Annotated in this window: 45 protein-coding genes (1 of these 45 running past the window's edge); 31 read left to right on the top strand and 14 right to left on the bottom strand. The window is 66.2% G+C overall.

The features are described from left to right. Nucleotides 1-247, bottom strand: partial view of a UDP-glucose 4-epimerase GalE gene (galE, locus tag E2I15_RS17840; RefSeq protein ID WP_137480208.1) — the beginning only. It extends 767 nt beyond the left edge of the window; only the first 247 of its 1,014 coding nucleotides appear in the window; its start codon is at nucleotides 245-247; the stop codon falls past the left edge of the window. A gap of 138 nt (nucleotides 248-385) precedes the next feature. Between galE and E2I15_RS17835 the strand changes: the two genes are divergently transcribed. Further along, nucleotides 386-1,426, top strand: a complete 1,041-nt coding sequence (locus E2I15_RS17835; RefSeq protein WP_137480286.1) for a glycosyltransferase family 4 protein — start codon at nucleotides 386-388, stop codon at nucleotides 1,424-1,426. Here E2I15_RS17835 and waaF read toward each other — a convergent pair. Then, a complete protein-coding gene (gene waaF / locus E2I15_RS17830; protein ID WP_137480206.1) occupies nucleotides 1,408-2,472 on the bottom strand; it encodes a lipopolysaccharide heptosyltransferase II in 1,065 nt (354 codons plus the stop codon). The genes E2I15_RS17835 and waaF overlap by 19 nt on opposite strands. Before the next feature lie 135 nt (nucleotides 2,473-2,607). On the opposite strand from waaF, the gene rfaD reads away from it, so the two are divergent. The 6 genes from rfaD (at nucleotide 2,608) to E2I15_RS17800 (ending at nucleotide 10,567) form a co-directional block, all read left to right on the top strand. Further along, nucleotides 2,608-3,588, top strand: coding sequence for an ADP-glyceromanno-heptose 6-epimerase (gene rfaD, locus E2I15_RS17825; protein WP_137480204.1), 981 nt, complete (start codon nucleotides 2,608-2,610; stop codon nucleotides 3,586-3,588). An 18-nt stretch (nucleotides 3,589-3,606) separates the two neighbouring features. Then, nucleotides 3,607-5,079 carry a D-glycero-beta-D-manno-heptose-7-phosphate kinase gene (rfaE1, locus tag E2I15_RS17820; RefSeq protein WP_137480202.1) on the top strand — a complete coding sequence of 491 codons (1,473 nt, stop codon included), beginning with the start codon at nucleotides 3,607-3,609 and terminating at the stop codon, nucleotides 5,077-5,079. Between the two features lie 8 nt (nucleotides 5,080-5,087). Continuing rightward, on the top strand, nucleotides 5,088-6,368 hold the full coding sequence (locus tag E2I15_RS17815; protein ID WP_137480201.1) for an O-antigen ligase family protein: 1,281 nt from the start codon (nucleotides 5,088-5,090) through the stop codon (nucleotides 6,366-6,368). Between the two features lie 84 nt (nucleotides 6,369-6,452). Further along, nucleotides 6,453-8,366: a nucleoside-diphosphate sugar epimerase/dehydratase gene (locus E2I15_RS17810; RefSeq protein ID WP_137480199.1), complete on the top strand. Its 1,914-nt coding sequence runs from the start codon at nucleotides 6,453-6,455 to the stop codon at nucleotides 8,364-8,366. Between the two features lie 48 nt (nucleotides 8,367-8,414). After that, complete coding sequence (locus E2I15_RS17805) at nucleotides 8,415-9,629, top strand: glycosyltransferase family 4 protein (protein ID WP_137480197.1); 1,215 nt, start codon at nucleotides 8,415-8,417, stop codon at nucleotides 9,627-9,629. Then, nucleotides 9,626-10,567 carry an NAD-dependent epimerase/dehydratase family protein gene (locus E2I15_RS17800; protein ID WP_137480195.1) on the top strand — a complete coding sequence of 314 codons (942 nt, stop codon included), beginning with the start codon at nucleotides 9,626-9,628 and terminating at the stop codon, nucleotides 10,565-10,567. Before E2I15_RS17805 ends, E2I15_RS17800 begins: the two co-directional genes overlap by 4 nt. Before the next feature lie 5 nt (nucleotides 10,568-10,572). On the opposite strand, the gene E2I15_RS17795 is transcribed toward E2I15_RS17800, so the two are convergent. Both E2I15_RS17795 and E2I15_RS17790 read right to left on the bottom strand, forming a co-directional pair. Continuing rightward, nucleotides 10,573-11,583: an MraY family glycosyltransferase gene (locus tag E2I15_RS17795; RefSeq protein WP_137480193.1), complete on the bottom strand. Its 1,011-nt coding sequence runs from the start codon at nucleotides 11,581-11,583 to the stop codon at nucleotides 10,573-10,575. A gap of 10 nt (nucleotides 11,584-11,593) precedes the next feature. After that, a complete protein-coding gene (locus tag E2I15_RS17790; protein WP_137480191.1) occupies nucleotides 11,594-12,580 on the bottom strand; it encodes a lysylphosphatidylglycerol synthase transmembrane domain-containing protein in 987 nt (328 codons plus the stop codon). 352 nt (nucleotides 12,581-12,932) lie between these two features. Between E2I15_RS17790 and E2I15_RS17785 the strand changes: the two genes are divergently transcribed. From E2I15_RS17785 to E2I15_RS17760, 6 genes are all read left to right on the top strand, one after another. Beyond that, nucleotides 12,933-14,345 carry a mannose-1-phosphate guanylyltransferase/mannose-6-phosphate isomerase gene (locus E2I15_RS17785; RefSeq protein ID WP_137480189.1) on the top strand — a complete coding sequence of 471 codons (1,413 nt, stop codon included), beginning with the start codon at nucleotides 12,933-12,935 and terminating at the stop codon, nucleotides 14,343-14,345. Between the two features lie 249 nt (nucleotides 14,346-14,594). Next, nucleotides 14,595-15,611 carry a Gfo/Idh/MocA family protein gene (locus tag E2I15_RS17780; RefSeq protein ID WP_137480187.1) on the top strand — a complete coding sequence of 339 codons (1,017 nt, stop codon included), beginning with the start codon at nucleotides 14,595-14,597 and terminating at the stop codon, nucleotides 15,609-15,611. A gap of 33 nt (nucleotides 15,612-15,644) precedes the next feature. Then, nucleotides 15,645-16,796 carry a DegT/DnrJ/EryC1/StrS family aminotransferase gene (locus E2I15_RS17775; RefSeq protein ID WP_137480185.1) on the top strand — a complete coding sequence of 384 codons (1,152 nt, stop codon included), beginning with the start codon at nucleotides 15,645-15,647 and terminating at the stop codon, nucleotides 16,794-16,796. 102 nt (nucleotides 16,797-16,898) lie between these two features. Next, entirely contained in the window at nucleotides 16,899-18,428 is a 1,530-nt protein-coding gene (murJ, locus tag E2I15_RS17770) for a murein biosynthesis integral membrane protein MurJ (protein ID WP_137480183.1), read from the top strand. A 128-nt stretch (nucleotides 18,429-18,556) separates the two neighbouring features. Further along, on the top strand, nucleotides 18,557-20,866 hold the full coding sequence (locus tag E2I15_RS17765; protein WP_137480181.1) for a xanthine dehydrogenase family protein molybdopterin-binding subunit: 2,310 nt from the start codon (nucleotides 18,557-18,559) through the stop codon (nucleotides 20,864-20,866). A 103-nt stretch (nucleotides 20,867-20,969) separates the two neighbouring features. Then, nucleotides 20,970-21,416, top strand: coding sequence for a c-type cytochrome (locus E2I15_RS17760; protein ID WP_137480179.1), 447 nt, complete (start codon nucleotides 20,970-20,972; stop codon nucleotides 21,414-21,416). 134 nt (nucleotides 21,417-21,550) lie between these two features. On the opposite strand, the gene E2I15_RS17755 is transcribed toward E2I15_RS17760, so the two are convergent. Then, a complete protein-coding gene (locus E2I15_RS17755; protein WP_137480177.1) occupies nucleotides 21,551-21,973 on the bottom strand; it encodes a CHRD domain-containing protein in 423 nt (140 codons plus the stop codon). 165 nt (nucleotides 21,974-22,138) lie between these two features. Between E2I15_RS17755 and E2I15_RS17750 the strand changes: the two genes are divergently transcribed. After that, nucleotides 22,139-23,068, top strand: coding sequence for a c-type cytochrome (locus E2I15_RS17750; protein WP_137480175.1), 930 nt, complete (start codon nucleotides 22,139-22,141; stop codon nucleotides 23,066-23,068). 122 nt (nucleotides 23,069-23,190) lie between these two features. Here E2I15_RS17750 and E2I15_RS17745 read toward each other — a convergent pair whose 3' ends face one another. Further along, on the bottom strand, nucleotides 23,191-23,436 hold the full coding sequence (locus E2I15_RS17745; RefSeq protein WP_137480173.1) for an Lrp/AsnC ligand binding domain-containing protein: 246 nt from the start codon (nucleotides 23,434-23,436) through the stop codon (nucleotides 23,191-23,193). A 194-nt stretch (nucleotides 23,437-23,630) separates the two neighbouring features. On the opposite strand from E2I15_RS17745, the gene thiD reads away from it, so the two are divergent. The 4 genes from thiD (at nucleotide 23,631) to E2I15_RS17725 (ending at nucleotide 27,716) form a co-directional block, all read left to right on the top strand. Continuing rightward, nucleotides 23,631-24,428 (top strand): bifunctional hydroxymethylpyrimidine kinase/phosphomethylpyrimidine kinase, encoded by a 798-nt coding sequence (gene thiD / locus E2I15_RS17740; protein WP_137480171.1) that lies wholly within the window; start codon nucleotides 23,631-23,633, stop codon nucleotides 24,426-24,428. A 280-nt stretch (nucleotides 24,429-24,708) separates the two neighbouring features. Further along, complete coding sequence (locus tag E2I15_RS17735) at nucleotides 24,709-25,521, top strand: UDP-2,3-diacylglucosamine diphosphatase (protein WP_026193024.1); 813 nt, start codon at nucleotides 24,709-24,711, stop codon at nucleotides 25,519-25,521. Next, entirely contained in the window at nucleotides 25,518-26,609 is a 1,092-nt protein-coding gene (locus tag E2I15_RS17730; protein WP_137480169.1) for a glycosyltransferase family 4 protein, read from the top strand. The genes E2I15_RS17735 and E2I15_RS17730 overlap by 4 nt, the downstream gene beginning before the upstream one ends. A 117-nt stretch (nucleotides 26,610-26,726) precedes the next feature. Continuing rightward, nucleotides 26,727-27,716, top strand: coding sequence for a threonine/serine dehydratase family protein (locus E2I15_RS17725; RefSeq protein WP_016841247.1), 990 nt, complete (start codon nucleotides 26,727-26,729; stop codon nucleotides 27,714-27,716). Between the two features lie 220 nt (nucleotides 27,717-27,936). Here E2I15_RS17725 and E2I15_RS17720 read toward each other — a convergent pair whose 3' ends face one another. After that, a complete protein-coding gene (locus E2I15_RS17720) occupies nucleotides 27,937-29,238 on the bottom strand; it encodes a hypothetical protein (RefSeq protein WP_137480167.1) in 1,302 nt (433 codons plus the stop codon). A gap of 75 nt (nucleotides 29,239-29,313) precedes the next feature. Here E2I15_RS17720 and E2I15_RS17715 point away from each other — a divergent pair, with 75 nt between their 5' ends. Then, a complete protein-coding gene (locus E2I15_RS17715) occupies nucleotides 29,314-30,486 on the top strand; it encodes an MFS transporter (protein WP_137480165.1) in 1,173 nt (390 codons plus the stop codon). On the opposite strand, the gene dgcA is transcribed toward E2I15_RS17715, so the two are convergent. Next, on the bottom strand, nucleotides 30,483-31,484 hold the full coding sequence (gene dgcA, locus E2I15_RS17710; RefSeq protein WP_137480163.1) for an N-acetyl-D-Glu racemase DgcA: 1,002 nt from the start codon (nucleotides 31,482-31,484) through the stop codon (nucleotides 30,483-30,485). The two genes, E2I15_RS17715 and dgcA, sit on opposite strands and share 4 nt — an antisense overlap. A 141-nt stretch (nucleotides 31,485-31,625) precedes the next feature. On the opposite strand from dgcA, the gene E2I15_RS17705 reads away from it, so the two are divergent. The 3 genes from E2I15_RS17705 to E2I15_RS17695 all read left to right on the top strand — a co-directional run bounded on the left by E2I15_RS17705 (nucleotide 31,626) and on the right by E2I15_RS17695 (nucleotide 34,530). Next, nucleotides 31,626-32,759, top strand: a complete 1,134-nt coding sequence (locus E2I15_RS17705; protein WP_137480160.1) for an MlaE family ABC transporter permease — start codon at nucleotides 31,626-31,628, stop codon at nucleotides 32,757-32,759. A 2-nt stretch (nucleotides 32,760-32,761) separates the two neighbouring features. Further along, complete coding sequence (locus E2I15_RS17700; RefSeq protein ID WP_028338275.1) at nucleotides 32,762-33,532, top strand: ABC transporter ATP-binding protein; 771 nt, start codon at nucleotides 32,762-32,764, stop codon at nucleotides 33,530-33,532. A gap of 131 nt (nucleotides 33,533-33,663) precedes the next feature. Beyond that, nucleotides 33,664-34,530, top strand: coding sequence for an MlaD family protein (locus E2I15_RS17695; RefSeq protein ID WP_018272595.1), 867 nt, complete (start codon nucleotides 33,664-33,666; stop codon nucleotides 34,528-34,530). Nucleotides 34,531-34,820: 290 nt separating this feature from the next. On the opposite strand, the gene E2I15_RS17690 is transcribed toward E2I15_RS17695, so the two are convergent. After that, nucleotides 34,821-40,709: an apolipoprotein A-IV repeat region-like domain-containing protein gene (locus E2I15_RS17690; protein ID WP_137480159.1), complete on the bottom strand. Its 5,889-nt coding sequence runs from the start codon at nucleotides 40,707-40,709 to the stop codon at nucleotides 34,821-34,823. Between the two features lie 380 nt (nucleotides 40,710-41,089). Here E2I15_RS17690 and E2I15_RS17685 point away from each other — a divergent pair, with 380 nt between their 5' ends. Further along, complete coding sequence (locus E2I15_RS17685) at nucleotides 41,090-41,467, top strand: Hpt domain-containing protein (RefSeq protein ID WP_137480158.1); 378 nt, start codon at nucleotides 41,090-41,092, stop codon at nucleotides 41,465-41,467. Nucleotides 41,468-41,628: 161 nt separating this feature from the next. Then, a complete protein-coding gene (locus tag E2I15_RS17680) occupies nucleotides 41,629-41,949 on the top strand; it encodes a 2Fe-2S iron-sulfur cluster-binding protein (protein ID WP_018272592.1) in 321 nt (106 codons plus the stop codon). Nucleotides 41,950-42,055: 106 nt separating this feature from the next. On the opposite strand, the gene E2I15_RS17675 is transcribed toward E2I15_RS17680, so the two are convergent. After that, nucleotides 42,056-42,517, bottom strand: coding sequence for an acyl-CoA thioesterase (locus tag E2I15_RS17675; RefSeq protein ID WP_076825837.1), 462 nt, complete (start codon nucleotides 42,515-42,517; stop codon nucleotides 42,056-42,058). A gap of 163 nt (nucleotides 42,518-42,680) precedes the next feature. On the opposite strand from E2I15_RS17675, the gene E2I15_RS17670 reads away from it, so the two are divergent. After that, a complete protein-coding gene (locus E2I15_RS17670) occupies nucleotides 42,681-43,709 on the top strand; it encodes an NAD(P)/FAD-dependent oxidoreductase (RefSeq protein WP_016841527.1) in 1,029 nt (342 codons plus the stop codon). Nucleotides 43,710-43,836: 127 nt separating this feature from the next. Further along, entirely contained in the window at nucleotides 43,837-44,400 is a 564-nt protein-coding gene (locus tag E2I15_RS17665) for a DUF2147 domain-containing protein (RefSeq protein WP_069277854.1), read from the top strand. 69 nt (nucleotides 44,401-44,469) lie between these two features. Here E2I15_RS17665 and E2I15_RS17660 read toward each other — a convergent pair whose 3' ends face one another. Both E2I15_RS17660 and E2I15_RS17655 read right to left on the bottom strand, forming a co-directional pair. Next, entirely contained in the window at nucleotides 44,470-46,437 is a 1,968-nt protein-coding gene (locus E2I15_RS17660; RefSeq protein ID WP_137480156.1) for an SGNH/GDSL hydrolase family protein, read from the bottom strand. Between the two features lie 103 nt (nucleotides 46,438-46,540). Next, a complete protein-coding gene (locus E2I15_RS17655) occupies nucleotides 46,541-47,617 on the bottom strand; it encodes a lysylphosphatidylglycerol synthase transmembrane domain-containing protein (protein ID WP_028337716.1) in 1,077 nt (358 codons plus the stop codon). A gap of 619 nt (nucleotides 47,618-48,236) precedes the next feature. Here E2I15_RS17655 and E2I15_RS17650 point away from each other — a divergent pair. Next, entirely contained in the window at nucleotides 48,237-49,625 is a 1,389-nt protein-coding gene (locus E2I15_RS17650; protein WP_246668200.1) for an MFS transporter, read from the top strand. 146 nt (nucleotides 49,626-49,771) lie between these two features. Next, nucleotides 49,772-52,174: an EAL domain-containing protein gene (locus tag E2I15_RS17645; protein WP_137480155.1), complete on the top strand. Its 2,403-nt coding sequence runs from the start codon at nucleotides 49,772-49,774 to the stop codon at nucleotides 52,172-52,174. Nucleotides 52,175-52,253: 79 nt separating this feature from the next. Here E2I15_RS17645 and E2I15_RS17640 read toward each other — a convergent pair whose 3' ends face one another. Then, complete coding sequence (locus tag E2I15_RS17640; protein WP_137480154.1) at nucleotides 52,254-52,688, bottom strand: hypothetical protein; 435 nt, start codon at nucleotides 52,686-52,688, stop codon at nucleotides 52,254-52,256. A 146-nt stretch (nucleotides 52,689-52,834) separates the two neighbouring features. Between E2I15_RS17640 and E2I15_RS17635 the strand changes: the two genes are divergently transcribed. Beyond that, the gene (locus tag E2I15_RS17635) at nucleotides 52,835-53,449 is read left to right on the top strand and encodes a hypothetical protein (RefSeq protein ID WP_137480282.1); all 615 of its coding nucleotides are present in this window, start codon (nucleotides 52,835-52,837) and stop codon (nucleotides 53,447-53,449) included. An 18-nt stretch (nucleotides 53,450-53,467) separates the two neighbouring features. On the opposite strand, the gene E2I15_RS17630 is transcribed toward E2I15_RS17635, so the two are convergent. Beyond that, the gene (locus E2I15_RS17630; RefSeq protein WP_137480153.1) at nucleotides 53,468-54,811 is read right to left on the bottom strand and encodes an aminotransferase-like domain-containing protein; all 1,344 of its coding nucleotides are present in this window, start codon (nucleotides 54,809-54,811) and stop codon (nucleotides 53,468-53,470) included. 255 nt (nucleotides 54,812-55,066) lie between these two features. Here E2I15_RS17630 and E2I15_RS17625 point away from each other — a divergent pair, with 255 nt between their 5' ends. Then, nucleotides 55,067-55,228, top strand: a complete 162-nt coding sequence (locus E2I15_RS17625; RefSeq protein WP_137480280.1) for a DUF1127 domain-containing protein — start codon at nucleotides 55,067-55,069, stop codon at nucleotides 55,226-55,228. Between the two features lie 393 nt (nucleotides 55,229-55,621). Then, nucleotides 55,622-57,671, top strand: a 2,050-nt coding sequence (locus E2I15_RS17620) for a sensor domain-containing protein (RefSeq protein WP_155262453.1), incomplete at its 3' end; no start/stop codon positions are given.

Genomic DNA, 57,671 nt, shown 5'->3' with positions numbered 1-57,671 from the left:
TCGAGTCCGGCACCACGACGGAGCCGGCGAAATGGATGATGCTGTCGATGCCGTGCTGGGCGATCACGCCCTCGACGAGGTTGTCGTCGCCGGCATCGCCGATGAACAGCGGCACGCCTTCGGGCAGGAACGCGGAGAAGCCCGTGGAAAGGTTGTCGATCACGACGACGCTCTCGCCGGCATCGACCAGCGCATGAACCATGTGACTTCCGATATAGCCGGCGCCGCCGGTCACGAGCACGGTCATGGATAGAGCTCTCCCGATATTCTTTAACTGACGATGCTAGCGGGAGTGCGGTGAAGAGGGGGTTTCGCCGCGGCCGAACTGGCCACTATGCTTAATGTTGCGTATAGGAACTGGCACGAAACGGAGACTTGCGTGCCGATCGAGAACACACCTGCCGGCGAGCTCGAGCTCATCGTGCCCAATCTGCACCGACGCTATTCGGGTGTCACCGCGACCAACCGCATGGTCGCGCCGAAGCTCGCAAAGATGTTTCGCGCAGGCTGGCTCGGCTCGCATCGGCCCGACGGCATCGACGCGATCGGATTTGCCGATCTCCTGCGCCTGTGGCGGCGCGCATCGCCGCTGATCTGGCACGCGCGGCGCAACGACGAGATGATCGTCGGGCTCGTGCTGCGCGCGCTCGGCTGGCCGCTGAAACTGATCTTCACCTCGGCGGCGCAGCGCCATCACACCTGGCTGACGCGCTGGCTGATCCGCAACATGGATGCGATCATCGCTACCAGCCCGCTGTCGGCCTCCTATCTGAAGCGCGATGCGACAGTGGTCATGCACGGCGTCGACACCGATCGTTATGCGCCGCCCGCCGATCGCGCGGCAGCCTTCGCCGAGAGCGGACTGCCGGGACGCTATGCGATCGGCTGCTTCGGGCGGGTGCGCGCGCAGAAGGGCAGCGACGTCTTTGTCGAGGCGATGTGCAGGCTGCTGCCGCGCTATCCCGATTTCACCGCCGTCATGGTCGGCGCCGTGGTGCCGGAGCAACTCGCCTTTGCCAACGAGCTGAAGCGGAAGATCGAGGCCGCCGGCCTGCAATCGCGCATCATCATCACGGGCGAACTGCCGATCGAGGATGTCGTGCGCTGGTACCAGCGGCTGACGATCTACGCCTTCACCTCGCGCAATGAAGGTTTCGGCCTGACCCTGATCGAGGCGATGTCGGCGGGCGCGGCGCTGGTGGCGGCGCGCGCCGGCGCGGCCGAGTTCGTGGTCGAGGACGGCGTCACCGGCGTGCTGACGCCGCCCGGCGACGCCGACGCTCTGGTGGCCGCGCTCGAGCCCTTGATGCGCGATCCGGCAGCGGCCGCGGCGATAGGCGCGCGGGCGCGGCAACGAGTTGTGGATAAGTTCAGCCTCGATGCGGAAGCGGGCGCGATCGCCAGGGTCTATCGCGCGCTGACCTGAGCCAGCACGCGCTGCGCAATCTCCACGACCTCTTCGGCTGCGATGTCGCGCATGCAGCGATGGTCGTTCATGGTGCAGACCGTGCGCTGGCACGGCTGGCAAGCCAACTTGCTTTTGGTCTGCAGCACCGTCGCGGCGAGGCCGTTGAGGGGCGCCCAGAGATAAGGATCGGTCGGGCCGAAGATGCCCATGGTCGGCGTGCCGATTGCGGCGGCGATGTGCATCAGCCCGGAGTCGTTGGTCACGGCGACGCTGGCCGCGGCCATCGCAAGGATGCCGTTACGCAGATCGGTGCCGGTGAGGTCGCGGACCCGCGGGCCGCCGACAGCCGAAATCTCCTGCGCCAGCGCCTTCTCGCCGGGACCGCCCACGACCCAGACGTCGAAACCATGGTCGGCGAACAGCCGCGCGGCCTCCGGATAATAGGTCCAGCGTTTCGAGGCGCCGACCGAGCCGGGTCCGAGCGCGATGGCGGGCCGGCGGTCGAGGCCGTTGGCCTGCCGCCAGCGTTCGATGTCATCCGCGGGAACCCGGAGCTGCGGCACCGGCCATTCCGGCGGGCGGACAGCGCCGTCAGGCAGCGCCAGGATCGCGTTCTTGTCGATGAAGCGCGGCTGCCGCTTTTCGCCCCATCGCATTGCGTTGATGAGGCCGAACCGCACCTCGCCAAAGAAGCCGACCCGTTCCGGGATGCCCGCCAGCGCCGGCGCGAGGGCGGCCTTCCAGGTCCGGGGCAGCACCAGCGCGGTGGCGTAGTTCCGGCTGCGAAGCTCGGCCGCGAGGGCCTGCTGCTGGGCCAGTGCCAGCCGGCTGCGCGGCAGGTCGAACACGATCCCGGCGCGAACATCGGGCATATAATCGACCAAAGGGGCGCAAAGCCTGGATGTCAGCAGGTCGATCGGCCGGTTCGGCCAGCGCTTGCGGAGCACCCTGACCACGGTGTGGCCGCGCACGAAATCGCCGATCCAAACATAGGGCACGACGAGGATAGGTCTGGTATCCTCGGTGTCCTGCGTTTCGATATCAGATATTGAATCAGTATTCATTTCTAAGTAGGCCAAGGCCGATCGGGCGCGGCCAAGTCGGTAACCGGTTCGCGATGAGAGGTAAAGCCGTCGTTGCCTGCGACGCGGGAGTGGGGCAAAGCTGACGGCTGCAAAGGAATCTGGCGGGATTTCATCATGTTTCTGGTAACCGGGGGCGCCGGTTTTATCGGATCGAACGTCGTGGCCGCGTTGAACGACGCCGGGCGCAGCGATGTCGCGGTCTGTGACGTGCTTGGGCAGGACGGCAAGTGGCGGAACCTGGCCAAGCGCCAGCTTGCCGATCTCGTTCCGCCGGCCGAGCTGGGCGACTGGCTGAACGGGCGGCGGCTCACCGCCGTGATCCATCTCGGCGCCATCTCCGAGACCACGGCAACCGACGGCGATCTCGTGATCGAGACCAATTTCCGCCTCTCGATGCGGCTGCTCGACTGGTGCACGGCAAATGCCACGCCGTTCATCTATGCCTCCTCGGCCGCGACCTATGGCGACGGCGAACGGGGGTTTGACGACGACGCGTCGGTCGAGGCGCTGAAGCGGTTGCGGCCGATGAACCTGTACGGCTGGAGCAAGCACCTGTTCGATCTTGCGGTCGCCGAGCGCGTTGCGAAGGGCGAGCGTCTGCCGCCGCAATGGGCCGGGCTGAAATTCTTCAACGTGTTCGGCCCCAACGAATACCACAAGGGCGCGATGATGAGCGTGCTGGCGCGCCGCTTCGACGACATCAAGGCGGGCCGCGTCGTGCAGCTGTTCAAGTCGCATCGCGAGGGCATCGCCGACGGCGATCAGCGCCGCGACTTCATCTATGTCGACGACGTCGTGCGGGTGATGATGTGGCTGATCGCGACGCCGCGGGTCTCCGGGCTGTTCAATGTCGGTACCGGCAAGGCGCGCAGCTTCAAGGACCTGATCGTCTCGGCCTATGGCGCGCTCGGGCTGGAGCCGAACATCCAGTATGTCGACATGCCCGAGCAGATTCGCGGCAGCTACCAGTACTTCACCCAGAGCGTCGTCGATCGTCTCGGGCGCGCCGGGTACAATGGCGGTTTCACCCGCCTGGAAGACGCAGTCGGGGCCTATGTGACGGGCTTTCTCGATCGCGCGGATCGCTATCGCTAGTGCGGATGACGGTGACTGATGTTCGATTTTGAAGCGATCTCGCGTGCAATGTCCGGCCAGACCGTACTCTGCGTCGGCGACCTCATGCTCGACGAGTTCGTCTATGGCGAGGTGTCGCGAATCTCGCCTGAGGCGCCGGCGCCGGTGATCGCGGTCAGGCGCAGCGAGACCAATATCGGCGGCGCCGGCAACGTCGCGCGCAACATCGCCGCCCTTGGCGGGCGCTGCATCTTCGTCGGCCTGATCGGCGAGGACGCCGCCGGCACGGTGCTATCAGAGGCGCTGGCGAAGGAGGCCGCTATCGAGACCGTGCTGGTGCGCGACGCCGCGCGTCCGACCACGCGCAAGGTGCGCTTCGTCTCCGAGCAATTCTCGACCCACATGCTGCGTTCCGACTGGGAGCTCGCCGCGCCGGCCGCGCCGGCCATCGAGCAGCAGCTGATCGATGCGATCCTGCCACGTCTTGCGCGGGCCGACATCGTGCTGCTGTCGGACTACGCCAAGGGCGTGCTCACCGCGCGCGTGATCCGCAACGTGATCGACGCGGCGCGCCAGGCGCAAAAGCGCGTCATCGTCGACCCCAAGAGCGCAAATCTCGCGATCTATCGCGGCGCGACCGTGCTGACGCCGAACCGCAAGGAATTCGCCGAGGCGACCCGCAGCCGCGCCGACAGCCAGGACAGCATCGCGCAGGCCGCGCCCGATGCGATGTATCTCGCGGATTGCGAGGCGATGCTGGTGACACAGGGCGAGCGCGGCATGACGCTGGTGACGCGGGACGGCGACTCGATCCATGTGCCGGCGCTGCCGGTCAAGGTGCGCGACGTTTCCGGCGCCGGCGATACCGTTGCCGCGGCGCTGGCGCTGGCGCTGGCGGGTGGGGCCGATTGGGAAGGCGCGCTGCGGATCGCGAGCGCGGCGGCGGCGGTTGCGGTCGGCAAGACCGGCACCGCGATCGTCAAGTCCGCCGAATTGCGCCGAAGGATCCTGCCGCACGCTTCGCTGGCGGCCGAGGAGAAGATCGTCCCGGCGGGCGGCGACATCGATGCACACCTTGCGGAGTGGCGCCGGCAGGATCTGCGCATCGGCTTCACCAATGGCTGCTTCGACATCCTGCATCCCGGCCACGTCAAGGTGCTGACCGCCGCGCGCGGCGCCTGTGACCGCCTGGTCGTCGGGCTGAACAGCGACCCCTCGGTGAAGCGGCTGAAGGGCGAGGGACGTCCGGTGCAGAACGAGCGCGCCCGCGCCGAGGTGCTGGCGGCGCTGGAAGCCGTCGACCTCGTCGCGATCTTCGAGGAGGACACGCCGATCAATCTGATCACGCAGGTGCGGCCGAGCGTGCTGGTCAAGGGCGGCGACTATACCCGCGAGCAGGTGGTCGGCCACGAGATCGTCGAAGCGGCCGGCGGCGAGGTGGTGCTGGTCGAGATCCTGGCCGGCCACAGCACGACGTCGCTGGTTGCGCGGGCCCGTGAGGGCAAAGCGTGAGCGCAAGCATGGCATCCCCGGCAGGCGCCGCGGCATGTCCGGCCTGGCGCGATCCGGCGCGCTGGCAGACCGCGACCGATGTGGTCGCGGTCCTGATCGCGCTGTCGCTGCCGTGGTCGACCTCGCTGGTCGGCATCTTCGGCGTGGTGCTGCTGATCGCGATTGCGCCGACCGTCGATCTGAAGGCGTTCTGGGCGCTGCTGAAGCGGCCGATCTGCCTGGCGCCGGTCGCGTTGTTTTGCCTCGCGCTTGTCGGCACGCTCTGGTCGGACGCGGCCTGGGGCGCGCGATTCTACGCGGTCGGGCCGACCGCAAAACTGCTCGTGCTTCCGGTCCTGCTCTATCATTTCCAGCGCTCGGCCCGCGGGACCTGGGTGTTCGTCGCTTTCCTCGTCTCCTGCACGCTGCTGATGCTGATGTCCTGGCTGGTGCTTGCCTATCCGCACCTCGCGCTGAGGGCGCCCGCGCCTGGCGAGCAGGGAGTCTTCGTCAAGAACTACATCGACCAGAGCCAGGAATTCACGTTGTGCGCGGTCGCGCTGGCCTATCCGATCGTGATGCTGCTACGGGCCAAGCGCATCCTGCCGGCCATTTTGCTGATCGCGATTGCGCTCAGCCTGTTCGCCAACATGGCGATGGTGGTGGTGTCGCGCACTGCATTGGTGACGGTTCCGATCATGTTCGCGGTGTTTGCGCTGCTCCATCTGCGTTGGCGCAGCATCGTCCTGATCCTTTGCGCGGCCGCCGCGTTAGCCGTGGTGGCGTGGTACGGCTCGCCCCAATTGCGCTCGACGGCGGAGTCGTTCGAGCGCGACTACAAGCTCTACATGGAGCGCAACGAGCCGACCTCGCTCGGCTTGCGGCTCGAATTCTGGCGCAAGTCGCTCGGCTTCTTCTCCGAGGCTCCGGTGATCGGCCATGGCACCGGCGCGACGCGGGGCCTGTTCGAGCGCGTCGCGAAGGGCGGTGTGACCCAGGCCTCCGGCGAAGTGATCGGAAACCCCCACAATCAAACGTTGAACGTCGCCGTGCAGTGGGGCATTGTGGGTGTAGCGATACTGTACGCGATGTGGCTCCTGCACCTTTTGCTGTTCCGCGGCGACGGTCTCGTCAACTGGATCGGGCTTCTCGTCGTGGTACAGAATATTTCTAGTTCGTTGTTTAATTCACACATCTTCGACTTTCATGAGGGCTGGATGTATGTGCTGGGCGTCGGAGTTGCGGGCGGCATGGCGTTGAAGGGGCAATTGGGGGCCGGTATGGAACCCGAGCCGCCTGCTCGTCCGTGATCGCTGGCAAGGGCTGTGCAGATACGCTATCAGCCTGCCAATGTCTCATCGCGAACTCCCAGTTGCCGGCAACCCGTCCGTTAGATGACGCGTCTTTCACAACTCACCCTGCGCAATTTCCTGATTTTGGTGCATGACGCGCTCGCGACGACGTTTGCGTTGCTGGCGAGCTTCTATCTGCGTTTCGAGGGCAGTCTCCTCACCGATCGATTGCCGCATCTGCTGCTGATTCTGCCCTGGTTCGTGCTGTTCAGCGTTTTCGTCAGCTATTTCTCCAATCTGACCACGGCGAAATGGCGCTTCACCTCGCTGCCGGACGCGGTGAATATCCTGCGGGTTGCAGCCGTGCTGACCCTGGCACTGGTCGTGCTGGACTACGTCTACTTCTTCACCGGAACGAATTCGCAAAGCCCGGTGTTCCTCGGCCGGGTCACGATCATCCTGTTCTTCTTCCTCGAGGTGTTCGCGCTGAGCGCGTTGCGTCTCGGCTACCGCTATTTCCGTTATTCGCGCACGCGCCTGCATGCCCGATCCGACAATGCCGCGCCGGCGCTGCTGGTCGGACGTACGGCCGATGCCGAAGTCGTGCTGCGCGGCATCGAGAATGGCGCGATCAAGCGGCTCTGGCCGGTCGGCGTGCTCTCGCCGTCGGACGCGGACCGCGGCCAGATGATCCGCAACATTCCCGTGGTCGGCGGCGTCGACGACATCGAGGCCGTGATTCGGGATTTCGAGACCCGCCAGCGGCCGATCAAGCGCGTGGTCATGACACCGTCGGCCTTCGAACCCGAAGCGCATCCGGAAAGCGTGCTGATGCGCGCCCGGCGGCTCGGCGTGATGGTCAGTCGCCTGCCGTCGCTGGAGGGCGGCGACGCGCCGCGACTGACCAACGTCGCCGTCGAGGACCTGCTGCTGCGCCCGAGCCAGAAGATCGACTACGCGCGGCTCGAGACGCTGGTGCGGGGCAAGTCGGTCATCGTGACCGGCGGCGGCGGCTCGATCGGCGCCGAAATCTGCGAACGGGTCGCGACTTTCGGCGCGGCGCGCCTCCTGGTCGTGGAGAACTCGGAGCCGGCGCTCTATGCGGTCACCGAGGCGCTGGCCGCGCGCGACTCCGGCCCCGAGATCGAGGGCCGGATCGCCGATATCCGGGATCGCGAGCGCATCACGCGGCTGATGAGCGAGTTCAAGCCCGACATCGTGTTCCATGCCGCGGCGCTCAAGCATGTACCGATCCTGGAGCGCGACTGGAGCGAAGGGGTCAAGACCAACATCTTCGGGTCGGTGAACGTGGCCGACGCCGCGCATGCCGCGGGCGCGAGCGCGATGGTGATGATCTCGACCGACAAGGCGATCGAGCCGGTGTCGATGCTGGGCCTGACCAAGCGGTTCGCCGAGATGTATTGTCAGGCGCTGGACCATGACCTGATGACCGAGGCAAAGGGCAGGCCGCACATGCGGCTGATCTCGGTGCGGTTCGGCAACGTGCTGGCGTCCAATGGATCGGTGGTGCCGAAATTCAAGGCGCAGATCGAGAGCGGCGGACCGATCACGGTGACCCATCCGGACATGGTTCGCTATTTCATGACGATCCGCGAGGCCTGCGATCTCGTGATCACGGCGGCGACGCACGCCATGACGCCTGCGAGGCCCGACGTCTCGGTCTATGTGCTGAACATGGGCCAACCGGTGAAGATCGTCGATCTCGCCGAGCGGATGATCCGTCTGTCGGGCCTGCAACCCGGCGTCGACGTCGAGATCGTGTTCAGCGGCATCCGTCCCGGCGAGCGGCTGAACGAGATCCTGTTCGCAAGCCAGGAACCGACGCTTGAGATCGGCGTCGCCGGCGTCATGGCGGCCAAGCCGAACCAGCCTCCGATGTCGACGCTGCGCAAGTGGCTTGCGGCGCTGGAGGATGCGATCGAGAGAGATGACCGTGTGACCATCCGCGCCGTCCTTCAGGACGCCGTGCCCGAGTTCGGATCGAATGCCGCCTGACCGCGCCGTTCTGCGGACGCCGAGACAGGACCGTTTCGAAAGCCATTGATGCGTAGTTCTCGAAAAGTCGTGGTCGTCAGCCAGCACTATCCGCCGGACCACAGCACGACCGCCGCGATCATGTCTGCGATCGCCGAACGGATCGCGCAGGAGGCGGAGGTGATGGTGGTCTCGGGGATGCCGGGCTCGGCGCGGGCGCCGGCGCCCGGGCGGCCCGCCGTCGTCGAGATCAGGAACTGGCTGCCTGGAAAGGCGGCGCTGATCAAGCGCGCGCTGGCCGAGGCGCTGTTCACCGGCCGGATCTTTTTTGCGCTGTTGTCGCGGCTGAAGCGGGGCGACGTGGCGCTGACGGTGACCGCTCCCTTCGCGCTGCCCTATGCGGTTGCCGCCGCGGCAAGGTTGAAGGGGGCCAAGTCGGCGCTGATCCTGCACGACCTGTTTCCCGACGTGCTCGTGATGGCCGGGCTGCTGCGGTCGTCCTCGCTGGTCGCGCGGGCGATGCGCGCGATCAATGCGCTGATGTTCCGGGCCCTGAACGCTGTCATCGTGATCGGCCGCGACGCCGAGAAGCTGCTGCTGCGATTTGGCGGAATGACTCAGGACAAGATCAGGTTCATCCCGAACTGGGCCACGCTCGCGCCCGGCAACCGTCCCGTGAGCCCCGACAATCCGTTTCGCAAGGCCATCGCCGCCCGCTTCGTCGTCGGGCTGTCAGGCAATCTCGGCTTCACCCATGATCCGGACATCGTGTTCGAGGCCGCGCGGCTGCTGCGTGACGAAAGCGAGATCCACTTCCTGCTCTCGGGATGGGGCATCGGCTTCGCGCGGCTCAAGGAACTGCAGGCCACCGCCCGGCTTGCCAACGTCACGCTGGTCGACCGCGTCGCGGACAGCGAGCTGGATGCGCTGCTCTCCAGCGCAGACGTCTGGCTCATTCCCTATCGCAAGGACGTCGCCGGCGTGTCGGTGCCGAGCCGGTTCTATAATCTGCTCGCGGCCGGTCGCCCCGTCATTCTCGTCTCCGAGCCCGAGGCAGAGGCCGCGCTCACCGTCAGCGAAAACCGGCTGGGCTGGGTCGTCACGCCGGGAAGGCCCGATCAACTGGCCGACGCCATCCGCCTGGCGTCGCGATCGCAGGACGCCGCGATGGCCGAGCGCGCCGTCGCGACCGCGCGGACCTTCAGTCCCGAGCGGGCGCTCGCGAGCTATGCTGCGCTGGTCCAGGAGCTGCTATCCAATCGCGATGTGGAGCGGATGGTATGAATGATGGTCGCCGGACGGTTCTGGTGACGGGTGCCAGCGGCTTCGTCGGCCGCCACGTCGTGCCCGTATTGGCGCGCAACGGCTGGGTGGTACGACGCGCGGTGCGAACGGCGCCGCAGGATGCGAACGACGTGACGATCGACTCGCTCAGTCCGGTCACCAATTGGGGCGCCGCGCTCGATGGCGTGGACGCCGTTGTTCATCTTGCGGCCCGCGTCCACCAGCAGTCCGACGAGCAGGCGATAGAGCTCTACCGCAACGTCAATATCGAGGGCACGCTGCATCTGGCACGTTCCGCGGCCGCCGCCGGCGTGCGCGATTTCATTTTCGTCAGCACGATCCTGGTGCATGGGCGCAGCAATTACGGGCGTCCTCCGTTTCGCGAGGACGATGTCCTGACACCGCGCGGCCTCTACGGAAACTCGAAGGCGGCCGCCGAGGTTGGCTTGAAGGAAATTGTGCCGGGCAGCGGCATGAGGGTGACCGTCATCAGGCCGCCGCTGATCTACGGCGCCGGCGCCAAGGGAAATTTCGCGTTGCTCAGGCGTGCCGTGATCAATCGCATGCCGCTACCGCTCGCTTATGTGAAGAATCGCCGCGCGTTCGTGTCGGCGGAAAACCTCGCGTCGTTCATCTTGCACCGGTTGTCGCACCCGGGAAACGATTTCGACGTGTTCCTGGTGGCTGACCGCGAGCAGGTCTCGACGCGGGAATTCGTCGAGCGCCTGGCCCGGGCGGCGGACACCGCGCCGCGTCTGTTCTGGCTGCCGGCGCCGCTCCTGAAGATGGCGCTCGGGATCAGCGGCCGCAAGGAAGCTTATGACAGCCTGTTCGCCTCGCTCGAGCTTGATCTCTCCAAGATCGCGGGCACCGGATGGCAGCAGCCGATCAGCCTCGACGAGGGGCTGCGGCGCGCGCTGCGTCAAACGGATAGCTGAGGCGATCAGAGCGGTCGCGAGAACCGCCGCAGCTGCCAGGCGACGGCGAGCGCGCCGGCCAGCAGCAGCGCGATGTCCGCGGTGAGCGAATTGAGGGCGACCGAGGCGAATGCGAGCAGCGCCAGCACCGCGTTGAGCGCAAACACCTCGCCGACGACGCGCCACACCGTGAACCCGTTGTCGGTCGCGCGCTGGTAGAAGTGCGAGCGATGCGCGGCCCAGAAAGGCTCGCGCCGCGCCATGCGGCGAAACAGCGTGACCGTCGCGTCCGTCAGATAGTACAGCGGCAACAGCAGCGCGGCGGCGAATTGCCGATGCAGGGCGAGCTCGAGCAGGCACCAGCCGAGCAGCAAGCCGATCGGCAGGCTGCCGACATCGCCGAGGAATATCCTTGCGACCGGTCGGTTGAAGGGCGCGAAGCCGAGCAGCGCGCCGCACAGCGCTGCCGCGACCAGCGCGGGAGCTGCGGGGACATGGCCGAAGCTACCGAGCAGGGCGATCGCCACGGTGATCGGCACGGCCTCGGCCGCGGTCATCAGGTCGAGCCCGTCCATGAAGTTGACGAGGTTCACGAACCAGAGGCCGGCGATCAGCAGCAGGCCGCGTTCGAGCCAGAGCGGGCCGGCTGGAACCAGCCTGAGACCATCAGGCGCGGAAAACACCACGGCCGCAACGGCGGCGGCCTGCATCAGCAGCCGCGGGACGACGGGCAGCGAGCGGATGTCGTCGGCAAAGCCCACCACCGCGATGAACAGGCAGGCCGCGAAGACGATGAAGGGAATCGTCAGGTCCTGCGATCCGGCCAGGACGATGACGATCCCGCCCGCCAGCAGCGTCGCCGCCGTGACCGCGATGCCGGCACCCTGCGGCGTTGGAATACGGTGCGACGAGCGCGCATTCGGCTTCGCCAGTGCCACACGCAGCAGCAGCGGCCGCGTCGCCTGGATCAGGACAGCCGAGATCGACGCAGCCAGAACCGCTGCGATCAATGACAAGAGGATTTCGAAAGCGCTCATTCTGGTCCGGCTATTGCGATCCCGGGACTCGCGATTGCGATCCCGGGACTTCGATCGGCTCTGTGCCCTTGGCGGCCTTTTCCGGGCTCAGGATCCACACCAGGCCGCCAAACACGCCAACCACGAACGATACTGCGCCGAACAACAGCGAGATGTTGACGCCCTCATTCGCGATCAATCCGGCGTAGCCGAAGGCCAGCGCCATCGTGGCCTCGCGCACGCCCCAGCCTGCGATCGAGATCGGCATCATCGTGATCAGCATCACCGGCGGCAACAACTGGAAGATCTGGCCGAAGGTGACGGGGGCGGTGATCGACTTCACCACGCACCAGGCGATCACGACGGTCACCACGTGAATGGCGATCGAGAGGGTTGCGACCCTCAATCCGTGCTTGCGGCTGAACAACACCCGGTTCGCGATGACCGCGCAGGCGTGGATGTGATGCGTCGCCCACCATTGCTTCAGCCAGGCCCATGGCAACACGCCGATCAGCAGGAAGCCAAATCCGGCCGCGAGTGCGGCGAGGTCGAGAAGCAGCAACGCCATCCAGCCGTTGGAATCGGAAATCAGCCGATAGCTCCAGGGCAGGGTGGCGGCGATGACGACGGCGAGGGCGATCAGTCCGATCGCGCGGTCGACGAAAATCGAATAGGTGGCTGCGCGCCAGCCCGCACCGGCACGCGCGACGAGCCAGAGCCGGACCGCGTCGCCGCCGATCGAGGACGGCAGTGTCTGGTTGAAGAAGGTGCCGATCACATTGAAGCGCATGGCCTGAGCGGTCTCCAGCGGAGCGCCGCACTCCACGCTGATCTCCCGCCAGCGCAACACCCCGAGAAAGATCTGCAGGAACGTGACCGCAATCGCGAGCCCGAGCCAGCCCAGGCTCTCGACCTGGATACGGGAGGCAAGGTCGTACAGATTGACCTTGCGCAGCGAGAAATAGAGCAGCGCGGCCGAGATCAGGATCTTGACGGTCGAAAGCAGGATTCGGCGCATTTCCGTTCGCGCTGCCAGGTTTCAGAATGTGTCAAAAACAGCGCAAAACGCTTTCGCGCGCCCAAATTCGCCGCCTTGGTATGGTTTCCGCGCCGATCTGGCAATACCCGTACTGGTCCCTATTGCGGCAGGCGCGAAGGGGTGGCTAAAGAGGCCGAAACGGGGGACGGCCGGCCACTCACCGGGGATTTAGGTTACCGGTAAAATCCGACCAGACGCGCGGGGGCGCGTGCTACTGCTTGGATAGTGCTTCCTAGGTAACAGGGCCGCCGGCTGCGATGGCCCGGGCTGATTTGGTGTGTCGTCGGCAGGCGGATACGACAGGATTTGCACGACAGGACTTGAGGCATCGATGGATCGACGAATTATTCCCCTGATCATGTGCGGCGGCGCGGGCACGCGGCTGTGGCCGGCGTCACGCGAGGTGCATCCGAAGCAGTTCCTGTCGCTGTTCGGGGCCCGCTCGACCTTCCAGGAGACGCTGCTGCGAGTTTCTGATCCGACTTTGTTCGAGCGTCCCATCGTGATCACCAACGAGGCCTATCGCTTCATGGTGCTGGAGCAACTGGCCGAGATCGGCCGCGAGGCCGACGTGCTGCTGGAGCCGATGCGCCGCGACTCGGGGCCGGCGATCGCGGCCGGTGCGGCGTTCGCGCAGAGCCGCGACAGCGAGGCGATCGTGCTGGCGCTGGCCGCCGACCATCTGGTGCGGGACACCCCGGCCTTCGTCGCCGCGTGCCGCGGTGGGTTGGTGGCTGCGGACACCGGCCGCATCGTGACATTCGGCGTCAAGCCGGAGCGGCCGGCCACCGAATACGGCTACATCAATCCGGGTGAGGTGGTCGCCGGAGAGGTGCGCGCGGTGGCGAAATTCGTCGAGAAGCCGGATGCCGCGACCGCGGCGGGCTATATCGATGCAGGTTATCTCTGGAACAGCGGCAACTTCATGTTCCGCGCAAGCGTGCTGCTCGACGAGTACCGCAATGTCGATGCGGACAGCGTGGCCTCGGTGGAGCAGTCGGTTACGTCGGCGGCGCGCGATCTCGGCTTCGTCAAGCTCGATGCGCCGGCCTTCGGCGCGGCGAAGGCGATCTCGATCGACTACGCCGTCATGGAGAAGACATCGCATGCCGCGGTGGTGCCGGTGGCGTGCGGCTGGTCCGACATCGGCTCGTGGCGTCAGGTCTGGGAGCTCGCCGACAAGGACAGCCTCGGCAACGCGGCGCGGGGCAAGGCGGTGTTCGAGGACTCCCGCAATTGCAACGTCTCGACCGACCGGGCGCTGGTTGCGCTCGAAGGCGTCGACGATCTCGTCGTGGTCGCGACCCAGGACGCCGTGCTGGTGTCACGCCAGAAGGACGCCAATGGGCTGAAGCGCCTGGTCGCGAAACTGAAAGTGGCGGCGCCGGAGGTGACCGAGAACCACATCAAGGTGCATCGCCCCTGGGGCTCCTATCAGTCGGTCGACAATGGCGATCGCCACCAGGTCAAGCGCATCGTCGTCAAGCCGGGCGGACGGCTGTCCCTCCAGAAGCACCATCACCGCTCCGAGCACTGGATCGTGGTGCGCGGCACCGCGCAGGTCACCGTCAACGAGCTGATCAAGACGGTGCACGAGAACGAATCGATCTACATCCCGATCGGCGCGGTGCACCGGCTGGAGAACCCGGGCAAGATCCAGCTCGAGCTGATCGAGGTGCAGACCGGCAGCTATCTCGGCGAGGACGACATCATCCGCATCGAGGATGATTATCGGCGCACCTGAGGCCAACGGGCCCGCGCTCAAGATCGAGTTGCGGGCGATGTAACTCTTTGAATCAAAACGTGTCCGGATTTCGCCGTTGGCATTCGCCACATTTGTGACGCCGTGCTATAGCGGCTGCCAACGAAGCGGTCGTGATTTGCGCCAAAGGCGCGGATCGGGCAGAGGGGCCTTGGTACTGATTCCCTCGGAGCCGGGACGGCTCCCTGAGAAGCCGGGACAACCGCCAGAACGTTACTTGGGGTCTACGATATGAATGCAAAAGTGTCCGCAGCCGGCGCGAAGGCCGATATCGGCCGCGCATTGCGCGTCGGCGTGATCGGCGCCGGCGTGATGGGCAGCAACCATGCCCGCGTGCTGGCCGGACTGCCCGGGGTGCTGTTGATCGGCATCGTCGATCCGCTGCCGGAACATCGCACCCGCGCCATCGACCTGGTCGGCTGCCGCGCCTTCGAAAGCCTCGATCAGCTGTTCGCCGAGGGCATCGATGCGGTGACGATCGCTGCCCCCACCCATCTGCATCACGAGATCGCGCTCGCCTGCATCGCGCGCAACATTCACATCCTGGTCGAGAAGCCGGTCGCATCCACGGTCGAAGAGGGCCGCGAGATCGTCGCGGCCGCCGAGCGGGCCGGCGTCACGCTGATGGTCGGCCATGTCGAGCGCTTCAATCCGGCGGTCGCCGCGATCAAGAAGGCGATCTCCGGCGAGGACATCCTGTCGATCGGCATCACCCGGGTCGGCCCGTTCCCGCCGCGAATGTCCAATGTCGGCGTCGTGATCGATCTTGCCGTGCACGACATCGACCTGATCCGCTGGTTCACCGAGTCCGACATCGTCGAGGTGCAGCCGCAGCTCTCGAGCGCCGTCGCCGAGCGCGAGGACATCGCGCTGCTGCAGTTCCGTACCGCGTCCGGCGTGCTCGCCCACATCAACACCAACTGGCTGACGCCGTTCAAGGCACGCAACGTGACGGTCGCAACCCGCGGCAAGTATGTGATGGGCGATCTGCTCACGCGTCAGGTCACCGAATGTTTCGGCTTCAAGCCGGACGGCAGCTATTCGATGCGTCATCTGCCGGTCGGTCACGACGAGCCGCTGCGCGCCGAACTGATCGCCTTCCTCGATGCCGTGCGCGGCGGCAAGCTGCCGGCCGTGTCCGGCGACGAGGGCGTGGCGAGCCTCGAGATCGCGATCCGCTGCCTGGAATCGCCCGCCAGGCCCGCCGCCTCGACAATGCGCAAGGGGCCGCGCCGCATCGCCGGCTGATTTTCATTCATTCAACACGTGCAAAGAGCTTCCATGAACCAGCATATGCAGCTTGAGCCCATTCCCTTCATCGATATCGCCGCGCAGCGCCGGCGGCTCGGCAAGTCGATCGATGATGCGGTCGCGCGCGTGCTCGACCATTGCCAGTTCATCAACGGTCCCGAAGTGACCGCGCTGGAGAAGGCGCTGGCGGATTATAGCGGCGCAAAGCATGTGGTCAGCTGTGCGAGCGGCACCGACGCGCTCTTGATGGTCCTGATGGCGAAGAATGTCGGGCCGGGCGACGCGGTGTTGTGCCCGACCTTCACCTTCTGTGCGACCGGCGAGGTCGTGACGCTGACCGGCGCGACGCCGGTTTTCGTCGACGTCGACGAGGAGACCTTCAACATCGACGTCAACTCGCTGAAGCGCGGCATCGCGACGGCGCGCGCGCGCGGCCTGAAGCCGGTCGCCGTGATCCCGGTGGACCTGTTCGGCCAGAGCGCCGATCACGATGCGATCGGCGCGGTCGCCGAGGCCGAGGGCCTGTTCGTGCTCGATGACGCCGCGCAGGGCTTCGGCGCAACCTACAAGAACCGCAAGCTCGGCACCTTCGGGCTCGCGACCGGGACCAGCTTCTTCCCGGCCAAGCCGCTCGGCTGTTTCGGCGACGGCGGCGCGATCTTCACCGACGACGAGGAACTCGCACGCACGCTGCGCAGCATCCGCGTGCACGGCCAGGGCTCGGACAAGTACGACAACGTGCGGCTCGGCCTCACGGCGCGGCTCGACACCATGCAGGCGGCGATCCTGCTTGAGAAGCTGAAGATTTTCGACGACGAGATCGCGGCGCGCAACAAGGTGGCGGAGCGCTATTCGCGCGCGCTCGGCAACCTCGTCGCGGTGCCGCGCCTTGCGCCGGGCTGTACCTCGGTGTGGGCGCAGTACACCATCCGCCTGTCCGACGGCATCGATCGCGACACCTTCGCGGCGGCCCTGAAGGCGCACGGCGTCCCGACCATGATCTACTATCCCAAATCGGTGCACCAGCAGACGGCCTACAGCCACTATCCGGTTGCCGACGGCGGCCTGCCGGTCAGCGAGCGCCTGTCGAAGGACGTCATCGCCCTGCCGATGCACCCCTATCTCGACGAGACGACGCAGGACCGCGTCATCCAGGCTGTGCGCAGCGCGCTACAGGCATGATCCCGAAAAGTGGCTTCCGGTTTTAGGGCAGGATCATGCCTAAATCGTTAAAGGCCTGATAGGAAACTTTTTCGTACCGTAATCATGCGCTAGAAGCAGCGCATGCTTGGGCGCATCTTCACCGTCGGCGGCTATACCCTGCTATCGCGGGTCACCGGGTTCGCACGCGACATCATGCTCGCGGCGATCCTCGGTGCGGGGCCGGTTGCCGACGCCTTCTTCGTGGCGCTGCGGCTGCCCAACCATTTCCGCGCGATCTTCGCCGAAGGCGCCTTCAACGCCGCTTTCGTGCCGGCCTACGCCCATGTCCATGGCGAGCGCGGCGAGGCGTCCGCACGGCTGTTCGCCGACCGCATCTTCACGCTCCTGTTCGCCTCGCAGGTGATCCTGCTGGCGGTGGCGATGGCGTTCATGCCGCAGGCGATGAGCGTCCTCGCGCCGGGCTTCACCGAGGACGCGGCGCAGCGCAAGCTCGCGATCGAGCTGACGCGGATCACCTTTCCCTATCTGCTGCTGATCACGCTGGTGACGCTCTATGGCGGCATGCTCAACGTGATGCATCGCTTCGCCAGCGCGGCCGCGGCGCCGATCTTCCTCAACCTCGCCATGATGATGACGCTGGCGCTCGCGGCTTTCTTCCCCAGCGCGGGCCACGCCGCGGCATGGGGCGTGCTGATCTCGGGCTTCCTGCAATTCTTCCTGCTCGCCGGCGACCTCGCGCGCCACAGCGGCCTGCCGCGGTTCGCGCCCTTGCGGCTCGACGAGGACGTCCGCGGCTTCTTCCGCGCGCTGGGTCCGGCGACGCTGGGCTCGATGGGCACGCAGGTGGCGCTGTTCGCCGACACCATCATCGCGACCTTCCTCCCCGCAGGCGCGCTGTCGGCGCTGTATTATGCCGATCGCCTCAATCAATTGCCGATCGGCGTGATCGGGATCGCGATCGGCACCGTGCTGCTGCCGGAGATGTCGCGGCGGCTGAGCGCCGACGACCACGCCGGCGCGATGGCTGCACAGCGCCGCGCCTTCGATTTCACGCTGCTGTTCTCGGTACCGTTCGTGGCGGCGTTCCTGACCGTGGCCGATCCGATCATGCGCGCGATGTTCGCCCGCGGCGCCTTCTCCAAGGCCGATGCGGCAACCGCCGGCGCCACGCTCGCGGCCTATGCGGTGGGGCTGATTCCGTTCGTGATGATCCGCAGCGCGGTTGCGACCTTCTACGCCCGCAAGGACACTGCAACGCCGGTAAAAGCGGCGCTGACCGGGGTCGCGGTCAACGTCGCGCTGAAGATCGCGCTGGTCGGCACGCTGGCGCAGGTCGGGCTCGCGCTCGCGACCGCGGTCGGCGCCTGGATCAATCTGCTGCTGGTGCTGATGTTTGCCGTGCGCCGCGGCTACCTCGCGCTCGATCGCGCGATGATCCGCTCGTTCGGCACCTTCGCGCTGTGCGGGGTGCTGCTCGCGGTCGCGCTGTGGCTGACCTCGCATTTCGCTTATGTGTGGTTCGCGCCGATGCAGATCTTTCGTGATGAGCTGATCCTGCTGCTGCTGATTGCCGTCGGCGTCTTCGTCTATGCCCTCTCGATCCTCACGCTGTTCGGCCGCGGCTGGCTGTTCGCGCTGCGCCGCGTATAGTTTTACCTGTCAAATCAAGTGCATAGGAGGCGGCTGTGTGATAGCGCCGCGCGCGGCGGAAAGCGGTTTGCGCTTCGCCGACAACCACGCCAATATGCGCAAAACACACCAAGGCAATTGGAGAGACGATGGCAGCTCCCATCAAATTCGGCGTCGGACAAAGTGTGCGGCGCAAGGAGGACGACGCTCTGATTCGCGGCAGGGGCCGCTATACCGACGACGTTGCACCGTCTCCCGCATTGCACGCGCTGATGCTGCGTTCGCCGCATGCGCACGCGACCTATACGATCGATGCCGGCAAGGCCCGCGGCATGCCCGGAGTGGCGCTGATCCTGACCGCCGCCGACGTCGCCGAGCTCGGCGGCCTGCCGTGCCTGTTCAATCTCGAAACCGATCCGTTCACCGCTCCGCCTTATCCGATCCTCGCCAGGGACGAGGTGCGCCATGTCGGCGACGCGGTAGCCTTCGTGGTCGCCGATACCGTCGACCATGCCCGTGACGCGATCGAGGCGATCGACGTCAAATGGACGCCGCTGCCGGCCGCGGTCGGCCTCGTCAATGCGGTGAAGAAGGACGCGCCGCAGGTCTGGCCGGACAAGCCCGGCAATGTGCTGTTCGACGTCTCGATCGGCGACAAGAAGGCCGCCGAAGACGCGTTCGCCAAGGCGCATGCGGTAGCCGAGATCACCATCGTCAATCCGCGCGTCATCACCAATTTCATGGAGACGCGCGCCGCGGTCGCGGAATACGACGCCAAGAAGGATCATCTGACGCTGACGATCGGCAGCCAGGGCAGCCACCGCCTGCGCGAGATCCTCTGCGACATGATCCTGAAGATGCCGAAGGAGAACATGCGGGTGATCTGCCCGGATGTCGGCGGCGGTTTCGGCACCAAGCTGTTTCCCTATCGCGAATATGCGCTGATCGCGGTCGCCGCGCGCAAGCTCAAGAAGAGCATCAAATGGACGGCCGAGCGCTCCGACCATTTCATGGGCGACGCGCAGGGCCGCGACAATCTCACCACCGCGAAGATGGCGCTCGCCGAAGACGGCAAATTCCTCGGCATGGATGTCGACCTGATGGGCGACATGGGCGCCTATCTCTCGACCTTCGCGCCTTATATCCCGCATGGCGGCGCCGGCATGCTGCCGGGCCTCTATGACATCCAGGCCTTCCACTGCCGGGTCCGCACCGTGTTCACCAACACGGTGCCGGTCGATGCCTATCGCGGCGCCGGCCGCCCGGAGGCCGCCTATGTCATCGAACGCCTGGTCGATGCCGCCGCGCGCAAGCTCGGCATGACGCCGGACGCCATCAGGCGGAAGAATTTCATTCCGCCGAAGTCGCTGCCCTACACGACCGCGACCGGCAAGGTCTACGACTCCGGCGACTTCGTCGCGCACATGAAGCGCGCGATGGAGATTGCCAACTGGAAGGAGTTTCCGAAGCGCGCCAAGGCGGCCAGAAAGGACGGCCTGGTGCGGGGCATCGGCATGGCGAGCTATGTCGAGGTCTGCGGCACCATGGGCGAGGAGACCGCCAATGTGGCGCTCGATGCCAATGGCGATATCTCGGTCCTGATCGGCACGCAGTCGAGCGGGCAGGGCCACCAGACCGCCTATGCGCAGATCGTCGCCGAGCAGTTCGGCGTGCCGCCCGAGCGCGTCCATGTGCTGCAGGGCGATACCGACAAGATCGCGACCGGCCTCGGCACCGGCGGCTCGGCATCGATTCCGTCCGGCGGCGTCAGCGTGCAGCGCGCGACGCATGATCTCGGCAACAAGCTGAAGGAGCTCGCGGCGCAGGCGCTGGAAGCCGGCGCCGGCGACCTCGAAATCGCCGACGGCCGCATCCGCATCGCCGGCACCGACCGCTCGATCAGCTTTGCCGATCTCGCCAAACGCCCCGGCGGCGATACGTCGAAGATGAATGCGAGCGCGACCTTCGCTAGCGCCGACGGCACCTATCCGAACGGCACGCACCTCGCCGAGGTCGAGATCGATCCCGCCACCGGCATCATCAAGATCGTCAGCTACGTCATCGTCGACGATTTCGGCGTCACGCTCAATCCGCTGATGCTGGCGGGCCAGGTTCATGGCGGCGCGATGCAGGGCATCGGACAGGCGCTGATGGAGCAGGCGGTGTACAGCCCGACCGACGGTCAGCTCGTCACCGGCACGTTCATGGACTATGCGCTGCCGCGCGCCTCCGACGGGCCGTCCTTCGTGTTCGAGACCCATAACGTGCCCTGCACGACCAATCCAATGGGCGTGAAGGGCGCGGGCGAGGCCGGCGCGATCGGCTCGTGCCCGGCGGTCGTCAACGCGATCGTCGAGGGGCTGCATCGCGAGTACAAGATCGACCACATCGACATGCCGGCGACGCCGGAACGGGTCTGGATCGCGATCCGCGAGGCGCAGCGCCGCCACAATCTCTGATAAATTGTCGCAGGCGGAATGAAGATTCCGCCTGCGGTGTTTTGCAAACCAGGCCGGCCGCAGACCGCGGACCGGGACAGAGCGGAATTGAGGGGTTTTGCCGATGAAGCGGATTGTCGTCGTCGCAGCGATGCTTGCGTTGAGTGCCGGTGCCGTCGTGGCCCAACAGGATCAGGTCAAGAAGACCCAGGCCATGATGAAGGACAATGGCAAGAATGCGGGCGCGCTGGCGGCGATGCTCAAGGGCGAGAAGCCCTACGACCAGGCGACCGTCAATGCCGCGCTGGCCCAGTTCGAGGACACGGCCAAGCAGCTTCCGACACTGTTTCCGGAGAGCATGAAGGGCGTCAAGCTGGACGGTGACTATGCCCCTTCGCCAAAAATCTGGGAAGACAAGACGGGTTTCGCGCAGCAGGCAACGAGCTTCGCCAAGGCCGTCACCGATGCCAAGGGCAAGATCAAGGATGTGGATACCCTGAAGGTCGAATTGGGCCTGATCGGCAAGCAGTGCGGCGGCTGCCACGAGACCTATCGCCTCAAGAAGGGTTGATCGCCATTCGGCCCATCGTCGTTCGATCAATGAAAAGGGCGGACGCTTCGAGGCGTCCGCCCTTTTTTGTGTCGGCCGCTTCTTGTTGAAGCGACGTCGCGACGACGACTTCGTCAGGATGACTTGGTGACGGATTACTTCGTCACTTGGCCGCGGATCTCACCGCCCGGGTTGGCCGCGGTGTGAACGTTGACATAGTACTTGCCGGCGAGGAGATCGGCGGCCTGCGCGTCGGTCAGGGTTGCGCTGCCTTCGACCGGGCTCGATGTCGCGTTCGGGATGGCGACCGCGACACCGGAATTCTTGCCGGCCTCGGCGGGGCCGTGGAAATGCGCGGCGGTGGCCGGACCCGACAGGCCGGAATAGGTCAGCTTCCAGCTCAGCTTCTTGCTGGCGGCATCGTAGTCGATGTCGGCGGTGCCGGTGGCGGCGCTGGTATTCGGCGGCACTTCGCTCTTGCCATCCAGCTTCGCCGTGAACTTCTCGGCAAAGGCCGGACCGGCGAGGGCGATGGCGGCGCCGAGCGTCAGCGTGGCAAGCAAGGTCTTGTTCGACATGGTTCTCTCCCCTTTGACGTTACAGGATGGTTGCAATCTTCAAACAGCGGCTTTTCGGATTTATTCCCAAAATGATCGTGGGTGCGGCAAATTTGATGCGAGCTTGTCCGACGGGTTGCCATCATACTGGTTGCTACGATGACGCGACCAATGACGGATCGGCGAATGCTGCGACGAATTTTCCTCCTGGCGATTCTGGCCGGCGTAATCGGCCTTGGCGTGTTCTGGTGGCTGACGATCCCCGCGACCGTCGCCGCCGGCGCCCTGCCAGCCTATCAGCCTGACCTGGCCAACGGCCTCACAACGTTCAATGCGGGGGGATGTTCCTCCTGCCATGCCGTGCCGAAGCAGGACGACCGCACGAGGCTCGGCGGCGGGCTCGCGATCACCTCGCCGTTCGGTACCTTCTATGCGCCGAACATCTCGCCCGACCCGAACGACGGCATCGGCCGCTGGAGCGAGGCCGATTTCGTCACTGCGGTCATGAAGGGCACCTCGCCATCGGGCGCGCACTATTTCCCGGCGTTTCCGTACCCGTCCTATCAGCACGCCAAGGTCAGCGATGTGCGCGACCTGTTCGCCTATCTGAAGACCTTGCCGCCGGTCGCCGGCAAGGTGCGCGACCACGAGTTGCCGTTTCCGTTCAACATCAGGCGCAATGTCGGCGTCTGGAAATTGCTGTTCATGAACGGCAAGCCGTTCATCGCGGATGCAAGCCGCTCCGCGCATTGGTATCGCGGCGCCTATCTCGTCAACAGCTTCGGCCATTGCGCCGAGTGCCACAGCCCGCGCAATGTCCTCGGCGGCATCGTCACCGCGCAGCGCTTCGCTGGTGGTCCGAATCCGGAGGGCGAAGGCTGGGTGCCCAACATCACACCAAGGGGGATCTCGGACTGGAGTGTGAAGGATATCGCCTATTTTCTCGAGAGCGGCCAGACGCCGGACGGCGACTCCGCCGGTGGGGCGATGGTGCGCGTGATCCGCAACACCTCGCAACTGTCGTCGTCCGACCGCGACGCGATCGCCGAGTACATCAAGTCGCTGCCGCCGGTCGAGGGACCGCCGAAGCCGGTGAAGAAGGAGAAGGAGTCGTAAAGCGGGATGAGCTTTGGTTGAACCGGCTCGCCGCGGTTTCGGTTCACCTCTCCCAAGGGAGAGGTGAACTTTCGACGCCGTTCAAGCTCGATCCAATCTCATCATGCTCTCGTGGACGCGTCCTACTTCGCGCCGAACGCCTTGAAGGTGATGATGGTGAGGGTGTCCTGGATGCCCGGGATCACCTGAACCTTCTCGTTGATGAAATGGCCGATGTCGGTGTCGTGGTCGACGTAGAACTTGACCAGAAGGTCGTAATTGCCCGCGGTGGAATAGATCTCGGACGCAATCTCGGCCTCCGCCAGCGCGTTGGCGACGGCGTAGGACTGGCCGAGCTTGCATTTGATCTGGACGAAGAAAGGAACCATCAAAGTCGTCTCCGGGGATTTCCGCGACTATAGGCCCAAAACGGGCGACCAAGGCAAGGGGCGAGGCAAGGGGGCAAGGCGAGGCCAACCCGCGCTAAAGTCAGGCGAACTTGCCGTCGATCCGCGGTCGGGCTAGGACAGGCCATGGTCTTGTTCGCGATGGTCGCATTCGTATCAACCGCCGGTTCTGCTAGATGACGCCGGTCGCGCTCACCATTGCCGGCTCGGACTCCTCGGGCGGGGCGGGCATCCAGGCCGACCTCAAGAGCTTTGCCGCGCTCGGGGTGTTCGGGGCGTCTGCGATCACGGCGCTGACCGCGCAGAACACCACGGGGGTCAGCGGCATTCATCCGGTGCCCGCGTCATTCGTCACCGCCCAGATCGATGCGGTGTTCTCCGACCTCGCGGTCGGCGCGGTCAAGATCGGCATGGTGGCACAGGCCGAGACGATTGCGGCGATCGCCGACGGGCTGATGCGCTGGGCGCCGCGTCATGTCGTCCTCGATCCGGTGATGGTCGCAACCTCGGGCGATCGGCTGCTTGCCGCCGAGGCGGTCGATGCGCTGAAGACCCTGCTGTTTCCGCTGGCCTCGCTGATCACGCCGAACCTGCCGGAAGCGGCGGCGCTGCTCAACGAGCCGGTTGCCGAGAGCGAGGCCGACATCGAGCGACAAGGCAAGCGATTGCTGGCGATGGGTTGTCGCGCGGTGCTGGTCAAGGGCGGCCACGGCCACGGCGTTGACAGCATCGACTATCTGATCGACGCCGAGCGTAGCATCGCGCTGGCTGCGCCGCGCATTGCGACCGCCAATACGCATGGCACCGGCTGCTCGCTGTCCTCGGCAATTGCAGCAGGGCTCGCGAAGGGCGAGAGCATGGAGACCTCCGTGCGCAACGCCAAGGCCTGGATCACCGAAGCAATCGCCGCTGCCGATCGTTTTGCCGTCGGCCACGGCCATGGGCCGGTGCATCACTTTCACAAATACTACTGAAAGTATCGTAGCCGTGTAGCCCGGATGGAGCCAACGGGTCGCGCGAACGCGCGCCGGTTGGCTCCATCCGGGCTACGCACCGCGCGCGTCGTTCCATCGCGTTACGCAGCCACACAACGCCTCTTCCCCACAGCCGCGACCGCCGATGTCGCCAGATTGTCGCACGCTGCTGTTATCCGCAGGGCAGGGGCGTACTGCTGATTCTCGTTAACTGTTTGTGGGGCCTTGGGTCGCGGGGATCGTCATCGCCTTGTCACAGGAATCTGTTAGGTGCACAGGCATGGGAAGTGACTCCTTGAGTGAAGAAAGTCCCGAGCGGCACTTTCGCACTTTGTTTATCTCCGATGTCCATCTCGGAGCCCGCGGTTCGCAAGCCGACCGCCTGCTGGACTTCCTCCGCTCTCACGATGCCGACACGATCTACCTCGTTGGTGATATCGTCGACGGCTGGGCGCTGAAGTCGAACTGGTACTGGCCGCAGACCCATAACGATTTCGTGCAGAAGATGCTGCGCAAGGCGCGCAAGGGCGCCAAGGTGATCTACGTCCCGGGCAACCACGACGAGTTCCTGCGCAAATATTACGGCACGCATTTCGGCGGCATCGACGTGGTGGAGAACACCGTCCACACCGGCGCCGACGGCAAGCGCTATCTCGTGATCCACGGCGACATCTTCGACCTCGTGGTGCAGAACGCGCGCTGGCTCGCCCATCTCGGCGACAAGGCCTACGACTTCGCGATCCAGATGAATCGCTTCGTCAACTTCTTCCGCAAGATGTTCGGCGTGCCGTACTGGTCGCTGTCGCAATGGGCCAAGCTGAAGGTCAAGAAGGCGGTGAACTATATCGGCGCCTTCGAGGCGACGCTTGCCGGCGAGGCGCGGCGCCACGGCTGCGACGGTGTGATCTGCGGCCACATCCACTACGCGACGATTCATGACGAGCACGGTATCCGCTACATGAATTGCGGCGACTGGGTGGAGAGTTGCACAGCGCTCGCCGAGCATGAGGACGGCCATTTCGAGATCATCACCTGGACCGACCCGGTGCGCCGGATCGCGCCAGTTCCGCGAGTGACGGCACGCGCTGCATGACGCATATCCTGGTCGCGACCGATGCGTGGCATCCCCAGGTCAACGGGGTTGTCCGCACGCTGACCATGATGGCACAGGCGGCGAAATCGCTCGGCGTCGAGGTGAGCTTCCTGACGCCGGACGAGTTCCGCACCTTCGCGATGCCGAGCTATCGCGATCTCCGGCTGGCGCTGCCGTACCGGGCCAAGGTCGCAAGTCTGATCGAGGCTGCGAGGCCCGACAGCATCCATATCGCGACTGAGGGGCCGATCGGGCTTGCGGTGCGCCGCTACTGCCGCAAGCGCGGCCTGCCGTTCACGACGAGCTTCCACACCCGCTTCCCCGAATACGTCTCGGCGCGGACGCCGGTCCCGGAGGCCTGGGTGTGGCGCGCGCTGCGCTGGTTCCACAGGCCGAGCCGCGCGGTGATGGCGGCGACCCCGGCGCTGGCGGCCGAGTTGCGTCAGCGCGGCTTCCGCAACGTGGTGCTGTGGTCGCGCGGCGTCGATACTGCGCTGTTCCATCCGCGCGACGTCGATCTCTGCCTGCCGCAGCCGGTCTATCTCAGCGTCGGCCGGGTGGCGGTGGAGAAGAATCTGGACGCCTTCCTCGAGCTCGATTTGCCGGGAACCAAGGTCGTGGTCGGCGACGGCCCGGCGCGGGCGGCGCTGGAGCGGAAATATCCGGACGCCGTGTTCCTCGGCGCCCGCCATGGGGAAGAATTGGCTGAGATCTACGCCGCGGCCGATGTGTTCGTTTTCCCGAGCCGGACCGATACGTTCGGTCTGGTGCTGCTTGAAGCGTTGGCGAGCGGCCTGCCGGTTGCCGCTTTTCCGGTCACCGGTCCCCGCGACGTGATCGGCGCGGCGCCGGTCGGCGTGCTCGATGAGGATTTGCGCCATGCCTGCCTGGAGGCGCTCAGCATCCCGCGGCAGGCCTGCGTCGATTTTGCTGCGCTCCACACCTGGCAGGCGTCGGCCCGGGTGTTCATCGACCGTTGCATGAACGTCCGTCCCGCGCCGCCGGATGGCGAAGGGGAAGCGTTCGAATTCGGTGCCGAAGAGCACCATTTCGCCGTCCTGCCGGCACCACAGCCAAACTCACGCTAGTTGGGTCACGCAAGCTTGTTTTTGACGCGTTTTCTTCACGCGAACCGGTCCCCACTTCACTCGAAAACGCTATGAAGCGTCTTGCCCGCCAGCCTGCTGCCGCGATACAAATTGCGAATGACGGACACCGTTCTCAATCCACCCGTCGCTGCCGCGGACATCGATGCCGCCGCAAGGGTGGTCGCGCCGTTCGCGGTGCGCACGCCGCTCCTGACCTTCCCCGTTCTCAACGAACGCGTCGGCAGCCAGGTTTTCCTCAAGCCCGAAATGCTGCAGCGGACCGGATCGTTCAAGTTTCGCGGCGCCTTCAACAAGCTCGCCTCGATCCCGCAGGACAAGCGGAGCGGTGGCGTCGTCGCGTTCTCCTCGGGCAACCACGCCCAGGGCGTCGCCGCGGCGGCCAAGATCCTCAACATGCAGGCGACCATCGTGATGCCTGCGGACTCGCCGATCACCAAGCGCGAGCGCACCAAATCCTATGGCGCCGAAGTCGTGCTCTACGACCGCGATCGCGACGACCGCGAGGCGATCGCCAACGGCATTGCCGGCAAGCGCGGCGCGACCTTGGTGCGCCCCTACGACGATCCCTTCGTGATCGCGGGCCAGGGCACCGCCGGCCGCGAGATCGCCGAGGACATGGCCGCGCTCGGACTGACGCCCGACATCGTGGTCGCGCCGGCGTCGGGCGGCGGATTGATCGCCGGCGTCGCAACCGCGGTGAAGGCGAAATATCCGCAGGCCCAGGTGATCGTCGCCGAGCCCGCGGGCTATGACGACCACGCCCTGTCGCTCAAGGTCGGACATCGCGAGGCGCATCCGGTCGCGGCGCGCACCATCTGCGATGCGCTGATGGCGATGATGCCGGGCGAACTGACCTTCGCCATCAACAGCAAGCTGCTCGCAAATGGCGTCAACGCCACCGATGACGAAGTCGGCGCCGCCGTCGCCTTTGCCTACCGCGAGCTGAAGCTCGTGGTCGAGCCCGGCGGCGCGGTCGGACTCGCCGCGCTGCTCGCGGGACGGATCGACGCCAAGGGCAAGAACGTCGTCATCGTGCTGTCGGGCGGCAATGTCGACGCCGACCTGTTCGCGAAACTCGTTGCCTGACGCCGGGTTAGGCACCGATGCTGCCGCGGCACATGAGCTGGCTCACGTTGCGTGTGCGGGGCATGAATGCTTCGCGCGCCACGCATCATGCGCGGGCTTGACCCGCGCATCCATCTCAAAGGAAGCTCTTGGTCGATGGATTGCGGGGGCGCAGGCGAGCTGAGCGACGCCGTCCTTTGGACGGCTATGCCCGACAATGACGAAGTGCGGACGTCGGCGCTTACGAGAAGAACGCGATCCTCTCGGCCTGGCTCATGCGGCGGATCGGCGCGAGCGGGTCGTTGGCCGCAGCACTCGGCCTTTTCAGAAGACCACTGGCGATGATCGTCGAGCCGAGTGAGACCTCCGCTGCTGGAACAGCAGCCTCAACGGCGGGCGGGAGAGGCGGCGGCATCACCAGAGTTTCGGCAATCGGCGCTGCGGCCAGCGGTGGCGGCTCGATCTTGACTTCGGCCCTGACCTCGACCTGCGACGCGGGCGCCGGTGCAGGCTCGGGCTGAATGGCGGGCGCAACCATTTCGGGCTCGGCCGTCATCGCCTCGGCGACGCCCATCGCTTCCGCGATGCGCATCTCCTCGGCGGCGCGCATTTCCTCCGCGATCGCCTCTTCGTCGATCGGATCGGGCGCGCCCATCTCCATCGCGATCAGGTCGAGCACCGCCTCGTCATGGGCGTCGGCCGCCGCTTCGTTGCTGACGCGGGCGAGTTCTGCGGCCTCGGCTTCGGCCAGCGCGGCTTCAGCCTTGAGCCAGGCCTCGCTCGGCTGTGGCATCACGGCCGTAGCGGCCTCAGGGGCGGGAATCGCGGCTTCGACGTTCGACACGGCAGCGGCCTCCTGAGGCGGCGCTGGCGGCGTAGCGGCCATATCGGGGGCTTCACTTTCGACCACCGGTGGCGGCGCAGGGGCCGCTGGCGGCGGCTCCGCAACCGGCGCCTCGGCCACATCTGGCTCGGCCGCAGGCGTCGCCGCCTTGTCCGGATCGAATTCGCTCAGGCGGCGTGCCAGCGCAGCGAAGGCGGCATCCAGCACGGCCTTGGCATCGTCCATCGAGACCTCGGCGGCGCCAGCCTCGATCGCGCTGACCTGCGAATCGATGATGTCGCAGATCCGGCCGTCATTGCCGATCTCGCGCAGCCGCCACGAGATCTCCCTGATCACCCGCACGCCCTTGCGCACCGGCGCGAGGCTCTGCTCGAAGCTGATGCCGTCGAGCGCGGCGATGGCGGAGGCCTGGGCGGCTTCGATTGCGCCGCGCAGGGCGGCCAGCGCCTGCGCCACCTGCTCGTCCCTGATCGCCGCTGCGGCGGCTTGCCGCTGCGCGCTGAGGCTTTCCTCGATCCGCGCCACCGCATCGAGCACCATGCGGGTATCGGCATTGCGGTTGCGCTTGGCGTATTCGCCGAGGAACCAGCGGCCCCGCGAAGTCTCCATGAAGGCCGCGCTGATCGCGGCATAGTCCTCCTCGCTCGGCAGGGCCGCGCGGGCGGATATCGGCGACAGGGCGAATGCTTCTTCGGCCATCACAATCTCTCCGCGCAAATCACTGCGCGTTACGCTAACGATCACCACGATATCGCGCGAATCGCAATTGAATTGATGTCTTCCGAATCACAAATCCCCATTGCAGCAAAGGTTGCATCGCGGCGATTCGCGCGCAGCCTTGCGGCATTCTATGCCACGCTGTTCGGCATGACCGGCGTTCACCTGCCGTTTTTCACGGTGTGGCTGAAGGCGGTCGGCATCGACGCCACCTGGATCGGCATCATCACCGCGGTGCCGCCGGTGACGCGTTTCACCGTGCTGCCGCTGGTCACCGCGGCGGCGGAACGGCGCCAGATGCTGCGCGGGGCGATCATCGCCACCGGATTCGCCACCGCGTTCGGCTTTGCCGTGATCGGCACCCAGCACCAGGCGTTCGTGCTGCTGGCGATCTATGCGCTGACCTGCTGCGTCTGGACGCCGATGGTGCCGCTCACCGACGCCTATGCGCTGCGCGGCGTCAGGCAATTCGGCCTCAGCTACGGACCGCTGCGGCTGTGGGGCTCGGCCGCCTTCGCGGTCTGCGCGCTGCTGTGCGGCTTCCTGCTCCGCTATGTCGCGGAGGTCGACCTGATCTGGATCATCACGGCCGTGACGGTGCTCGGCGCGCTGGTCGGGCTGACGCTGCGGCCGCTGGGCCGTCCAGCGGCTGCCGTCACACCTGCGGCCGGCGCGCCAAAACTGCTGCGCAATCCCACCTTCCTCGCCATCATCGTATCCTCGGCGCTGATCCAGGGCAGCCACGGCGCCTATTACATCTTCGCATCGATTGCCTGGCAGCAGGCCGGCTTCAGCGGCCTGACGATCGCGTGTCTCTGGGTGCTCGGCGTGATCGCCGAGATCGTGCTGTTTGCGGCCTCGCCGCGCTTCACTCTGCCGTCCGCTGTGCTGGTGATGATCGCAGCCTCCAGTGCCGCGGCGCGCTGGGCGATTACCGCGCAGGACCCGCCGCTTGCGGTGCTTGCCGTGGTCCAGCTCGGACACGGGCTGAGCTTCGGCCTGACGCAGGTCGGCATCATGGGCCTGATGGTGCATCACGTGCCGGTTCACGTGATGGCGCGCGCGCAAGGCTATCTCACGGCCTGCGGCGGCATTGTCGCCAGCACCACCGCGATCGTCAGCGGCACGGTCTATGCGCGCTTCGGGCTCGGCGTCTACGACATGATGGCCGCAATGGCGGCCACGGGCGGGCTCGTGATGTGGCTGGCGCGCAAGCGTCTCACCGATTAGCCCCAGAGCGCGGCGTCGGGCGGATAGACCAGGCTGCCCTCGTAGCGCAGGCCGTGGTCGCGGTCCCTGGCCAGCAGCAGCGGGCCGTCGAGATCGATGAAGCGCGCGGCTTGCGCGATCAGCATCGCCGGTGCCATCGCCAGCGAGGTCGCGACCATGCAGCCGATCATGATCTCGAAGCCGAGCGCACGGGCGGCATCCGCCATCGCCAGCGCTTCGGTCAGGCCGCCGGTCTTGTCGAGCTTGATGTTGACGGCGTCATAGCGGCCGCGCAGGCCGGCAAGCGAGCCGCGGTCGTGCACGCTCTCGTCGGCGCAGATCGCAACCGGGCGCCGGATCCGCGCCAGCGCCTCGTCCTTGCCCGCCGGCAGCGGCTGCTCGATCAGGGTGACGCCGGCATCGGCGCAGGCCGCGAGATTGGCGGCGAGGTTGTCCTCGGTCCAGGCCTCGTTGGCGTCGACGATCAGCTCGGATCGAGGCGCCGCCTTGCGCACGGCGGCGATCCGTGCGCCGTCGCCATCGCCGCCGAGCTTGATCTTGAGCAGCTGACGATGCGCAGCCTTCGCGGTGGCCTCCGCCATCGCCTCGGGCGTTCCGAGCGAGATCGTATAGGCGGTGGCGCGCGGCTCCGGCGCGGGCCGGCCGAGCAGGTTCCAGATCCGTTTGCCGGCGCGTTTGGCCTCAAGGTCCGCCAGCGCGCAATCCAGCGCGTTGCGGGCGGCGCCGGCGGGCATCCGCTCCTGCAAGGCGATGCGGTCCATGCCGCCGGCGAGCGGCGCCTGCATCGCCTGGATCGCCTGCAGCGTCGCCTCGGGCGTTTCGCCATAGCGCGGGTAGGGCACGCATTCGCCGCGGCCAGTGCGGCCGCCCTGGCTTACCTCGGCGACCACGACGACGGCCTCGGTCTTGGCGCCGCGGCTGATCGTGAAGGTCCCCGCGATCGGCCAGCGCTCGATCCGACCGGTCAGGGAAATCGCTCCGGATGGGGTGGAAGTCATTTTAAAGTCTACTATTTCCTGAACCGTAGCTTGCGACGCGCAGCCAACTATGGCTGGTTAGCGGCAGATTCGACAAGCCGATCCGGCAGCGCCGGAGATCAGCGTTAGCGGCAGCCAGCCGGCTTGAGGGGTAGGCAAAAGGTGAGCGGCGACCCGACACTGGAGCGGATAGCCCAAGGCGAAGGACTGGCGTTGTGTGCGGCGGGCAACTGGACCGCCCGCTTTGCCCCTGCGCTCGAGCGGATCGTCTCCGACGCGGAGAAGCTGCGCGGCAGCCGGCCGCACATCTTCATCGACGTGTCGCAGGTCGCGAGCCTCGACACCTTCGGTGCCTGGCTGATCGAGCGGCTGCGCCGCAGCCTCAGCGACGCCAGCGGGGAAGCCGAGATCGCGGGCCTGTCGGCCAACTATTCCAGCCTGGTCGACGAGGTCCGCCGCGTCGGCCCCGCGCCCAGGGTCGTCGGCGACCCGCTGTCGATATCAGGCATGCTCGAGCAGATCGGGCGCACCGTGGCCGGGATCGGCGGCACGATCATCGGCCTCGTCGACATGCTCGGCGCGGTGCTGGCGGCCTCCGGCAAGGTGCTGATCCATCCGCGCAGCTTCCGCCTGACCTCGACCGTGCATCACCTCGAGCAGGTGTGCTGGCGCGCGGTGCCGATCGTGGTGCTGATCACCTTCCTGATCGGCTGCATCATCTCGCAGCAGGGCATCTTCCATTTCCGCAGGTTCGGCGCCGACATCTTCGTCGTCGACATGCTGGGCGTCCTGGTGCTGCGCGAGATCGGCGTGCTGCTGGTCGCGATCATGGTCGCGGGCCGTTCCGGCTCGGCCTATACCGCCGAGCTCGGCTCGATGAAGATGCGCGAGGAGATCGACGCGCTGCGCACCATGGGCTTCGATCCGATCGAGGTCCTGATCCTGCCGCGCATGCTGGCGCTGGTGCTGGCGCTGCCGATCCTGGCCTTTCTCGGCGCGATGGCCGCGCTCTATGGCGGCGGCCTGGTGGCCTGGCTCTATGGCGGCGTCGATCCGGAGGCCTTCCTGCTCCGCCTTCGTGATGCCATATCGATCGACCATTTCATCGTCGGCATGGTCAAGGCGCCCGTCATGGCGGCGGTGATCGGTATCGTCGCCTGCGTCGAAGGCCTGGCGGTACAGGGCTCGGCGGAGTCGCTCGGACAGCACACCACCGCCTCGGTGGTGAAAGGGATCTTCTTCGTGATCGTGATGGACGGCGTGTTCGCGATCTTCTTCGCTTCGATCGGGATGTGATCATGGCGGAAGAGGACAACGACGCCATCATCCGGGTCCGCGACATCACGGTTCAATTCGGCAACACGCGGGTGCTCGACGGCCTCAACCTCGACGTCAGGCGCGGCGAGATTCTCGGCTTCGTCGGGCCCTCGGGGGCCGGCAAGTCGGTGCTGACGCGCACCATTATCGGGCTCGTGCCGAAGGTCGCCGGCCGCATCGAAGTGTTCGGCGTCGATCTCGACGCGGCGAGCACCTCGCAACGCCGTGCCGTCGAGCGCCGCTGGGGCATCCTGTTCCAGCAGGGCGCGCTGTTCTCCTCGCTCACGGTGCGCCAGAACATCCAGTTTCCGGCGCGCGAATATCTGCGCGTCTCGCAGCGGCTGCTCGATGAGATCATGGTGGCGAAACTCGTGATGGTCGGGCTGAAGCCGGAAGTCGCCGATCGTTATCCGTCGGAATTGTCGGGCGGCATGATCAAGCGCGTCGCGCTGGCGCGCGCACTCGCGCTCGATCCCGAGCTCGTGTTTCTCGACGAGCCGACCTCGGGTCTCGATCCGATCGGCGCCGGCGAGTTTGACGAGCTGGTGCGCACCCTGCAGCGCACTTTGGGGCTGACCGTTTTCATGGTAACCCACGACCTCGACAGCCTTTACACCGCGTGCGACCGCATCGCCGTTTTAGGGAACGGTAAGATCATTGCTGCAGGATCGATCGCCGACATGAAGGCATCGCAGCATCCATGGCTGCAGCAATATTTCAACGGCAAGCGCGCCCGTGCCGTTGTGGCCTAGCCCATGATCCCGAAACCTGGAGCCGATTTTCGGACGAAATCATGCGCCAACAGGGAATTCGACGGGTTCGAGCGCAGCCGGCTGCGCGAGGGCCCAAGAGTGATTCCAAGAGTGATTAACGCGAGTAATTGATGGAAACGCGGGCGAACTACGTCTTGATCGGGGCTTTCACGCTGGCGGTGATCGCCGCCGCGTTCGGCTTCGTGCTCTGGTTCCAGAGCCTGCACACCACCAAGCAGCGCAGTCCCTTGCGGGTGATCTTCGAAGGGCCGGCGTCAGGCCTGCGCAACGGCGGCAATGTCAATTTTAACGGTATTCGGATAGGGGAGGTGGTCTCCGTGAAGCTCGACAACCCGCGACGCGTGGTCGCGCTGGCGATGATCGAGAACAACGCACCGCTCCGCAAGGACACCCTGGTCGGTCTCGAGTTCCAGGGGCTCACCGGCGTCGCCGCGATTTCGCTCAAGGGCGGCGAGGAGGCCGCCCCGCCGGTGCCGCTGGACGAGGACGGCATCCCGGTTCTGACCGCCGACCCGAATGCGTTGCAGGACGTCACCGAGGCGATCCGCGCCACCCTGCAAAACGTCAACCGCATTGTCGCTGACAATCAGCAGTCGGTGAAGAATTCGCTGAAGAATCTCGAGGTCTTCACCCAGGCGCTGGCGCGCAATTCCGAGAAGATCGACAACGTCATGCTCAAGGTCGACGGTGTGATGGGCAAGGCCGACAGCCTGATGCTGGGCCTCAATGCGATCGCGGGCGGCAACAATGGCAGCGAGCTGAACCTGATGGTGAAGTCGATCCGCGAGCTCGCCGAGGATCTCGACAAGCGCTCCAATCTCCTGATCAACGACGGTCGCAGGACGCTGTCCGATATCAGCCGCGCGGTGAACAATTTCGACCGCAACCCGAGCCGGGTGATCTTCGGCGGCAGCAACAACGCCGCACCCGAGCCCGCGCCGGCTCCGGCGGCACCCGGGCCGCGGCGGCGGCAGTAGTGAACGTCGTGGGCGAATAGCGAGTAGGGTTCGCTAGCGAGCGGATCCGTCATTGCGAGCGAAGCAACTCGTAGCCAGGATGGAGCGAAGCGTAATCCGGGGTCAACTCCGCGGCGGCACTGCCCCGGATTTCGCTGCGCTCCATCCGGGCTACGGCTCGTTGCATTCGCGTGACCGCGGCTGAGCCGGCCGGCTGCGAACCCAATTCCGAGCCCAAAACAAAAACGGAGGCCTTTCGGTCTCCGTTTTCCATTCGCTATTCGCCACTCACTATTCGCTTGCTTCGCAGCTTACCCCAGCCGTCCCGCGGCGTGCGCGAGCAGGGTGTAGACCAGCCCGGTCTCCGAGGTCAGGTGGCTGCTCAGCTCCTGCTGGCCGCGGCCGTCGCGGGCGACTTCGTCGAGCAGGCGCTCGAACTCCGCGATGTAGCGGTCGACCGTCTGCTTGAAGCCGCGGTCGGAGCGGTACTTGCGGGCCACCTCATCGAAGGCCTTCTGGCCGGCCGGCGTGTAGAGGCGCTTGGAGAACGCCTTGTTCTCGCCGCGCTGGTAGCGATCCCACATCTCGGCCGCAAGCGTGCGGTCCATCAGCCGGCCGATGTCGAGCGACAGCGACTCCAGCGGATTGACCGGCTGCTGCTGCGGACGCGGGCGCTGCTGGGCATCGCGGCTCTGCGGGGCGGGCGGCGGCGCGTCGCTGCGGTTGAGCAGGTCGGACAGCCAGCCGTCGCCGTTGTTGTTGGGGCCTGCCGGGCTGACCGGCGGGGCCTCGGTGCGGCGCGAACTCGCCATGCCGAGATCCGGCGGCGGCAGCGTCGAGGCGCTGTTGCCGTTGTCCCGCATGCGCACATCGCCGCGGCCGCCGCCGGCAGCCATCACCGGCTCCTCGTGGCGAACGCTGGCGCGGTTGGTCGAGACCACGTCGAGTCCGCGGCCGTGATGAGCGACGATGCGGTTCAGCTCGGCCAGCGCCTCGATCTGGTCGACGATCACCTTGCGCATCTGCGCGGTGTTCTCGGCGGCCTCCTGCGGCATCTCGAGCACGCCGCGGCGCAGCTCGTTGCGGGTGGCCTCGAGCTCGTTGTGCATCTCGCTCGCCATCTGCTTCATCGCCGTGACCATCGCGGAGAACTTCTCCGTCGATTCCTTGAACATCGCATCGGTCTCGGCATTGCTCTGCTGGTAGAGCTCGTTCATGGCGTCGACGGTCTGCTGACGCTCGTTCTCGGCTGCCTGGCGCACCGCCTCGAACTGCCTGCTGATCGCAGCCGAACCGGCGCCTGCGGTCTCCGCCACCACGCGGGCGATGTCGCGGGCGCGTTCCTCGGCCGCTCCGAGCGATTCATCGAGCAGCCCGGTGAAGCGTGACAGCCGCTGGTCGAGATCGGTGGTGCGAAGGTCGATGGTCGTGACCAGCGCTTCCAGCGCCGACTTGCGCTCGCTGACGGAGGCCGTCGTCGAGCGGTTGGCCTGCTCGACCAGGGCAGCCGCATCGATCAGCGCCTTGCCATGGGTCTCGAACTGGCTCGACAGCGCGCCGAGATCTTCCAGCGCCTTGCCGGTCTTGCTGTTGAACACCGTGAGCTGGTCTTCCAGCGTCTGGGTTGCCACGCCGTTGCGCGAGGTGACGTCGTTCATGGCGGACACGAAGTCGGCCACGCGGGTCACCAGCGCGCGCTCCAGCGAGTTGAGGTTGTCGTGGGCGCCGGTCAACACTTCCTGCAAGAGGATGTTGCCTTCACGCAGCCGCTCGAACAGCGCGACCGTATCGGTGCGCAGGATCTTGCTGGTCTCCTGCATCTCCGTGACGGCCGAGATCGAGACCTGGCGCGACTGGTCGATCGCCGCGCGCGAGGCCTGCTCGAGCTCCTTGAGCGACTTCGCCACCGCGCCGGTCGCCTGATCGCCGGCCGAGGTGATGTTGCGCGCGACATCGCTGCCGTGGGCCGCCATCGACTGCGAGAAGGCGAGGCCGCGGGTTTCGATCGCCTTCAGCGCGTCAGCGGTGGCGCGATCCATGTCGCTCGACAGCTGCGTGGTCTTGGCGGTCAGCGCCTCGACCAGCGAGCCGCGGCGGCCGTCGACCATTTGCGACAGACGCTCGGTCTGCTGCTGCACATAGGTGACGATCTCGTCGGTCTTGCCGGTCATCGCCGAGCCGAAGGCGCTGGAGGCCGACAGCACCGAACGTTCTATGTCGGCGGAGGTCGTCTTGACCTTGGTCGAGACCTCGTTGGACATGGTGATCAGCGCGGCCTGGGCGTTCTGCGCCGAGGTCTGGATGTTGTCGGTGGTCTTGGCCGTGACCGCACTCAATGCGCGCTCGATATCGGTCGAGAGCGTGCGGATCTGGGCGGCAGCATCGGCGGAGGTCGCCGCAAACGAGCCCTGGGCCTCGCGGGCGCTGCCCAGGATGGTCTGCGCAGTCTCCGCGCTGGCTGTGGTCAGCGAGCGCTCGATCTCGGCGGAGATCTCGCGGATCTGGCTTGCGGCCTCGCTGGAGGTCGCCACGAACGAGCTTTGCGCATCGCGGGCGCTGCCGAGGATCGCCTGCGCGGTGTTGGTGCCGACCGAGGTCAGGGTGCGCTCGACATCGGCGGCCAGCGACTTGACGTGGTTGGCTGCCTCCGTCGATGCGGTGACGAGGGTGTTCTGCGCCTCGCGGGCGCCGGCCGTCAGCATCTCGACGGTGCCGGAGCCGGCCATCGACAGCGCACGCTGGATGTCGGCGGCAAGCGCAGACACCTTGGTCGCAGCCTCGGTCGACGCGTTGACCAGCGTGCTCTGGGCCTCACGCGCACCTGATGTGATCGATTCCGCGGTGGCGGAGCCGGCCATCGACAGCGAACGCTCCATGTCGGCCGCCAGGGTGCGGACCAGATCGGCGGCCTCGGTGGATGCGCCGGCCAGCGTGCTCTGGGCCTCGCGGGCGGAGGCGACGACGGCTTCCGCGGTGGCGGAGCCGGCCATCGACAGCGAGCGCTCGATGTCGGCCGACAGTGTCCGGACCAGGTTGGTGGCGTCGGTCGACGCGCCGGCCAGCGTGCTCTGGGCCTCGCGGGCGGAGGCGACGATGGATTCCGCGGTGGCGGTGCCGGCGGTCGAGAGCGAGTGCTGCATGTCGGCCGCGAGCGTGCGGACCAGGTTGGCGGCTTCGGTGGATGCGCCGGCCAGCGTGCTCTGGGCCTCGCGAGCGGAGGCGACCACGGCTTCGGCAGTCGCGGTGCCGGCCATCGACAGCGAACGCTCGACGTCGCTGGCGAGCGACTTGACCTGGCCGGTGACGTCGGTCGACGTCGAGATCAGCGTGGTCTGGGCCTCGCGGGCACCGGTCATGATCGCCTCGGCGGCGGCAGAGCCGGCCATCGACAGCGACTGCTCGACATCGGTGGCCAGCGACTTGACCTGGCTCGCGGCGTCGACAGAGGCGCTGACCAGCGTGGTCTGCGCGTCGCGGGCGCCGGCCAGCACGGAGGCTGCGGTAGCGCTGCCGGCCGCCTGCAGCGTGCGCTCGACATCCTCGGACAGCGCCTTGATCTGCGAGGCGACGTCGCCGGAGGCCGAGACCAGCGACACCTGGGCGTCGCGGGCACTGGTGAGGATCGAGTTGGCGGCGCTGGTGCCGACGGCGGTCAGCACGCTCTCGACCTCGGCCGAGCTCAGCTTGAGCTGGTTGCCGACGTCCGCGGACACGGTGAGCAGCGCCTGCTGCGCGGTGCGCGCGCCGGTCTGGATGGTTTCGCTGGTGTTGACCACGAGGTTGGTCAGCGAGCGCTCGGCGTCCTCGACATGGGACTTGATGCTCGACGACAACAGCTCGGCGCGGGACATCAGGTCCTCGCTCGCCTGGCGGCCGCTGCTCTCGATGCGGCCGGCGACGGCCTCGACGCGCGAGCCCAGCAGGTCCTCGAACTGCGCGACGCGGGTGTCGATGTCGCCGGCGATGACGCCGACGCGGCTCTCGATGCCCTGCTGGATGTCGGCGAAGCGCGCCGAGATCGTGTCGGTCAGGTTCGCGCTGTGACCATTGATGGTGTCGGCGAGGCGGGTGCTGTGGCCGTTGAGGGTGTCGACCAGACGGACGCTGTGGCCGTCGATGGTCTCGGTGACGCCGTTGATGCGATGGTCGACCGCGGCGATCGCCTGCACGGTGCCTTCGGTCAGGGTGGTGGTGAGCAGGCCAAGCCGCGAGTCGATCGACTGGATCGCCTGGGTGGCGCCGTCGGTCAGCTGGGTCGCGAGCGTGCCGAGATGGCCGTCGATGGTGTCGGTGACCGACTTGGCGCGACTCTCGAAGGTAACTTCGAGGGACTTCATGCGGCCGTCGATCGCATCATCGAGCGATTGCAGACGGCCGTCGAACGAGCCGATCTTGGTGGCGAGCGAACTATCGAACGACGACAGCTTGTCGGTCAGCGAGGCATCGAGATTGGTGACGCGACTGCCGAGCGTGGTCTCGAACTGCAGCAGACGCTGGTCGAGCGAGGCGGTGATCTCGCCGCTGTTCGTGGTCACGCGATGGTCGAAGGTGTCGACATAGGTCTTCAGGCTGTCGGCGATGTCCTGGGTCCGCTGGCCCATGCGCTCGACGATGTCGCCGCCGAAGGTCTTCACCGTGCGGTCGAATTCCGAGATGTGCCGGGTGATCAGCGCGCCGAGCGTGCCGGAGTCGCGGGCGAATCTCTCGGCGAGCTCGCTGCCATGGTTCTTCACCAGGTCGTCGAACGCGCTCATCTGCAGCGACAGCGAGTCGTGCGCGGTCTCGGTCTGGCCCACCACCTTGGCGACCAGCGAGTTGACGGTGACGTCGAGCGCCTCGCTCGCCTTGTCGCCGGACGTCAGGATCTGGCCGGCGAGGCGGTTGCCGGCGTCGTCGATCTTGCTGACGAGGTCGTTGCTGCGCAGCTCGAGCTCGAGCAGCAGCGAGTCCGCGGAGTTCTTCAGGGAGTCGTGGACCTCTTCGGTGCGGTCGGAGATGCCGTCGACGATGGCGGACGAACGCTGCTCGAACTCGCCGGTGATGCGGTCGATGCGCTCGTTGAGCAGCTCGTGGACGCGATCGGCCAGATCGACGAACTCGTCATGGACGTGGCCGGTCTTGAAGTTGAGGCTGGTGGTCAGCCGCTCGGAGGCATCCATCACCGCGCGCGTGGTCTCGGCGCTGGCTTCCTCGAGGCGGTCGAGCAGGTCGCCGCCGCGCTCGCCGAGCGCGAGGATCATGTTGTCGCCGGCGTGGCTCAGCGCGGTCGTGATGTGCTGGCCGCGCTCTTCCAGCGCGCCGGTGATGCTCTTGGCGACCTCGTCGACGCGCGAGGCGATCGCGTCCGAGATCAGCGCGATATCGTGGCGCAGGTCGATCTGCACGCCGGAGATCGCGCTGCGCACCTGCTCGGCCTGGCCGACCAGGTTGTCGCGCTGGTGGGCGATGTCCTGCAGCAGCGCGCGGATGCGCACCTCGTTGTCGGAATAGGCGCGTTCCAGCGCCGCGACCTCGTTGGCAACGAGGGTCTCGAGTTCGCCGGCGCGCGCGATCGCGCGCTCGACGCCGTCGCCCATCGCCGCGACCTCGCGGCGAATCGCCTGGCCGACCGTCACCATGGAATCGGCGGCGGCGTTTTCGGGCTCGGAGAATCGCATCGCGACCTGCGCCATCGATTGCGCGATCATCTGCATGCGCTGACCGTGCGAGGCGAGGCTGGCGAGATAGTAGAACAGCAGGATCGGCACGGCGAACAGCGCGGCAAGGCCGGCGAGCACCAGCACACCGGTGCCCTGGGCCATCGAGGCCTGCAGGGCCGGCCAGAACGCGATGGTGAGAATCACGCCGCCCAGCAGCCAGGCGCCGGAGCAGACAAAGAACAGCGTGAAGGCGTTGCGCGCTCGTCCTCCCTGCAGCGTCTGCAGCATCTGGCCGATGGTTTCGCGATCGTCGTTGGCGGCGCGGCGCGGCGCGCGCGGTTCTTCGATCGGCTCGAACGCCGAACGATCGGTATTGTTCGGACGGGACTCGAACGATGCGGCTGAAAAATCGGCCGCGGGCGGCGGCAGGTTCGGCGGCGCGGCGCCTTCGTTGAGGGGGCTGCGATTCTCCGCGCTCTGTTCGCTGATGTTGAGGGCTTCCTGGATGGCAGAAAGCGCGACTTCGGTGGGATCTTTGACCTTCTTGGGAGTGTTCGCCATGTTCAGTCTGAGCCCTCTCACTATTTACGCGTCGGCGAGCCTGCGATCGTCCCCACGCAAGCTCGAAGCCGGTGCCCACAAGCGGAGCGCAAGCGGCCCCCTCGGCGGCTTGTCCGCTACATCCGCAAACATCCTATTGGGAGAGCGATGCGAATGAAATGCTTGCGATTAATACTTTCTTAATCATCGTTAACAGCTTTGCGCCATAAGGCCTTATGGGTACTCGAAATTCCGGCCGTAGAGCGTCGATTGTGTCCAGAAATTGTCCAGAATCGGGCGGTTTTGCCGATCATCCCGACAACAATCCGTTAACCAGTTTCGTGATTGGCTGGGCCAACGATCCGCCGGCGAGGGTCCGGCGGAGACGACAGGGACTGGCCATGCCGCTTCATCTCGAACGGGTCGAATGGACGCAATCGCCGCCGCTAGCGCCCGGCGCCGGGCCGATCGACGTCGATCACCTTCAGCGCATGACGCTGGGCGATCCGGGCCTCGAGCGGGAAGTGCTGGCCATGTTCTCGGCCCAGTCGGCCCGGATCCTCGGTGAACTGGCCGCCTTGCCGCCCGAGGCGGCGACCCACGCCCACACCCTGAAAGGATCGGCGCGGGCGATCGGCGCCTTCGGCGTCGCCGAGGCTGCGGCCCAGCTGGAGACCGCGCTGGCCGGCGGTTCCGATGCGGCCCAGCCGCTTGCCGCGCTCGGCGCAGCGATTGCCGAGGCGCGCACGGCGATCGAGCTGATCCTGGGCCGCACCTAGGCCTCCGGCGTCTCGGCGGCGCGCCGCGACAGCTTGGGCGGCGTCCCAACCGGCGGGCAGGTTTTCGGTCTCCGTGCTAGCGCTGTGCGGATCGACCCGTTATACGACTGCCCGGGACCTTTCCATCCATCGTCCGGCGCATTCCGGCAGCACGAGCAATCATGGCCAAAATCCACTTTATCGACCATTCCGGCGAGAAACGCACAGTTGAGATCGAGAACGGCGCGACGGTGATGGAAGGCGCGATCCGCAACGCCATTCCCGGCATTGAAGCCGAATGCGGCGGCGCCTGCGCCTGTGCGACCTGCCATGTCTATGTCGATGAAGCCTGGCGCGAGAAGGTGGGCGCGCCGTCGCCGATGGAAGAGGACATGCTGGATTTCGGCTTCGACGTGCGTCCGAACTCGCGGCTGTCCTGCCAGATCAAGGTGACCGACGATCTCGACGGACTGGTCGTGTCGACGCCGGAGCGGCAGGCCTAATGCTTCGGTTCTGATTGAATCAGAACCGAAGCTTCAGCTTTCTGTTTTGACGCGTTTTCTTGACGCGAACCGGCGTCTACTTCGCTCGAAAACGCTCTATTGTCTTTCATTCGCCGTCCGGATTCACACCGCGACGGACCCAGCGGCGGAAGTTCTGCTTGACCTCCGCCGGCAGCGGCGTCGGCCTGCGCGTGGCCTCATCGATCATCACCGTGACCGCCTTCGCCGACGCCACGCACCTGCCTTCCGAAAACACCACCTGGTCGAAGGTGGTCGATGTGCGTCCAAACTTGACGAGACCGAGCCCGAGCTCGATCTGACCCGGCCAGTGCAGCTCGGCGCGGAAATGGATGTCGAGGCGCACCATGATCCAGCCGAGCCCCGCCGGCATCAGCCCCATGCTGCGGTCCTTCACCAGCGTGACGCGGCCGGTTTCAAAATAGCTCGCATAGACGGCGTTGTTGACGTGGCCGTTGGGGTCGAGATCGGCAAAGCGCACATTGTCGGACAGGCGATAGGGAAAGTCTTCCAGGCGCGGCGCATCGTCAGCACGGACAGGGGCATTCACGAGGGGGATCTCCGTCGGTTTCCCGCCCATACAGCCGAGTTGCGCAGGCTCGGCAAGGGGTTGCCGCGCCAGCCGCTGTCCCTATTATGCATGTCCCGATCGGGCCATACTTGGCTGGGCAGGCGAGAGCCGTCCAGTCGATTTCAACTGAAAAGAAGCGGATATGAGCGAAGCGATCAAAACCGATGTGCTGATTATTGGCGCGGGTCCCTGCGGACTGTTCGCCGTGTTCGAACTGGGCCTGCTCGACATGAAGGTGCATCTGGTCGACATCCTCGACAAGATCGGCGGGCAGTGCGCCGAGCTCTATCCCGAGAAGCCGATCTACGACATTCCCGGCATTCCCTTCGTCACCGGCCAGGGTCTCACCGACCAGCTGCTGGAGCAGATCAAGCCGTTCAATCCGACCTTCCATCTCAACGAGATGGTCGAGAGCATTGAGAAGATCGGCGATCCCCTGTTCCGGGTGAAGACCGATGCCGGCAAGGAGTTCGAGTGCAAGGTCGTCGTGATCTCGGCCGGTGGCGGCTCGTTCCAGCCGAAGCGCCCGCCGGTGCCGGGCATCGAGGCCTATGAAGGGACGTCGGTGTTTTATGCCGTGCGCAAGATGGAGCAGTTCCGCGACAAGAACATCCTGATCGTCGGCGGCGGCGACTCCGCGCTCGACTGGACGCTCAATCTGCATCCGATCGCCCAGCGCATCACGCTGCTGCACCGGCGTGACGATTTCCGCGCGGCGCCGCACAGCGTCGAGCAGATGCGCGCGCTCGTTGCCGACGGCAAGATGGATCTGAAGATCGGCCAGGTCACGGGGCTCGAAGGCGCCAACGGCCAGCTCTCGGGCGCCGCGCTCAAGGGCAACGACAATGCGGTCTCGACGATCGCCTGCGATACGATGCTACCGTTCTTCGGGCTCACCATGAAGCTCGGCCCGGTCGCGAACTGGGGCGTGGCGCTGGAGAACAATCTGGTGCCGGTCGACACTGCGGCGTTCGAGACCAACGTGTCCGGCATCTTCGCGATCGGCGACATCAACACCTATCCGGGCAAGCTCAAGCTCATTCTCTCCGGCTTCCACGAGGGTGCGCTGATGGCGCAGAAGGCGCACCGCTACGTGTATCCGGACAAGCGGCTGGTGTTCCAGTACACAACCTCGTCATCGAGTCTGCAGAAGAAGCTTGGGGTGAACTGATTTCACTCGAGCAGAGACCAATGCCGGCGGCACGGGCCATTTCCTGCGCGGCGCGGGTACTGGAACACTCCGTGAAATGGCCGTAGTTTGCTTGTACTCGAGTTGGTCGATTGATCAGGTGATGATGATGCGGAACACGCTATCCAGACTTCGGCTGATCCTCGCGATCGCCACGGCCTTTGCGCTAGCTGCTCCGCTTGCGGCCTCGGCGGCCGACCCGTCGGCGGCCGGCCTGTGGCAAAAGATCGAAGACGGCAAGCCCGAGGGCTGGTTCCTGGTGATCGAGCGCAATGGTCTGTTCGAAGGCATGATCGCAAAGATGTTTTCATCGCCCGGCGATCCGCCCAATCCGGTCTGCTCGAAATGCACCGACGATCGCAAGGACATGCCGTGGCTCGGCATTCCGCTCATCCGCGACATGAAGCGCAACGGGCTCGCCTATGAAGGCGGCAACGTGCTCGATCCGCGCAACGGCAAGGTCTACAAGGCCAAGATGACGTTGAGCGCCGATGGTCAGACGCTGACGATGCGCGGCTTCCTCGGCATCTCGCTGTTCGGCAAGGATGAGGTCTGGACCCGGCTGCCTGACACCGCGGTGGCCCAGCTCGATCCCGCGATCGTCGCCAAATATCTGCCGGCGCAAGCCGCTGTAGCGAAGCCGGCGCCGGTGCCCGCGACGAAGCGGCACTAACACTTCTCTCTGGCTAACGCTCCGATCTGCGCGCGCTCACGCTCCGCTCTTGCCTGGCAGCGTGAGCGTTCAGCGCTGTCCCATTGGTGCAATCGGCATCGGCAATGGCGCGACCGGCTCGGAGATCACTTCGGGCACGGCGGTGTTCAACTGCAGCACGGTAGCGGCCGCGGGGACCGCGGCATCGGCCATCGCCGCATGGCCTTCGGCGCTCGGATGCACCGCGCCGCCATACACCGCCGACAGGATGCCCCATGTCGCGTCGTGGATGTCGCTTGGCTGCATCGAGGACGGCAGGCCCTGCGGGTAGGTCATTGCCGTGAAGTAGCTGTCATTGGCGTCGCGGATCCAGCGCGCGCGCGGCAGATAGGCGCGGTATTCGCCGGCGCTGCGGCCGCATTTGAGTGGCTCGTTGGCCGCGGCGACGATGTCCGAGACGAAGCTGTCGCCATTGGCGGCGAAGCAGTCGCGGTCGAATTCCGGATCGGTCGACGCGCGTGCGCAGAAGCCATGGCTCGCAAACGCGTCCTGATGCGCATCGACGAAGGTCATGCGATCGGCCTGCGGATTGCGGCAGATGATGCCGGACTGGCACTGCGCGATCGCCTTGAGCTGCGGCAGGAACTCGTTCTGCACGAAGCTCGAGACCGACGCGAGGCGATTGGGATCCGCGTTGAAGGAGGGATGGATCTCGAAGCCGGCGCGGCCGCCGGGGCAGGGCGCCCCGCCATTGGCCAGCGCCGGATTGGCATAGGCCGTGTAGATCACGTGCGAGAGATCGCCGCCGACCAGCGGCTTCAGCGCATCGCGCAGTTTGGCAAAATCGGCCGGCAGGTCGCGCGCCAGTGCCGAACGGGCATCGTCGACGCTGGCCATCGAGCCGCCGCGGCTGAACAGCGTGCGCTCGGTCGGCGTGTCGACGATCACGTTGGCGACGAGGCCTGAGAAATAGATGTCGTTGGCACCGATCGACAGCAGCACGAGGTCGAGGGTGCGGTCCGGCTGACGGCGCTTGGCGGCGGCGAGTGCCGTGCGCAACTCCGCGATCTGGCCGTTGACGGTGCCCGAGCAGGTATTGGCTGTCTTCGTCGGCAGGCATTCCCGCGCCTGCTGCGAGCCGAGCAGGCCGTCGGAGATGGTGGCGCCGGTGCAGGCCAGCGGCAGATAGGTCACCGCGATGTGCGGATATTGCACGGCGAGCGCGAGCGCCGTGCGGGTCTGGTAGCTGTACAGCGACCGGTGACAGGCCGAGTTGAGCCACAGCGCGCTCTGGCGCTGCCAGTTGGTCAGGGTGTCCGGTGCTTCGCAGGCGCGGCCGCCCTTGTAGCCGGCGCGGCTCGGCCGGTAATATTGCGCCCCGCCGAGATAGGAGCGGAAGCAGAACCCCTCGTCGGAGAGCGCAATCGCGCGGTCGGGATTGCCCTCGCCGGACGCGATGCTGTCGCCGAGGCCCGCAATCAGCAAGTCGCGCACCTCGATCGGCGTCGTTACGCGCTGGTTGGCGTCCGAGCCGCTCGCGACGTCGACGGTCGCGACTGTGGTGCGGCCGTAGCGAACGCGTAGATTGACCGGCTCGGCGCAATCGAATGTCGAGGATTGCGGCCCGTCGCCGTCGTCGAACGACCAGGCGCAGGTCGCGCCGACCGGAACCGGTCCGGTGAGCCGCACGACGATCGGATGATCGATCGGCGTCAGATAGCTTTCCTTGACGTTGTCGCGCGTGCAGGGCTCGCTGACGCGGCCCTGCAGGTCGATGCAGAGCCGGTTCACGGTGTTGCGCGCCCAGCCGCGGCCGTCGCTTTGCAGTTCCAGCGCCTGTTCCGAGGCCAGCACGCTGCGGCCAAGCCCGCTTTCGACATGCAGGCGGAAGTCACGTTCCTCGCGGAACAGGCGGAAGCGGTTGCGGACCTCCCAGGAGATCTGCAGTTGATTGTCCTGCGCGTCCGCGGCCGATGCGAATACCGCGGCCAGCGCGCTGCCGAGCAGCACGCTGCAGACCGTCACCCGAAACGAAAATCGAACCAAAATGCCAATCATGGCGCGGTTTGACGCGAGCGGTACGGCGAAAATAAGAGAAGGGGCCGCGAGGATCGAAAATCCGGGGTCGAGCGGCCCGCACAAGGGCCGATAACCTTGTCTGTTATCGTTTCAGCTGCCTGACCCGCTGCTGCCGGCTTTCGATCGGTTGCCGCACGGTCGCCGAAGCCGTGCAGGCTTGGCTTAGTCGTTTCCGTTCTTGCCAGGGCTGCACCACGTTGAGCCAGAGCTCGCGCATGCCCATGATCGAGATCGAGATCCCGAACGGGATCAGGAAGTAGAGGATGCGGAACACGACCAGCGTCGCCAGCAATTGTTCCTTGCTGAACTCCGGCAGCGCCACCAGCATCGCGGCGTCGAACACGCCGATCGAGCCGGGGGCGTGGCTGGCGAAGCCGAGCAGCGTCGCCAGGATGAACACGACCGCCAGCGAGACGAAGTCGATATGCGGCTCGGTCGGCATCAGCAGGTACATTGCGAGCGCGCAGAAGCCGAGATCGACCACGCCGATCAGGATCTGCAGCAGCGTCAGCTTGGCCGAGGGCAGCACCACCTTCCAGCCGTTCTGGCCGAGCTCGCGGCGCTTCTCGCCGGTCAGGAGCCAGACGAAATAGGCGCCGATGCCGGCAAGGCAGCCGAGCGCGATCAGCCGGTTCATCGCCGGCGGCAGCAGGTCCATCGCCGACGCTGCCGCCGGGTGCCAGGCCATGCCGAAGCCGAGCACGAACAAATTGCCGAGCCAGAAGGTCAGGCCCGACAGAAAGCAGATCTTGGCGACGTCGATCGCGGAGAGGCCGTAGTCGGAATAGATCCGGAAGCGGATTGCGCCGCCGGTGAAGACCGTGGCGCCGATATTGTGGCCGATCGTGTAGCTGGTGAAGCTCGACAGCGCTGCGATGCGGTAAGGGACATGGATCTTGCCGATCGTGCGCAGCGCGAAGAAGTCGTAGAAGGTCAGCGTGCAGAACGCCCCGACCACGCAGAGCGCCGCGAGCGCGATCCGATGCGGCGCGATGTTGGTGAGCGCGGTGAGAATGATGCCGGTATCGACGCCCTTCAGGGTGTGAACAAGCGACGTGATCGCGAACGCGATGATCAACACACTCGCGGCGATCCCGAGCCGTTTCCAGCCGATCTTTTCCTTGAAACCACGCCCAAGCGTGGTCAGCAGCCGAAGCATTCATCCTCCCGGCGGGGCGGCAATTTCAGTGGGACCCGGTCACGGACGGCGACGGGTGACGGGCAAACGCACCGTACGCGATGACCCATAAGGCAAAACCGATGCGTTGTGCAGCCCTTGACAAGCCAAGCTTCGGCCCTCGTCCAGCGTCATTGTCATATTGGCTACATATGTTCTCGCTCTGCGGAATGTGAGTCGCAGGACAGCGACGGGGCCATTGCATGTTCCGCCGTTCCAGGCGATTTCGTCGGCTTTTTTGCCGATTTTCCCGCCGTCCCCGCGACGGTGCGGGTTCGTTGGCGCGAGGCGAATAGACGATATGCATCAGCCTGGGGACGCCTGAGCCGGCCATGGCGTTTACCAAAGTGTGAAGTCGACAGGCGCTTTGGGCGTGATCGGCCCTGCGCTCGGGGCCGGGTGAGGCGCGCGAGGGCGGTCCGTAGGTCTATTGAGGCAAAACGCCGCGCGAGCCGGCCGCCGTCGGGCAGGCCGGCCAGGCATGCGATTCCACACTTCGATTGGTGGCGAAGTGTTGCGGCGAAACGAAGGCCTATGTCTCGCATTGGTTGCCGAGAGCAAGGACAAGACCATGCAACAGACATCCCTGAACGTCCGGCACATGCCGGATGAGTGCGCAGCGTCAGATCAGCAAACGAGCGGGCTCGCGGCGACGCTGACGCTCGCCGCGATGAGTCTCGGCTATGGCGTCGTGCAACTCGACGTCACCATCGTCAACACGGCGCTCAATGCGATCGGCGCCTCGCTCGGCGGCGGCGTCGCCGAACTGCAATGGGTGGTCAGCGCCTACACGATTGCCTTTGCGGCCTTCATCCTGACCGCGGGCGCGCTCGGCGACCGGATCGGCGCCAAGCGCATCTTCATGGCCGGGTTTGCGATCTTCACCGCGGCATCGGTTGCCTGCGCGGTCGCGCCTGATGCGGCGACGCTGATCGCCGCCCGCTGCGTGCAGGGGCTGGCCGCGGCCATCCTGGTGCCGAACTCGCTGGCGCTGCTCCGCCATGCCTATGAAGACGAGAAGGCGCGGGGACGCGCGGTCGGGGTCTGGGCCGCGGGCGCGAGCCTTGCGCTGACCGCCGGCCCGTTCGTCGGCGGCGGACTGATCGCGCTGGTCGGCTGGCGCGCGATCTTTCTGGTCAACCTGCCGATCGGCCTAGCCGGCCTGTGGCTCGCCTGGCGCTTTGCCGGCGAAACCACGCGTCATCAGCAACACCGGCTCGATCTGCCGGGTCAGGTCGCGGCGATCGCCGCGCTCGGCACGCTGGCCGGCGCGCTGATCGAAGGCGGCGCGCTCGGCTGGGGCAGCCCGTTCGTGATCGCAGGCTTTGTTCTCGCCGCCGTCTTCTCCGTGCTGTTCGTCTGGCGAGAGGCGCGCGCGCCGCAGCCGATGCTGCCGCTCTCGCTGTTCCGCCACCCGATGTTTGCCCTGACCTCGCTGGTCGGCCTTCTGGTCAATGTCGCGTTCTACGGTCTGATCTTCGTGCTCAGCCTCTACTTCCAGCAGGTCAACGGGCTGTCGGCGTTCGCCACCGGCCTCGCGTTCGTGCCGATGCTCGGCGCCGTGCTGCCCGCCAACCTGATCGCGCCGCATGTCGCGGAGCGGATCGGCGCGCCGGCGACAATCGCGCTCGGCGCCGCGCTCTCGGCCGCCGGATGCCTGGCGCTGCTGTTCATCGGCCCCGGTACGCGCTATCTCGCGATCTGCCTGCAATTGCTGGCCATCAGCGGCGGCCTCGGCCTGCTGGTGCCGCCCCTGACATCGGCGCTGCTCGGCAGCGCCGGGCAGCAGCATGCCGGCATCGCGGCAGGGGTGTTGAACGCGACCCGGCAGACCGGCAGCGTGCTCGGTGTCGCGCTGTTCGGCTCGATGGTCAGCCGGTCCGCGGCCTTCATCGCCGGCCTGCATGCGGCCCTCGTCATCTCCGCCGGCGTGCTGCTGGCGGCCGCTGCGCTGATCTGGATCGGGGCATGGTCACGGGCTCGGCGTTGAGACGAACTGCGGCGAGGGATCTCCGCTCGCCCTGACCCGATCGCCTGCATTCAAGGCTTCTTCACCATGCGTGGAACCTTGCTGCAGTGCGGTTACCGTTCGTACACGAATGCGTCTGTTCTTATAGGTCCATAAAGGGGGCCTATATGTATCGCGTTCTGACCTGTCTCACTTTGGAACATGACTGGCGGCTGGTCGTCCTTGGCGGGGTGATCTGCCTGCTCGCCAGCGCCGTCGCGATCAGCCTGTTTCACCGCGCCCGCGCCGCACAGGGGCGTGCCCGCGAGATCTGGATCGGCCTCGATGCGGCGGTCGGCGGTTGCGGTATCTGGGCCACCCATTTCGTCGCCATGCTGGCGTACGATCCCGGCATCGAGGCCGGGTACAACGTTCCCATCACGCTGCTGTCGCTGGTGCTCGCGGTTGCGATCCTGGCCGTCGGATTGGCCGTCGCCACGCTCGACGAACGCTGGCGGACGGTTGCGGCCGGCGGCGCGATCGTCGGCGCCGGTGTCGCGGCGATGCATTACACCGGCATGCTCGGGCTGGAGCTGCCCGCGCGTATCGTCTGGTCGCCCGGCATCGTCGCCGCGTCGATCGCGTTCGGAAGCCTGTTCGGCGCGCTCGCGCTGGTCGTTGCCACGCGTGGCGAACGTTTCGGCACCACCGCCGCCGCGACCGGTCTTCTGACGGTCGCGATCGTCTCGCATCATTTCACCGCGATGGGCGCGGTGACGCTCGTCCCGGATCCGACGATCGTTTCCGGCGGACTTACGGTCTCGCCGCGCGTGCTCTCATTCATGACCGCCGTTGCGGCCTTCGCGATCCTCGGCCTCTCGCTGATCGCCTCGATCCTCGACCGTCGCGCCAAGACCGAGCTTCACAAGCAGAAGGTGGTGCTCGATACCGCGCTCGAGAACATGTCGCAGGGGCTGTGCATGTTCGATGCCGACGGCCGCATCATGCTGTTCAACGAGCGCTACAGCGAGATGATGGGGCGCAGTCGCGTGCCGCTGCAGGGACGCCTGCTGATCGACGTGCTGCAGGATCTCCATTCCATCGGCGAGTGGGACGGCGATCCCGAGGAGTTCTGCAACGCGCTCGTCGCCGAGGCAAAGGCCGGCCACAGCGCGACGCGGATCGTCAGCCGCAACGAGCGCGCGATCCGCGTCGTCGACCAGCCGATGAAGGGCGGCGGCTGGGTCGCGACCTTCGAAGACATCACCGAATGGCAGCAGGCGCAGGAACAGATTTCGCACATGGCGCGGCATGACGCGCTGACCAATCTGCCGAACCGGACGCTGTTCCGCGAGCAGCTCGAGAAGGCCTCGAGACTGGCCAAGCGCTCCGACCAGCTGGCCGTGCTCTGTCTCGATCTCGATCATTTCAAGGAAATCAACGACACGCTCGGACATCCGATCGGCGATGCGCTGCTGCGCGAAGTCGCGCGCCGGCTGGGCGAATGCGTGACCGAGCACGATACCGTGGCGCGGCTGGGCGGCGACGAATTCGCCATCGTGCAGTTCTGCAGCAATTGCGAGCCGTCCGTCGTGTCGTCGCTGGCAAGTCTCGTGGTCGAGCGGATCGCCGCGCCCTACGAGATCGGCGGCCATCAGCTCGTGATCGGCGTCAGCATCGGCATCTCGCTCGCGCCCGAGGACGGCAAGGATCCCGACGAATTGCTGCAAAAGGCCGATCTTGCGCTGTACCGCGCCAAGGCCGACGGCCGCGGCACCTATCGCTTCTTCGAGACCGGGATGGATGCGCGTGCGCAGGCGCGCCGCCTGCTCGAGCGCGACCTGCGGCTCGCGCTCGAGCATGACGAGTTCGAGGTCTACTATCAGCCGATCCGCGATGTCGAGGGCGATCGAGTGGTCGCCTTCGAGGCGCTGGCTCGCTGGAATCACGCGCAGCGCGGGCTGATCGCGCCGAACAATTTCATTCCTGTCGCCGAGGAAACCGGGCTGATCGTTCCGCTCGGCGAGATCGTGTTGCGCAAGGCCTGCGCGGATGCCGCGGGCTGGCCCGAGGCCGTCGCGGTTGCCGTCAATCTCTCGCCGGTGCAGTTCAAGAACCCGAACCTGGTGTCGTCGGTGAAGGCGGCGCTGCAAGCATCCGGCCTGTCGGCGGACCGGCTCGAGCTCGAGATCACCGAATCGGTGCTGCTGCAGAACAGCGAGGCGACGCTCGCGGTGCTGCATGAGCTGCGCGGCTTCGGCGTCCGCATCTCGCTGGACGATTTCGGCACCGGCTATTCCTCGCTGAGCTATCTGCGCAGCTTCCCGTTCGACAAGATCAAGATCGACCGCTCCTTCGTCACCGACCTTGCGACACGCGAGGACTCGATGGCGATCGTGCGCGCGGTCACCGGCCTCGGCAAGAGCCTCGGCATCGTCACGACCGCCGAAGGGGTCGAGACCGATACCCAGTTCGACCTGCTGCGTCAGGAGGGCTGCACGCAGGCGCAGGGCTATCTGTTCAGCCCGCCGCGGCCGGCAGCCGACGTCGCCAAGATGTTGCGCAGGGCGCCGGAACGGTCGGTCGCCTGAGTTGGAAGGCCGGGAAGCTGGATTCTGGTTTGGACGCGTTTTCTTCACGCGAACCGCGTCCGCTTCGCTCGAAAACGCTCTAGCTCTTGCGCAGGGCAAAATAGGCGCCGCAGAACGCCATCACTGCGCCGAGGCACAGGGCGGCGAGGCCTGCGAGCACGGCGGAAATGGTTGAGACCGAGCTCGGCGCCGACGCGGCCTGGCCTGCGCCGGCCAGCATCAGCACGCCGACGACGATCAGGAAGTTGCGCATCCGATGCGGGATCTGGCCGGCCACCGCGCTGTGCATCAGATTGGCGGTGAAGTAGCCGCCCGAAAATCCGACGGTCGCGATCAGCCACCACGCAATCGCGGCGCCCGCCGGCATGAACTCGTGGCTATCGGAGCGCCACAGGCCGCCGAGATCGAGCCCGTAGCGCGCGCCGAGCATGTGCACGGCAAGCGCCAGCAGCACGCCGGATATCATCGCGCCGCCGAGGATGAGATAACGCGGAAAATAGGTCGTCTCGGGCATGGCTCGCTTGTAGGATAGGCGCGACAGGTAGCGCAAGCCAGAGCATGATCCGGAAAAGTGGAAACCGGTTTTCCGAAGAGATCATGCTCAAACAGAGAGTCTTGCGCGTACGTTTGAACGGGTGGAACGGCGAATTGCCAACAACGTTGCAGGACCGGTCGGAGGCAGGTGAGGGCACGGCGGTGCGCTACGCCTACAACGCCTCCTTGATCGGCTCGGCGCACCAGTTCGAGCTGACCGAGGAGGGGCTGTCGTGGCGGATCGCCGGCCGGACCGGCGTGTGGGACTATGCCGATATCTCCGCGGTGAAACTGTCCTATCGCCCGGTCTCGATGCAGCAGCAGCGGTTTCGCGCCGACATCGACAACGCCAAAGGCGGGCGGATCGCGATTCTCTCGACCACCTGGCAGACCGCGACGCTGGTGGCGCCGCAGGGGCATCTCTACCGCGACTTCATCGTCGAACTGCATCGCCGGATGCAGGCGGCGGGCAGCAACGCCAGGCTGGTCGGAGGCCTCGGGCCGAAGACGTACACCGCCGCGCTGGCGCTGCTGGCCTGCCTTGCGGTGGCAATGATCGGATTGCTGCTGATGGCGCTGCTGACGGCGAACTGGATGGGGGCGCTGTTCCTGGTCGGCTTTGCCGCGCTGTTCACCTGGCAGGTCGGCGGCTTCGTCACGCGCAACCGGCCGCGGCGCTACAGCTTCGATCAATTGCCCGATGCGCTGCTGCCGAAGGCGGTTCGCAATCAAGCCCGATGACGTGCGATGGCCTCGCACTCACTCGGTCGAGTCAAAATCCTCTTCGGTCGCGCTCAGCATGCCTGCGAGAGTCCGCAGGCCGAGGTCGAGCTGCTCCATCGGCGGCGCGGCCAGCGCGAGCCGCACCGCATTGGGCGCATGCCCCGGCGTGGCGGCGAAGGTCGTCGACGGCGTCAGCGCGATGTCGCGCCGCGCCGCGGCCGCGACCAGGGTCTGCGAGCGCCAATGCGGCGGCAAGGTCAGCCAGAGATGATACGACTTCGGGTTGGTCTGGATTTCGAAATCGGCCAGATGCTTCGCCGCCAGAAGCTGGCGGCGACCGGCATCGATCCGCTTCAGCCGTGACAATTCGGCGGCGGTGCCGTCGGCCATCAGCCGCTGCCCCGCGGCGAAGGCGTAGCCCGACGCGGTCCAGCCGCCCGAGCGCACCGCGGCCATGATGCTCTCGCGCAGCCGCGGCGGCGACACGATGAAGCCGAGCGCGAGGCCCGGCGCCACCTTCTTCGACAGGCTGTCGAGCATGATGCAGCTGTCGGGTGCCAGCGCGGCGAGCGGCGCCTCATCGTCGAGGAATCCGTAGACGCCGTCCTCGATGACGACGAGGCCGAGCTTCTCCACCACGCGCAACAGCTCGGCGCGGCGCTCGGGCGGCATGGTGATGCTGAGCGGGTTCTGGATCGTCGGCTGGACGTAGATCGCAGACAGATGCGCCTCGCGATGCGCCTTCTGCACCGCATCCGGTCGCACGCCGTGCTCGTCCATCGCGAGCGGCACCAGCGAGATGCCGAGCCGCGCGGCAATGCCCTTGACGAACGGGTAGGTCAGCGCCTCGACGCCGCAGCGTCCGCCGGCCGGCACGACGGCGGCGAGCGCGGCGGCGATGCATTGCCGGCCATTGGCGGTGAACAGGATCTGGTCCGGATTTGGCGTCCAGGTCTTGCGCGCCAGAAATTCCGAGGAGATGGTTCGGGCCGCCCGCGTGCCGAAACTGGTTGCCGGCCGCAGCGCGCCCTCGAGCACCTCGGGCCGCTCCAGCCCTTCGAGGCTCTTGGCAATCATCGTCGCCTGGTGCGGCAGCAGCGGGTAGTTGAACTCGAGGTCGATGCGGGCGCCGCGCGGCTCGGTCGGGGCCGCGATGCCGCGGCGTGCCTCGCCGGAGACGAAGGTGCCGCGGCCGACTTCACCGACCACCAGTCCGCGCCGCAACAGCTCGGTATAGACCCGGCTCGCCGTCGAGACGGCGATGTTGCGGTCATAGGCGAAATGACGCTGCGGCGGCAGCCGGTCGCCCGCCTTCAGCGCGCCGCTCGCGATCTCGGCGGCGACCGCATCCGCCAGCTTCAGATATTCGAACCTCGACATTATTGCACCGAGAGCAATATTTTACTTGCTCCGACCAATGTACCGGATCATTTAAGAGGGAACAAGCCCATGATTGCACCGAGGAGCGCGCAAGCAATCCGAGGTTCCGACGGCGCAGGCGCTGAAACAGCATTTGTGTCAACGGCGTAGCTTTGTCTATGGGCAGCGAAGGAGACGACAATGTCAGCGATATCCTCAGCCGCCGCAGGGCCCGCGCGGCCCAGTATGTTGGGCGGATTGCTCCGATTGCTCCGAGTGTGGGGTGATGCACTCGCGACCTATTGGGTGCGCCGCGAGGCGATCAAGACGCTGCGCCAGCTCGATGACCGGGCGTTGCGCGATATCGGACTCTCGCGCTGCCAGATCGAGACCGCCGTTACCGGCGACTTCGACCTCGAGCTGCTGCGGATCCGTTAAGATGCCGTGCGGCGGCAAAGCATGGTCCGGAAACGTGCGAAGCGGTTTTCCCTCGCGACAAACGCGGGACGCGTTTGCGGAGATCATGCTCAAACAAAGAGCTAAAGCGCGATGACGATTCAACCCAATCACATCGCGCTTTAGGGCCGGGCGCCGACTGCCGGTTGCAGAATTCACCGAAACTACACCAAAGAAGCGGAAGAACCTCGTCTCGTCACCGCCGTTGCTCCAAGGTTGTGAGGCCATATGCTAGCCTGTTAGCTGCGTACGCTCGCGTTGAGTTGGGGACCGATGGCCGCTCGCAAATTGTCGCAAGGGCAGGTCCCGACCCGGGAAGCGCGTCGCCGCTGGCATGAGGAGCGATCGCTGCGCTGTGCGATCAGGTTGGCCCGCATGGGCTACTGGGAGTCGCAGAGCGCCGCCGCGACCGATCTCTGGATATCGCCTGAGCTCGCCGCATTCTACGAATTCGAGACCGCCGACGGCTACATCCCCATCGCCACGGTGCGCGAGCGCTATTTGCCTGAGAGCCGGAAGCTTTTGGAGGCGCATTACGCGGCCTGCTGGACGGAGGGGCGGCCCTATGCGGTGCGCACGAGACTCCGCAGTACCGATGGCAGCCTGCTCGACTGTGTGGTGCACGGCGAGCCGGAATTCGACGCGCATGGTCAGGTTCGACGCGTGTCCGGCATCGTCCGCGACGTCACGGAGGAGACCTCCGCACTGCGGCGCCTGGCGGAGAGCGAGCAACGGCTGGCCGATTTTGTCTCTACCGCCTCGGACTGGTGCTGGGAGAGCGACGCCGAGCATCGGCTGCTGCCCTATCCCAAATCGCTTGCCGGCAATGCGGCGTTCCAGACGGTGGCCGCCGGCAGGAAGGCGCGCTGGGAACTGACTTATGCGCCCGAGGATGGGGAGGCGATGGCGCGGCACCGCGCCGATATGGAGGCCCACCGCCCTTTTCGCGACTTCACCTATACGCTGATCGGCAAGGACGGCTCGCGCGTCAGTATCTGCACCAGCGGCAAGCCCATCTTCGCCGATGACGGCAGCTTTCTCGGCTACCGCGGCACGTCCAGCGACATCACCCAGCTCAGGGCGGCCAAGGCGCTGCTCGACCAGCGCACGCGGGCGCTGGAGGAGGCCCACCGCCTCGGCAAGATCGGCACCTGGAGCCACCGGCTGGACAGCGGCCGCACGATCTGGGCGCCCGAGCTCTACCAGCTGCTCGGCTTGCCCGACACGTTCGAGCCGACCGATGAGAACATGCAACCCTATTTCCTGGACGGCGACGCCGACCGCTTCCGGGAGGTGCAGAAACGCGTGCTGCGCACCCGCCGGACCGAGGCCACCGACCTGCGCATCCTGCACGCGGACGGCATGCCCCGCGATCTGGCTGTGATCTGCAAGGCGGAGGTTGCCCACGACAAGGTCATCGGCATCATCGGTACCGTGCAGGACGTCACCGAGCGCAAGGAAGCCGAGCGCCAGCTCGAGCAGCTCGCCTACAGCGATCCGTTGACCGGCCTTGCCAATCGCGCGCTGTTCACGCGCCAGCTCGCCGCCCTGACCGAAGGCTGCTCCCAGGGAGGCCGGACTGGTGCGCTGCTGCTCATCGACCTCGATCGCTTCAAGGAGGTCAATGATTCCCTCGGCCATGCCGCCGGTGACGAATTGCTGATCAAGGTGGCGGCTGCGTTGCGGCAGGACCTGGGGCCGCGCGCCTTCATCGCCCGGCTCGGCGGCGACGAATTCGCCGTGCTGGCGGACGGATGCGACACGTCCGACGCCGCGCTGACCGGGCTTGCCGATCGGCTCATCGGCAAACTGTCCGGCCCCGTCGATCTCGCCGAAGGCGAGGCCTCGGTCGGCGCCACCATCGGCATCGCCCGCCTGCCGGAGCATGGCGCGACGGCGGAGGCCGCTGTGCGCAACGCAGACCTCGCGCTCTACATGGCCAAGGAGGCCGGGCGAGGGTTGGCGCAGCTGTTCGAGCCGGTCTATGCGCAGGCGGTCGATGAGAGGCTCGATCTCGGCCGCCATCTGCGCCACGCCGTGGAGGCCGGCGCCCTCGAGGCCCATTACCAGCCGCAGGTGGATCTGAAGACCGGCCGCGTCACCGGTTTCGAGGCGCTGCTGCGCTGGAGCCATCCCGAACGCGGGCCGATCTCGCCGGCGGAGTTCATCCCCATCGCCGAAAGCTCCGGCCTGATCGTCGACCTCGGCCTCTGGGTGCTGCGCGAGGCCTGCCGGCAGGGCCGCGCCTGGCTGGATGCCGGGCTGCCGCCGCGCTCCATCTCGGTCAATGTCTCGCCGGCGCAGATCTGGAGCGTGGATTTCGAGACCGCGGTCTCGGCCATCCTGGCAGAGACCGGCTTCCCGGCGGAGCTGCTCTGCCTGGAGCTGACCGAAAGCCTGTTCGTGGATCATACCGAGCAACGGA

It is taken from the genome of Bradyrhizobium sp. BR2003, from assembly GCF_009720285.1.
Lineage (GTDB): Bacteria > Pseudomonadota > Alphaproteobacteria > Rhizobiales > Xanthobacteraceae > Bradyrhizobium > Bradyrhizobium elkanii.
The sequence above is the reverse complement of the archived record's forward strand: the minus strand, read 5'-3'. Positions and strand labels throughout refer to the sequence as shown.

Bases quoted from the DNA above. Each gene is read 5' to 3' on its own strand.
- E2I15_RS17735 (WP_026193024.1), top strand. From the start codon at position 24,709: ATGGGAAGTGACTCCTTGAGTGAAGAAAGTCCCGAGCGGCACTTTCGC.
- E2I15_RS17785 (WP_137480189.1), top strand. From the start codon at position 12,933: ATGGATCGACGAATTATTCCCCTGATCATGTGCGGCGGCGCGGGCACG.
- E2I15_RS17665 (WP_069277854.1), top strand. From the start codon at position 43,837: ATGCGGAACACGCTATCCAGACTTCGGCTGATCCTCGCGATCGCCACG.
- E2I15_RS17790 (WP_137480191.1), bottom strand. From the start codon at position 12,580: ATGCGCCGAATCCTGCTTTCGACCGTCAAGATCCTGATCTCGGCCGCG.
- E2I15_RS17645 (WP_137480155.1), top strand. From the start codon at position 49,772: ATGTATCGCGTTCTGACCTGTCTCACTTTGGAACATGACTGGCGGCTG.
- E2I15_RS17670 (WP_016841527.1), top strand. From the start codon at position 42,681: ATGAGCGAAGCGATCAAAACCGATGTGCTGATTATTGGCGCGGGTCCC.
- rfaE1 (WP_137480202.1), top strand. From the start codon at position 3,607: ATGTTCGATTTTGAAGCGATCTCGCGTGCAATGTCCGGCCAGACCGTA.
- E2I15_RS17730 (WP_137480169.1), top strand. From the start codon at position 25,518: ATGACGCATATCCTGGTCGCGACCGATGCGTGGCATCCCCAGGTCAAC.
- murJ (WP_137480183.1), top strand. From the start codon at position 16,899: ATGCTTGGGCGCATCTTCACCGTCGGCGGCTATACCCTGCTATCGCGG.
- E2I15_RS17755 (WP_137480177.1), bottom strand. From the start codon at position 21,973: ATGTCGAACAAGACCTTGCTTGCCACGCTGACGCTCGGCGCCGCCATC.
- E2I15_RS17760 (WP_137480179.1), top strand. From the start codon at position 20,970: ATGAAGCGGATTGTCGTCGTCGCAGCGATGCTTGCGTTGAGTGCCGGT.
- thiD (WP_137480171.1), top strand. From the start codon at position 23,631: ATGACGCCGGTCGCGCTCACCATTGCCGGCTCGGACTCCTCGGGCGGG.
- E2I15_RS17745 (WP_137480173.1), bottom strand. From the start codon at position 23,436: ATGGTTCCTTTCTTCGTCCAGATCAAATGCAAGCTCGGCCAGTCCTAC.
- E2I15_RS17655 (WP_028337716.1), bottom strand. From the start codon at position 47,617: ATGCTTCGGCTGCTGACCACGCTTGGGCGTGGTTTCAAGGAAAAGATC.
- E2I15_RS17810 (WP_137480199.1), top strand. From the start codon at position 6,453: ATGACGCGTCTTTCACAACTCACCCTGCGCAATTTCCTGATTTTGGTG.
- E2I15_RS17630 (WP_137480153.1), bottom strand. From the start codon at position 54,811: ATGTCGAGGTTCGAATATCTGAAGCTGGCGGATGCGGTCGCCGCCGAG.
- dgcA (WP_137480163.1), bottom strand. From the start codon at position 31,484: ATGACTTCCACCCCATCCGGAGCGATTTCCCTGACCGGTCGGATCGAG.
- E2I15_RS17765 (WP_137480181.1), top strand. From the start codon at position 18,557: ATGGCAGCTCCCATCAAATTCGGCGTCGGACAAAGTGTGCGGCGCAAG.
- E2I15_RS17795 (WP_137480193.1), bottom strand. From the start codon at position 11,583: ATGAGCGCTTTCGAAATCCTCTTGTCATTGATCGCAGCGGTTCTGGCT.
- E2I15_RS17800 (WP_137480195.1), top strand. From the start codon at position 9,626: ATGAATGATGGTCGCCGGACGGTTCTGGTGACGGGTGCCAGCGGCTTC.
- E2I15_RS17680 (WP_018272592.1), top strand. From the start codon at position 41,629: ATGGCCAAAATCCACTTTATCGACCATTCCGGCGAGAAACGCACAGTT.
- E2I15_RS17650 (WP_246668200.1), top strand. From the start codon at position 48,237: ATGCCGGATGAGTGCGCAGCGTCAGATCAGCAAACGAGCGGGCTCGCG.
- E2I15_RS17815 (WP_137480201.1), top strand. From the start codon at position 5,088: ATGGCATCCCCGGCAGGCGCCGCGGCATGTCCGGCCTGGCGCGATCCG.
- waaF (WP_137480206.1), bottom strand. From the start codon at position 2,472: ATGAATACTGATTCAATATCTGATATCGAAACGCAGGACACCGAGGAT.
- E2I15_RS17805 (WP_137480197.1), top strand. From the start codon at position 8,415: ATGCGTAGTTCTCGAAAAGTCGTGGTCGTCAGCCAGCACTATCCGCCG.
- E2I15_RS17685 (WP_137480158.1), top strand. From the start codon at position 41,090: ATGCCGCTTCATCTCGAACGGGTCGAATGGACGCAATCGCCGCCGCTA.
- rfaD (WP_137480204.1), top strand. From the start codon at position 2,608: ATGTTTCTGGTAACCGGGGGCGCCGGTTTTATCGGATCGAACGTCGTG.
- E2I15_RS17750 (WP_137480175.1), top strand. From the start codon at position 22,139: ATGCTGCGACGAATTTTCCTCCTGGCGATTCTGGCCGGCGTAATCGGC.
- E2I15_RS17715 (WP_137480165.1), top strand. From the start codon at position 29,314: ATGTCTTCCGAATCACAAATCCCCATTGCAGCAAAGGTTGCATCGCGG.
- E2I15_RS17780 (WP_137480187.1), top strand. From the start codon at position 14,595: ATGAATGCAAAAGTGTCCGCAGCCGGCGCGAAGGCCGATATCGGCCGC.
- E2I15_RS17695 (WP_018272595.1), top strand. From the start codon at position 33,664: ATGGAAACGCGGGCGAACTACGTCTTGATCGGGGCTTTCACGCTGGCG.
- E2I15_RS17700 (WP_028338275.1), top strand. From the start codon at position 32,762: ATGGCGGAAGAGGACAACGACGCCATCATCCGGGTCCGCGACATCACG.
- E2I15_RS17690 (WP_137480159.1), bottom strand. From the start codon at position 40,709: ATGGCGAACACTCCCAAGAAGGTCAAAGATCCCACCGAAGTCGCGCTT.
- E2I15_RS17640 (WP_137480154.1), bottom strand. From the start codon at position 52,688: ATGCCCGAGACGACCTATTTTCCGCGTTATCTCATCCTCGGCGGCGCG.
- E2I15_RS17725 (WP_016841247.1), top strand. From the start codon at position 26,727: ATGACGGACACCGTTCTCAATCCACCCGTCGCTGCCGCGGACATCGAT.
- E2I15_RS17720 (WP_137480167.1), bottom strand. From the start codon at position 29,238: ATGGCCGAAGAAGCATTCGCCCTGTCGCCGATATCCGCCCGCGCGGCC.
- E2I15_RS17775 (WP_137480185.1), top strand. From the start codon at position 15,645: ATGAACCAGCATATGCAGCTTGAGCCCATTCCCTTCATCGATATCGCC.
- E2I15_RS17660 (WP_137480156.1), bottom strand. From the start codon at position 46,437: ATGATTGGCATTTTGGTTCGATTTTCGTTTCGGGTGACGGTCTGCAGC.